The organism is Arthrobacter sp. JDC6, assembly GCF_056484025.1.
Genome location: NZ_CM151278.1, coordinates 2,386,963 through 2,444,458 on the forward strand (window position 1 = coordinate 2,386,963; position 57,496 = coordinate 2,444,458).

Consider the following 57,496-nt stretch of genomic DNA (forward strand, 5'->3'; position numbering starts at 1 on the left):
GCTGCGATGATGACGGTTTGGTTCCGGGTTCTGCCGGGAACAGCTGCGTTTACCGGCCGCTGTTGTGGCCGCTTGAGGGCCTTAGGCACCGAACACCACTGAGAAATCGTCGGGGTCGTAGCCCGGGGTCAGCGTTGATTGAGGCCGTGGAGAGGCCATGTGCTCTTGTACTTTTTGGAAGACCTCATCGACCCGAGGGCGTAAATAGGGAGCCATCGAGGAGACTTGTCGGTGCCGGCTCACGGCCATGATTTCAGGCAAGGTCAGATTCGGGTCAGAGACCATGCGGTTGATAGTCGTGTGCCTGAAGTCATGCAGTGACCAATCTGTACCCAGCACGCCATTCACCCGTTGCAGCATCCGGCGGGCAGCGTGATATGTCAACGGCCGCGGTTTGCCATGGAGCGCCCGCCAGATCAATTCATCTGGCCTCGGAACTCCGTGCTCATGGAAGTACAAGGTCAGATACTGCAGGGATTCCGGTGAGACAGGCACAGGTTCCAGGACACGGGATCCTTTAGATACGACCCATACGCGTTGCCCGGCCCAGTCGATCTGATCACCGTGGACGCCGAGCAGCTCACTCGCCCGGGCGCCGGAGGACACATACATACTCACCAGGGCACGATCACGGTTAGTCCGCAGAGCCTCCATCAAATCTTCGAAAAGGTCATCCGGGATGGAACGGGGCAGCCATTCGGACTTCTTCTGCCGCAAAGGAGCCCGATTCGCCCGTGGCGCTGTTTCCGTCCGGCCGTGATGAACCATGCGTCTCCGCCCGGCAGCCTCAGGGACCGGGTTTATCAGGGGTCCACGACCGAATCGTGCGTGGTAGGAGTAAAAGGACGAAAGCACCGTAAGGGCGTGATTGATCGTTGCCGGAGCATAGCCCCCGGGCAAGGGACGCTTACCTGTGCGCGAATTCCTCCCCCGGCTACCGGTCCCCCGCCGCTGAGGATTCACAGCGGACCGCATCCACCCCACAAGGACCTCGACCTCCGCACGAGTCGCCTGCTCCCATCCAGCGCCGAGCAGACCAAGAACACGCCACCACCTGAGCAAGTCATTACCGTAAGAGCGCACGGTCAAAGGGCTCATATCGCTCAGAACGAGATCACGGAGGAACACTGAGAAGTCCTCGATCTCTTGCCCCTTGTCGTCGATGACGACGTAGGGCAAGAGGCCCTCCGTTCTTGGGACCACTACGCCTATCGCCATAAGGCCAATCTGTCCCTCGAGTAGTTTGAGCCGCACTTCGTCCACGAGAACCACCTCTCCGGAGAACCCTGATCCAGACTCTACGATGAAGTTCAGTTAACAGGACTGACTGCATCAGCTTGTTGTTCTCGATCAGGGTCTTCCGTTCGGCTTTCTGTTCCTCGGTCATGGGGCCTTTGGGGGCCGAAGAGGTGCCGTAGCCGCTGTAGTAGCGGAGCGTGAAGCCAAGGTCTTTCCAGCCGGTCACGACGGGGACGGCGGAGTGCTCGCCGCGGTAGTCGGTCTCGATGTAGACGGCGTTGCCGTCCTCGTCGGTGGCCGGTTCCCCATCTGCCCTTTTCAGCGAGGTAACGCGGAGGGTTTCGCTGTCCTCCCCGTACCCGCATTCGGGAACCACGATGGTTCCGGCGGCTTCCAGTTCGGCGGTGAGTGCGGCCAGCGCGGCGGCGCGGTCGCGCTTGTCGCGCAGCTGCTGGGTGACGTGCAGGAGCATGTCGGGTTCGTCCATGATGACCGATTCCAGTTCGGCCGTCGCGTCCTCGTCCGCCTCAAATTCGGCCAGAATCAGGGCTTCTTCGATGGTGTATCCCTTGCCCAGGGCGGCGGCTCCCGTCTCGGTGGACTTGGCTTTGAGGGCACTTTCGACGGTGGTCTTGGTCCGTCCGGTCTTTTTGGCGATCGCGGCGGCTGAGACACCGATTAGGGACAGCTGGTGGTAGGCGTCCGCTTCGTCCGCTTCGGTGAGTTCGGCGCGCTGGATGTTCTCCACTACCTGCGTGACGATGCGTTCTGCTTCCTCGGGGGACTCGATGATCATGACCGGAATCAGGGTCCGGGCGGCTTCGACGGCGGCGCGGGTGCGGCGCTGGCCCATCAGGACGTGGACGGTTCCATCGTCCTTGCGGTGGGCGATCACGGGTTCCATCACGCCGTGTTCCTTGATGCTGGCGACGAAGTCAGCGGTCAGGGCGGCGTCCTTGCGGACGTTGATGTCCACGGTCAGGGCTGCCGGGTCGAGCATTTCAAGCGTGGGTGTTGCGTTCATGGTGTTGCTCCTTCTTGCCGAGAAGTTCGGTGGGTGGGGCGGCTCAGGTGACCGGCCAGCTCCCCTCTCCCCCCGACGCTTCTATGTCTGTCAAGCGGATGGAAAGTGGCTGCGGGTGCTGACCACCGGCGGCCCCTCTCCCCCGGGCGTTTTTTGCCTGCTGGCGGAGCAACGCGTAGCTGTGCCCGACGGAGCCGGGGCAACCCGAAGGGCAAGCAGCGGATGGATTGTGGGAGGAAATAAGCGAAGCGCCGACACAAGGCATCGGCTGCGCAGCCGTCCGCAGGACGGTTGAGCCGGTGGAGCGGGCACGTACGATCCGGAGGACAGCAGCAAAAAACAGAAAAGCGCTTCTACAGCCCGAGCGAAGCGAGGCCCGATCTTTGATGCCCGGGCACCGAGCCAGCGTGTGCCTGCTGGTGGCGGTAAAAAGGATTGGCTGACTCCAGTCGAACGCGAAAACAATACATTCGGATAGGAGCTGAATTGCTCGTAGCGAGTGATTCCAGTCTTTTAGACACACCGTCTTTTCCTCAACACGCTGGGCGTTAAATGTGCCTTACTACTCCACAGGGTGTGGATTCCGTCCGCGAAATCAGCGTGATTCCGGGCCTTTTGAGGGGTCCTACCTGTGGATTAACGGTGCATTAAATGACATACTTGTAATACATCATCTTGGGGTTCCGAAGAGGCGTCTGCACTACATGTAGTGTTGACGCAGAGCTCATCCCAATGGTGTTCTCTACGACAGAAGCGCACGATCGGGTGCAACCGATCATGCGCTTCTTTTACAAACAAATAGGGACCAATGCCTCGCAGGCAAATTGCCTGCGTCAAAGTCCAGGGAATTGTTTTGTGTCGTTTCCATAGCTCCGGAACGTTCACAACAGACTACGAGTGCGTCTGTGGCCTGTCAATCCAATCGGCAGCTAGCGTTCCTCTGCACCCGGCGGTCCTGGGAAGGAGAGTAGCAGTGGCTACTCAAAGGATTCGGGTCCGTATCAAGCGGACCATCCGAATCATCCCCGTCCGGCGATAAAAGTCGCCAACTCTGGGCCGACAGCGGTCACTCGACGCTGTCGGCCCAGAAGACCCAATACAGCCGAGCAAGGACAATGTAATGCCAAAGAACACCAAACAGACCAGCAGTAAAGCAGCGACAGCCGCAAGCAAGGACCTAAGGGACGGTCGCGCCAGCGCAGCTTCCAAGACAGCTGCCGCCAGTGCCCTCTCCCAGAAGGGCAAGGGAAAGTAATTGACGGTCTTCTACTTCAATAGCACAGGCAACCCCATCGCGTTCCGGCGCCATCCAACCGACAGGTTCCTGTTCGACAAGAGCGGGAATTGGATTGGTTGGTTCCCTTGGGGCGATAACGATGCTGCCGACAAGGAAGGAAACTACCTGGGAACGGTCGTGGGAAACCGCCTACTCACGCGAGATTTTCAGCCCTACCGTGGTTACCCCGGCTATCCAGGCTATCCAGGCTACGCGGGATACCCCGGATACCCCGGTTTCGCCGGGTACAGCGGCTATCACTCGGGGTTCTCCGACATCCCTGAGGCCAGCCTTAAAGGCTGACACGACAAGTAATGCAATCTGGAAGTAAATGAGGCCGGCCCCTTGGGGCCGGCCTCATTTTTTCCCTCAGCAAAAGGAAACCCAGCGCCACAGCGTCTTCGCTGCAGGAAACTTATAGGTCCAGCGGGGATTTCTCCCAGGAGATATCGACGATGGGGGCGCCTGCCTGGGGCATGGTCAACATCGAGAGCTCGAGGATGTCCTGCGCGAGGGTGGCATCGGCGGGCGCGGCGTCATCGTCCGTGAGGATGTACTCGTGACTCATGTGCTGCCCCCAGGCTCTTAGTGGATCGTGTTCCTTTTCCACTGTAGCCCGGCGTCCGGCCGTTGCCCGCTTCTGGAGCTGCGCCCGCGGCAGCGTGATCGGCGGCCGGAGGAGCGCACGCGGGGGAGGCCGCCACCGCACCCAACGGGGTCCGGACCGGTTCCCCGGCCCGGCCCCACCCGCCTAGCGGTGCCGCTTGTAGGCGGTGTCCTGGTTCTTCGCGACGGGGGCGATGGTTCCCCTGCTCACCAGCTGGTCCATCAGTTCCGCGAGCCGGTACCCCGGCGTGTCAGTCAGGGCGAGCTTGAAGTGGTCTCCGGCTACTGATGATTGGCCTTTGAGGTACGCCAGCCAGCCGATCAGGGTCAGCAGGGGCGCCCGGTACCCTTCGGGCGCGGCGTCGATGAGGTCCCGGGCGGTTTCCTGTGCCCGATCCACGCGGTCCCAGTCCGGGGTGATCCCCTCCCCCACGAGCAGGTTCCCGCTTCCCTCGGCGTCCGGCAGCTCCGGGTCGATCACGTTGCAGAACAAGGTGTCGCGCAGGTCGGGGCGCTGGAAGCACGCCAGCAACTCCACCGCGGTCTGCTGGTCCAACCAGCCGCCCCGGGTCAGTGCCTGGGCCCACAGTTCCCGCCCCGGAGCCAGCTCCGCGCCGAGCACTCCCGGGAGCGCGTGACGGATCTGCGCCTCCCTGTCTGCCGGGCCTGCGAACGGTGCGTAAGTGGTGCCGGGCGTCTTCTGGTAGCTGCTGCCACGGAACACCAGTTCCGCATTCAGTTGCCCGTCCGTGATGGATTCCAGCGGTTCGGGCGGGCAGCACCCGGCGTCGCTGTCACACAGCAGGTTCCGCCAGTGCGACGCGGTGACCAGCCATGCGTCCCGCAGCGGGGTGCCTGCGTTGTCCAGCGCGTCGATGACGGCTTCGACGTGGTCGTGAAAGGGGCGGGGCTGCCTGGGCGCGGGGGTGCTGGCCGTGTAGATGGCCAGCAGCACCGCCGTGGCCTGCGTGTCCAGTGCGAGATAGTCCACCATGGAGCGGGCGAAACCGGCGGGTTCGTCGGACGCGGGGGCGTCGACGCGCAGTGTCGCGCCCAGCGTCTTGCCCCGCATCGTCAGGAACACAAAGGATTCACGCGGTACGAACCCGAGGGAGTGCGGGATGAAGCCGAGGATGTCGGCGGGGCTGGAAATGCGGATTGCATCAGTCATGGTTTTGAGAGTCCTTTGCTGAGGATGATGGTGGGTGGGGCGGCTTTGGTGACCGGCCAGCGTCCCCGCTCCCCCCTTTGTTGTTTTGGCTGCTGGCGAAGCTTGCGGAGCTGTGGCCGACGGAGGCCTGTCTACCCGCAGGGCAAGGGGCGGGAAATTCCCGGAGGAAATCAGCGACGAAGGAGCGCCGCAGGGAATTTCGTGCTCCGCGGGCCCCGACGGAGGAGGGGCTAGACGGGACGGAGCGGACACGTACAATCCGTCAGGACAGCAGCCAAAATGTCGAAGACAAGACAGGGACAGGGGCGGCGGAGCCCTGCGGAGCCGGCACTGGCCCCATAGCCGGCCGCGCCAGCGGACGCCCATTCCTGTGAGCCCCGCGAACCCTCCCTCAGCACCTCGGATCCGCTAAACGGTGTCTCAGACTTCGGTGGCCGCGCGCCCCCGGGCCGCCGGCACTGCGTGTGCGAAAGGGCGGTCCGCCGCGGCCAACCCACGGCGCAAGCCGGCCACGACGGCGGACCGCCCGCGGTGAGCGCCCCCATAAAGGGGACGGCCACCTTCAAAGGAACTAGCCTGCGAGGAGTTCGGCCAGCTCGGCCGCATCGGACACCAGCACCGCCGCCCCTTCCCTCAGGAGCCGGTGGCATCCTGCCGAGTTGGCGCTGTGCACGCTCCCGGGGACGGCCGCGACATGCCGGGCGATGGTTTCGGCGTGATGGGCCGTGTTCAGCGCCCCTGAGCGCCAGCGGGCTTCCACGACACACGTGACTCCGGCCAGGGCGGCAATGATGCGGTTCCGCTGCAGGAACCTGTACCGGGTGGGGGCGGAACCCGGCGGGAGCTCTGAGAGGGTGAGGCCGTTGCCGCGGATCGCAGCCGCGAGATCAGCGTTACCGGACGGGTAGTCCCGGTCAAGGCCTCCGGCCAACACCGCGAGGGTCGCAGGTCCCTCTCCCTGGCTTCCGGCCAAAGCGGCCCGGTGCGCGTGCGCATCAATGCCGTAGGCAAGACCCGAGACAATGCAGACTCCACGTTGGGCCAACCCGTACGCCATGTCCCCTGTCACGGACGCGCCGTAACTCGTGCAGTCGCGGGAACCGGTCAGCGCCACACACTTAAAAGGTGCTGGAATGCCGTTGTCGATATTGCCCCGGTACCAGAGCCCGTACGGGGCGTCGGGCAGGTCGTCCAGGCCTTCGGGCCAGTGCTCATCCCCCGGGATAAGGAACCCTCCGCCCAGACGTTCGATGGTGGCCAGGTCCTTTTCCGGGTCCAGGTCCGGCACGCGGGGCGCCCAGCGCTTCAACGCACCTGACAGTTCCTCGGCCGTCACGTCCTGAAGCGAGTGGGCGGGTTGGGCGCCGGTGGCAAGCCTCAGTGCGGCGTACGCGCCGAGCCTGCCCACGAGGGCAAGACCGACACGGTCGCCGGGTTCGAAGAGGCGGGTCAGGGCGGCGCGTGCAATGCGATCGTTCATGGTTTCTCTCGTCCTTTGCTGAGGATCCGGTGAGCGGGCGGCCTTGGTGACCGGCCAGCTCCCCCACTCCCCCGGGCGTTTTTTGCCTGCTGGCGGAGCAACGCGTAGCTGTGCCCGACGGAGCCGGGGCAACCCGAAGGGCAAGCAGCGGATGGATTGTGGGAGGAAATAAGCGAAGCGCCGACACAAGGCATCGGCTGCGCAGCCGTCCGCAGGACGGTTGAGCCGGTGGAGCGGGCACGTACGATCCGCAGGACAGCAGCAAAAAGCAGAAAAATGCTTCTACAGCCCGAGCGAAGCGAGGTCCGTACAACTGGACCTGGGTGCTGGCCGGCGAGGCCGGAAAACCCAAGCCTTCAGGCAGCGCGTAGTTTCGGGGCTAGGTCGTGGTGCTCTCTTGTGCAGCACGGGCATGCTGGTGGCGGTAGAGCGATGCACGGCTTCAGCCAACGAGGCGGGCGGCGTCTTCGGCGGTGCGGCCCTTGGCGCGGGCGTCCTGGGCGATCGCGAGTTTGTCCGCGATGACGGTGGGGTCGGACAGCGGCCGGCCGAAGCGTGTGCCGTTCTGGCGTGCTGCGGAAATGCCAGCGTTGACCCGCTCGACAATGAGCTCGCGCTCATACTCGGCGAGGGTGGCGAGCATGTTCAGCATCAGTCGGCCGGTCGAGGTTGCAGGATCGATGCCATCGGAGATGGACCGGATCTGGACACCGCGGCCGCGGAGCAGGGCCACCGTGTTCAGGACGTCGATGAGCGACCGGCCCAGGCGGTCGACCCGCCACACAACCACGGTGTCGCCTTCCTCGGCATACTCGAGGAGTCTCTTCATTCCGGGCCGTTCGATCGCCGTCTTGCTACCGGAAGTCGTATCGGTGAAGACATCGCGTTTCTGCACACCGGCGGCGACCAGTGCATCCAGCTGCAGCTGGTCGTCCTGGCTGGAAGTACTGACCCGGGTGTAACCCAGTAGCCTCACAAAGCAATTCTGACTCGAAAATCCCCCGATGCACCTGCGGCGAGACGATTTACCCGCGAGACGCCTTTACGAGACGTCGACGACACGGCTATTCCGCCTCCCGGCGCACCGCCCCTGGCCCTGCCGAAGGGCCGGAGACAGTGTCTTGAAAAACTGTTGTTTTATAAGACGACAAGATAAGAGAACAAAGCGATGTGACAAGTACCTCTTGAGGCACCGGCTCCCCTCAGACCTGGCCGACCGGGTACCGGCTAGGGGACGGATTCGAAAACTCCGGCAAACCTCGCTTTCAAAATGGAGGGCATCTAAGAAGAAGGTGAGGGCTGATCAGCTTGGAATGAGAAGCTCCATCTGGCCCCTGTTTTCATGATCTGTGGCTGGGGACAATAAGCGAAGGGGATGTTAAAGGAAGATCCAAAGATGTGCAGATCCAGTGACACCCAGCTTCTGCGGTCGTTGACGGTTGGACGGGGACAGGTCAATGAGAGGGGGCTTATATTCTGTGGAAAGAGCTGAGCTCGCCGTGGATTTACATCAGGAAGGCAGATTGCTGGTTGAGGACATCATCCGTCGAAAACGGGTGAGGATGTTCCTGGAGGGCATTCCGGAGTGTGAAGCGTGCCGGTACCCTCGTCCGGGCACCTTCCGGATCCTTTGCTTCTCCGGATGCAGCCACAACTACTGTCCGGCGTGTGCTGGGGAAAGAACCCAAAGCAGATTTACCTGGCTGGACTACCACTTTCAGTATCTGTGAAGCCCTAAGTTCTACCCCTGCAGCCGGGTTCCCGGGAGCTTGACTCGCGCGCCGCTTCCGGCCTCTCTCACCGTCTGACGCTGCGCGGCAAGGGTCACAGCACAGCACATCTATCAACAGCTTCACCTCGAAATCGCTTCTGCGACCAGGCGGGCGCGGAAGATGGCCGGAGAGCGTTCGTGCTGGGGATTTCATGTTGGATTTCCGCCACAGCCCCAGCGGTGGCTGCCGGGGAAGCTTCAGGTGGTAGCCCGGCGCTTGGTGCCCCTGGCTGACCACCTGAAGCGGTGCTATGCGCATCGGACGGGTTATCCACGTGTGATCTGGATTTTCCGCTTTTGGGTTGTCTGTTCGGGCAGGGGGACGCGGACTTCGAGAATGCCGTCGGTGTAGGTTGCTTTAACATCGTTTTGGTCCGCGCCTTCCGGCAGCGGGAGGCTACGGGAGAACGTGCCGTAGCGGAACTCCGAGCGGTAGCCTTCCTTGCCCGATTGCTCGGATTTTTCTTCCCTTGTGACATTGATCCGCAGTTGGTCTCCGATCACTGTGATGTCAATGTCCTTGTTCGGGTCAATGCCGGGAACCTCGGCTTTAATCACGAGCGTTTTGTCTTCCCGGTACTCCTCGGTGCGCAACCAGTTGTCGAGATCTCCTTCGAAAAAGCGGCGAAGGGGTTCGGCGAGGTCGGCGCCGGTACGCCGGACGAGGTTGTTCATTGTGCTGCTCCTCTCTATCGTGATTGTTCGGTTCAGTTGGGGGCCAGCCCCTGGGTTCGTGCGGGACAGGACCCGCAAATGTGCCCTGCCTGGGCACGTCACCCGCCTCCGGCCCTGCCGGTTTTGGGGTGGCAAGACACTGTGGTGTGGAATGCGCTTCAGGGCACCGCCGGATTGAAACTGAGAGCTGCAGCGCCGGTGGGCGCTGGAGCTTCGCGTTGGTCCGGCCGTGCCCGGCGTTGCCCGGGGACCTGGCAACCTTGCAGGTTCCGCCGTGTCCGCGTTCTTCATCAGATGCCTTCATGGGAACTGCCCGGTCCTTTGATCAGGCCTCCTCCGGAAACATTTGTTCGAGGACGTTGTTGCCGTCCGAGGTGAGCATGTCCAGGAGTTCGCCTTCAGGGAGTCCTGATGCTTCGCCGACCTCGGAAAGGGACCCGGATCCGCTTGCCAGCAGTGCTGAGGCAGAAGTCCGCAGCGCGGCATAGGCGGCGTCGAGGGCGGCTTCGGCGACCACGATCACGCGGGCCAGCGACCGGAGCTGTTCAAGTTCTGCTTCCATGTCGATACCTCCCCCTTCGTGCGGTGGTCGAGGGTGAGTGGCTATTGTTCCAGAACACTGTCGATCAGATCCTTCAGGACTTCCCAGAAGTCGCGGGCACGGAACGATGTAACGGGTCCTCTTCCCTGGGCTTGTCGAACGGCGTTCGCCACGGCAACCGCTTCGGCAAAAAAGTTCGGCTGTAACGGCGGGGACGCGCTCTGCTTCCAGGGCGAGGATATGTTCGACCATGGCGCGGGCGTGCTTTTCGGTTTCGTCGTCCTGGTGAAAGCTAAGCCTGCTCGGCTCAAGCCGTGTCTTTGCTGTGGCGAATCCCCGATCCACATGCGGGGCGAAGCCGTCGTCCATGTACTGAATGGCCATGCTGTCACCTCCGATCGCCTGGTTTCAGGCTGCACCGCATAGTGGGAAGCGTCGGCACCAGGCTGCGCATCACTCCGATGCGGGCCAGGAGCGGGTGGGGACGGTCCCCGGGTCGCGGGGACCGGGGACCGTCACGGGTGGAAAAATGCCAGCCCTGCCCGAAAGCCGCCGTGGGGCGCGGCATGCTTCCCGGTGTTTCAGGCGTTAATTTGCTGCTGCTGGCCGCCCGTTCCGGCCGTCACTTCGATCTTCCGGGGCTGGGCCTTCTCCGCCACTGGAATCCGGACCGTGAGGACACCGCCGTCGTAGCCCGCCTTCACATTTTCTGTGTCCAGCGTTTCGCCCAAGAGCAGTTGCCGGCTGAAGACGCCACGGGGGCGCTCAGCAGCAATGAGTTCCACCCCTTCTCCGAGCGTTTCCTTGCGTTCGGCCCGGATGGTCAGGACGTTCTGCTCGACGTTTACGTCAATGGATTCAGGGTCGACACCGGGCAAGTCAACGGCGACCACGAACTGGTTGTCCTCACGCCACGCGTCCATGGCCATGGCCGCTGGGCGGGCAGCAGTGCCCAGTACCTGCTGCGTCAGCCGGTCGAACTGACGGAACGGATCACTCATCATCAACATGACATACCTCCTCGGATCAACATGTGACCGGATCTATATCCACTGATATAGATTTTTTAGCACCGGTAGTAGAGGTTTGCAAGAGTCATTGCTGGCTTTTTGAAGGGATAACAGGCAAGGGGGAGCGCCGATTCAGCAGTGGATCCCCGCCCCATGCTCAAGTGATAGCTGCTTCTACCTGCATGGGGGCGGGCCCGGTGCGTTTCCTTTCTGTTGGAACATGCCGGTGCCGGCGCTTCGCCGGGGCAGGCTCAGGGCAAAGCGCCGTCGGGGCCGCCGGATGGGGGGCAGAGCATCAACGTCCTCATCGCTGAGGGAGCATTGGACCTGGGTGGTGGTCATCTTCAGGATGAGATCCCTGCCCACGAAACGGCGCCCCTCCTTCGTGGCCACGACGATTCCGTGCAGAATATTTCCCGCCGGGTCGTCCACTACCTGGTGCACTGTTCCGAAACGCCGTCCCGAGCGGGAGATGACCGGCGTCCCTTTCGTCAGTGCCGTGTAGGCGATGGGCCTTCCTTCCCCGCTATTCATTGCTCTCCTCCATGTGATCCTCCCCTTGCGCGGGCTGGACGCCCCTGCGTTGTGACCGCACCCGGGAATTGCGTTCCAGTCGCAGCCGCCTCCGGCCTTCCACCACGCGTTGTGCTCACTCCATCCAGGCCCAGACCTCCGCCCATGTGCCGGGTTTACCCCAACAGTTCCAGGGCTCAGGCCTGTACAGTCCTTTGCGGGTTAGGTTTTAGTACGGTTCCTGGCGTGAGTCCGGGTAATCGTCCTCGTCGTCCACGGGGGGCGCCTCGGCTTGTTCGATCAGATCTGCTTCCGCTGCCTTGAGCCCTGCATCGTCAGCAGCCCGGGCAGGACCTGGCCTGCCGGGCAGCACGTCTCTGCGCTGCTCGATGGCGTCGGCTTCCGAGGCCTCCGGGGGCAGCGGGGCCGGGACGGGTTCTTCGGGCCCTTCGGGTAGGACGGGAAGCTGTTGTTCAAAAGCGTCGGCTTCGGGCGTTTCGCCGGACGGTTCCGGCTGTGCTCCGATGTTCATTCTCTTCCTCCTGTCAGGATCTGGTGGCGCTCGGGTGCAAAGACAGCCAACAAAGCGCTCTTGTGTCCAGGTTTTTTGCAGCACCTTGGTAACTGCCGGGAAATCCGGTGGGCATGTTGGGTGCTGTGAAGGTGATCAGAGCGCCGGTTTTGCATGGTTGTCTTCTTGCTTTGGGCTTCCGGTGTCGGTGCGGCGCTGAAGTCCTGCGGCCGCGTAAATTTCGGCTTCGTTCAGTGTTTCCCTGGCCAGCAGCTGCTCGACGAGTGATTCCAGGCGCCACCGGTTTTCCCCCAGCAGTCTCAGGGCACGTTCGTAGCACTGGTCGATGAGGGCGCGCACCTCCTCGGCGAGGATGTCCAGCATTCCTTCGGAGATGCCCAGGGAGCGGGGGTCGCCTTCTTCGGGCAGGATCTGGACTGGTCCGATCCTTGGGGACATTCCCCAGCGGCCGACCATCATCCTGGCCAGGTGGGTGCTGTTTTGCAGGTCGCTTTCAGCTCCGCTGGTCACCACGCCGAAAACGAGCCGTTCTGCTGCCATGCCGCCCAAGGCTCCCACGATCTTTCCTCGAAGGTAGTTCTCGTCATATCCGTAGCGGTCTGTATCGGGGGTTGAAAGGGTGACGCCCAGAGCGCGTCCGCGGGGAATGATGGAGATTTTCCGGACGGGGTCGGCCCCTTCTTCGAGCATGCCCAGGAGGGCGTGGCCGGACTCGTGGTAGGCGGTTCGCCGGCGTTCGTCCGCGGGCATCACGACGTTCCGTACGGTGCCCAGCTGGACCTTTTCCAATGCGTCGAACAGGTCCCGCTCGGTCACCGCCGGGTTCTTCCGTTTGACGGCAAGGAGCGCGGCCTCGTTGACCAGGTTGGCCAGTTCCGCCCCGGTCATGCCGGGCGTAGCACGGGCGAGCAGGTCCAGATCAACGCCGACGTCAAGCTTGACGTTACGGGCCTGCACTATGAGGATCTGCAGGCGGCCCGCCTGGTCGGGAGCGTGGACGGTGATGGACCGGTCGAACCGCCCGGGCCGCAGCAGCGCCGGGTCCAGTACATCGGGACGGTTGGTGGCGGCCAGGACAACGACTCCCTCGGAGGATGAGAAGCCGTCCATTTCCGTCAGGATCTGGTTCAGGGTCTGCTCCCGCTCATCGTGTCCGCCAACGGCCAGGGAACCACCCCGTTTCCGGCCGATGGCGTCAATCTCATCGATGAAGATGATTGAGGGCGTAGCCTCCCGTGCGGCCTGGAAAAGTTCACGCACCCGGCTGGCGCCTACTCCCACAACCATTTCAATGAACTCGGACGAGCTGACGTGAAAGAAGGGCACCCCGGCCTCTCCGGCAGTTGCCCGCGCCAGCAGTGTCTTCCCGGTTCCCGGGGGTCCGCTCAGCAGGACACCCTTGGGTGGCCGGGCACCGATGGCCTGATACTTCTCCGGGCCCTTGAGGAAGTCCACTACTTCTGAAATTTCTGCTTCCACTTCATCTATCCCGGCCACGTCCTTGAACGTAACCCGGATATTTTGTGGGTTCACTGGCTGGAATTTTTTCCCGGCCAGCCCACCAAAGCCGCCCATTCCCAGCATGCCGCCCTGGCGTCTGAGAAGCCACAGGTAGAACAGCACCAACAACGCGACCGGCGCTACGGAATACAGGAGGTTCAGCAGAACGCCGCGTTCCTGCGCCAGGGGCGTTGCCCTCACCGTGACCTTGTTGGCCTCCAAAACGCTCAGCAGATCATCGCTGGCGAACGTGGGCCGCTCCGTCACGAACTGCGTGTAGATTTGCCCGTCGGCTCCCGGCAGTGCCTGCTCTTTACGGAGCTTTCCTTCAATGGTGTCGCCGTGGGAGAAAACCTCCACAATGTTGTTGTTTTGCACCTGTGTCTTGAACTCGGAATATGGCACCGCTGCCGGGGCCGACGCCACGTCCTGAAAAGAGAGCACCAGAAAGAACCCCAGATAAAGCACTGCCAGCCACACCCACGGCGTGAACCTTCGTTTGCGGCCATCAGGCGGTGCGCCTTTGCCTTTCGCCGCCAGCCCCTCCACACGCCACGGAACACTTCTGCGGCCAGTACCTGCCCGTTCCGCGCCCCGCAGGGCTTCCGGACTTGAACTGCCAGCCCGTTCGTTCTCCATCGGATCTCCCGGCGACTCCCAACGCATCCACTCTCGGCTCTATCGCGGCCAGCGATCCCGGAGCCCTGGAACATTGCCCGGACCGGTTGCTGACAACACGAAAATACCGCCAACACCGGTACCTGTTAAGCCCCATGCTTGACGGGGGACCGGCCATTTGTGGATGTCGCCACGGGCTTCCGGACGGACCAGGTGTGGTTGGATGGTCTCACTCTCGGAGATGGAGGCGGACGTGGAGGTTTGGAGGGGAAGCCCGTATCCATTGGGTGCCACCTATGACGGAAGCGGCACGAATTTCGCCCTCTTCAGTGAAGCCGCCCAGACGGTGTACCTGTGCCTGTTTGATGATGCCGGGGCCGAGCAAAGGATCCCGCTGGAAGCTGTCGACGGGTTCGTTTGGCACTGCTACCTTCCCCATGTCCTGCCCGGGCAGCTGTACGGTTACCGGGTGGACGGCCCCTACGACCCGGCCCGGGGCCTGCGCTGTAACGTAAACAAGCTCCTGATGGACCCGTACGCGAAGGCCATGAGCGGAACCATCAACTGGGGCCAGTCGATGTTCTCCTATAACTTTGGTGATCCTCTGTCTTTCAACGCCCAGGATTCGGCGCCGGATGCGATGCGCTCCGTGGTCATCAGCCCCTTTTTCGACTGGCAGCATGACCGGCCACCAAAGACCCCCTACAACGACACCGTGATTTATGAGGCCCACGTCAAGGGCCTGACCATGACCCACCCCGAGGTCCCTGAGAAAGAACGGGGAACCTACGCAGGGATCGCCCACCCCGCCGTAATCGAACACCTGCAGAAGCTGGGCGCCACAGCCATCGAACTCATGCCCGTGCACCAGTTCGTCCAGGACAGCGTCCTCCAGGAAAAAGGGCTGGACAACTACTGGGGATACAGCACCATCGGTTTTCTCGCCCCGCACGAAGATTACAGCTCAAGCACCCGCCCAGGGCAGCAGGTCCAGGAATTCAAGGCCATGGTCCGGTCCCTGCACGCTGCCGGGATCGAGGTGATCCTCGACGTTGTCTACAACCACACCGCCGAGGGCAACAACCTGGGCCCCACCCTGTCCTTCAAGGGCATCGACAACAAGGCGTACTACCGGCTCCTGGACCAGGACCCGCAGCACTACCTCGACTACACCGGTACCGGAAACACCCTGAACGTCCGCCACCCGCATGCCCTGCAGTTACTCATGGATTCGCTGCGGTACTGGGTGCTGGAAATGCACGTTGATGGTTTCCGTTTCGACCTTGCCGCGGCCCTCGCCCGGGAATTCTACGAAGTGGACCGGCTCTCCAGCTTCTTCGACCTTGTCCAGCAGGACCCCGTGGTCTCCCAGGTCAAGCTCATCGCCGAACCATGGGATGTCGGACCCGGCGGCTACCAGGTCGGCAACTTCCCCCCTCTGTGGACGGAGTGGAACGGTAAGTACCGGGACGCAGTCCGCGACTTCTGGCGCGGGGCGCCGGCCACCCTCGGCGAATTCGCGTCCCGGCTGGCCGGTTCGGCCGATCTCTACGAAAGCTCGGGCCGCCTGCCCGTGGCCTCGATCAACTTTGTGACCGCCCACGACGGCTTCACCCTCCGCGACCTGGTCACCTATAACGAAAAACACAACGAAGCCAACGGGGAAAATAACAACGACGGCGAATCCCACAACAGGTCCTGGAACTGCGGCGTGGAAGGCCCTACGACAGACCCCGATATCCTGGCCCTGCGCGCCCGGCAGCAACGCAATTTCCTGGCCACACTTTTCCTCTCACAGGGCGTGCCCATGTTGGTACACGGCGACGAGCAGGGAAGAAGCCAGCAGGGCAACAACAACGCCTACTGCCACGACTCACCGTTGTCCTGGATCAACTGGGACGAAGCAGACCAACCCCTGATCGAGTTTCTTGCAGCAGTCAGCGCCCTCCGCCGGGAACACCCCACGTTCCGCCGCAACCGGTTCTTCAACGGCCGCCCCACCCGGCGAAACCTCGGCCAGCCACTGCCGGACATCGTGTGGCTCAACACAGACGCTTCAGAGATGATCCCCGAAGACTGGGACAACCCCCTCGCACGCGCGCTGGGCGTGTTCTACAACGGCGACGCCGTAGGCCGCGACGACCGCAACCGGCCCATCCGCGACCACCACTTCCTGCTCTACTGCAACTCCGGGGACAGTCCCGTCGTCTTCAAACTCCCCGGCACCGACTATTCCAAAGCCTGGGAACCACTGATCGACACTGCAGGAGAACGGGCCGGTCAAGGCCTCATAGAGGCCAACCAAACAGTGGAACTCGCCGGGAAATCACTCCTCGTCCTCCGCTCCTATACAGCACCAACGAAGAAACCCGACAACTCCGTCGCGGCCTCCGTTGCCTCGATCATCAACCCACGAAAGTGACAAAACAGCACCCGGCAACCTACCGGATCTACGGCGAAAATAGAACCCAGTACAGACCACCCGTCCTGCACCGCACCGACGTTCTCTTAAGAGTCGAAGTGCGTCCGGACGCTGGGGTCATGTGAAACTGACTCAACTACGGACGCGGCGATGTCACGGAGTTTGATGTTCCGCGTATTGGAGGCAATGGAAAGGATTTTCATGGCTGTCTCCTGGTTGCAGCGGTTCTGCGCCATGATGGCGCCGGCTGCCAGGTCAATAACGGTACGGGATTCCAATGCCGCCATAAGGTTGGCATTGGCCTCAGCGAGCTGGCTGATTTTCACGGCCAGCCGCAGGGCCTTGGATGCATGGTAGGAATACGACTCAACCATGCTGATGTCCCCGTCAGTGAAACCACGAGAGCGTGTGGAGTAAAGGTTCAACCCAGCTTTAGCCTCCCCCTCAAGAACGAGCGGCACCGACAAGCAAGACCGTACTCCCGGTTCATATGCGGCCTCAGTGAAAGCTGGCCACCGGCGCTCCTTCACCACGTCCGGGACATGCACAATTCTCTGTTCCCGGATCGCGGAAAGGCAGGGCCCATCGCCTGCCCTGTATTGGATTTCGTCCAGCAGTGCGGCGCTATCATCGCTGCGGGCAATGGTCAGCTGCTTCTTCTTCTGAATCAAGATGATGCTGCAAAAGGCAATAGCCGGGTCGCTCAGAGTCCTGGCAGTCAACTGGGCAAGTTCGTCCAGCATCTCCTTCACATCCTCGGTTTTCAGGACAAGATCCTGCAAGTGATCAACCAGGACCTCCGGGGAACGACGCAATTCCTCCTCCCCCATAGCCCTACCCCCTTCTCTAGTCACGACCGGATGCCGATCCTTTGCTGCGCGAGAAAGCAACTGCAATGACCATATGCCCGGCTCCTCCGAGTGTGCTACGTCCTTCGGACTGCCAGCGAGAGAAACCCGTGCGCTCCTCAACTCGGTCGGGCTGGGGAATGCCCACCCACAACCGTCATGAGGTAGGTTCCGCAGCCGCGTAAAGGGTGTTGAGTTGGCGGTAGAGGATTCGGACGATGTAGCGCTTGAGGGATCTGCGGATTTCGCGGTAGCTGCGGCCTTCTTGGGTGCGTTTGGCGACGTACTCCCGTGTTCCGGGGTCGTGGACCATCCGGGTCATGGTTATGGTGTGCAAGGCTCGGTTGAGGCGTCTATCACCGCCCCGGTTGAGCCTGTGCCGGACAGTGTTGCCGCTTGAGGCAGGCAAGGGATTCACCCCTGCCAGTGAGGCGAAGGCAGCTTCGCTGCGAACCCTTTCCGGATGCGACCAGGCTGTCAGGACTGTAGCCACTGAGACAGCCCCGGCGCCCACCATCTCCAGCAGTGGCGCCGCGGGGCTTTGCTGGATCAGCTCTGTCATGCGCTTCTGGTTCGCAGCCAGCTGTGTGGTCACTTCGAGAACGCGGCGGGCCAATCGAACTGCTTCCTCGCGCGCGATCGATAATTCGATCGGTTCCTGTCGTTCCCGCCATCTGGTGATCGTCGCGATCTGAGCAGGAACCAGAGGTTTACGGGCGTCGATTCCCAGATCATGTGTCCGGAGTAAGGCGAGGAGTGCGTTGGCATTCAATGTTCGGTCCCGGGTCAGCTGATCCCGGGATGCGCTCAGGATCCTGAGTCCGGCACGGGTTCCTTCATCCCGGCGCGGAGTGCGGAGCTGGGACTCCTCTAAGTTCAGGACAGCGGTTCCGATGGCGGCGGCGTCCAGCGGGTCGGATTTGCCGATCCCCCGGCGACCCCGGGCGTTCATCCGTGGAGCTTCGGCGACATCGTAGCCAGCGTCGGTTATTGCCTTAGCCAGACGTGCCCCATAAGTGCCGACACCCTCAATCGCCCATAGACAAGCCAGATCGGCGTCTGTCCTTCGGGCTGCCCAGGCAAGTGCGCGGGAAATCCCCGTCGGCGTCGTCGGGAACTGCTCGCTCGCGACTTGTCGCTTGGTACTGGCTTCGATGACGGCGTAAGTGTGTGTGCGGGCGTGACAGTCAACGCCAATGACGAACGGGCGGGTCTGAGCAACGATAGTCAACGCTGCCACCCTCCTTCCTTTCGAACGGGCAAGAACGGCCGCATGACGGCCGGCATTGAACCTGGGAAGAGTCACTTCGCGGCAAAACTGTGATGAGCCACAACCTGCAAAGGTTGGGCAAGCTTCTAATCAAGCCAACGACGTGGGACAGGCCAACGCCGGCCGCTCCACCCAGTGCGGACAAGTCGGGGGAAACGCACCCTAAGGGGCAAGTTGTTTTTCGAGTCACGCACCAGGCAGAACGACCGGCATCAACACTGCCAGCTAGTCCCAGACCAACCACTGCAAGGCTCACAGTTGTTTTTGGCTGCTGGCGAAGCTTGCGGAGCTGTGCACGTGCAGGCCCGTCTACCCGCAAGGCAAGACCCGGGAAATCTTCGGAGGAAATAAGCGACGAAGGAGCGCCGGAGAAGACTTCCCGGGCCGCAGGCCCCGGAGGAACGAAGGGGCTAGAGGGGCCGGAACGGGCACGTACAATCCGAAGGACAGCAGCCAAAAACGGTAATACTGGAACAGTCCTTGAGCCGGCGTGACCCAGCCAAAAACTGACGTACCAGGCGGCACTGTCTTCCCGACGATCTGTCCGCCGGCTCAAGGACCGTTAAAAGGGGTGTCGAGCCAGGCGGACATGACCTCATAGGAGCCTGATACGACCAGTCCCATTACCGTTTTGTCTGCCCACCTGGCCCGCGCCCGATCAATCAGCATTCGACGCGACTGAGGGGCAAATTCCATCTTGGCAAGCGAACCAACAAGAGTTATCGCGGGTATCGATACCCACGCAGACACACACCATGTGGCCGTCATCAACGAACACGGCAAACCCCTCGCGGACAAGGAATTCCTCGCCGTGGGATCCGGATACCGGAAAATCATCGACTTCATCACCTCCTACGGCACAGTCACCGCCGTCGGCGTCGAAGGAACCGGCTCCTACGGCGCCGAACTCGCCAGAACACTCCGGGGCGAAGGGCTCACTGTGCTGGAGGTGAACCGGCCGAACCGGGCCGCCCGCCGACTCAACGGGAAGTCCGATCCCCTGGATGCCTACCAGGCCGCCAAGTCCGTGCTTGAGGGGCGGACGAAGGCGATCCCGAAGGCCAAGGACGGCCCGGTGGAATGCCTGCGGATCATACGATCCGGGCGCGCGTCAGCCATCAAGGCCCGGACCGCGGCCATTAACCAGATCAAGGCGCTCCTCGTTTCGGCCCCGGACAAGATCCGGGACAAATACCGGGCGCTGGCTACCTCAGCGCTGATTCCTGCCCTGCAGCGCACGAGACCTTCGGGGCACATGGCTGACCCCGAGTACGTGACCCTTATGACGCTCAAGGCGTTGGCAGCACGTTGCCAAGCACTGGGAGCGGAAATTGAGGCTGCTGACGCGGCGCTCAAGGAAATCCTCGATAGCTACGCTCCGATGCTTTGTGATCTCCCAGGAGTCGGGACCGAGGTAGCCAGTCAGCTGTTGATCACCTTCGGGGACAACCCGGACCGGATGGGCAACGAAGCCCAATTCGCCTCGCTTGTCGGGGTCGCGCCGGTACCGGCATCGTCCGGCAAGACAACGCGCCACCGGCTCAGTAGAGGCGGCGACCGCAATGCCAATAACGCTTTACATCAGTTGGTGCTGGTTCGCATGGGATCGTGTCAGCGGACCAAGGATTACGTGGTCAAACGGACGGCCGAGGGCAAGGGCAAACGCGAAATCATGCGCTGCCTCAAACGCTACGCAGCCAGGGAAATCTACCGGCAGATCACCAACCCCCGGCCTGCACCGGACATCTCCGACCTCCGCCGCATGCGAACCGAACTCGGCATGACCATCACGACCGTAGCCGGCGAACTGGGCCAATGGGTATCCATCATTTCTCGTCTGGAACGCGGACTCATTCGCAACGACGCCCTCGCCGCGGACTACCGGCAATGGCTGACCAACCAGGATAAAGGAGGGGGGTACCGAACCGGGCCTTAGATCCGGTCAGAGCGTAGCCTTAAAGGACGTCAAGCAGTGGCTGTCCATCGTCTATCATGATGCCGTTCCAGCAAAGACATCACACGGCCCAACTGCATCTAGAAGGTCGAGATGACAAGATACGATCCTCGCCCAGCAGCCCTGCGTCTCCTCGAAACAGGTGAGTTCTCCATTGAGGACCTCTGGCTTCAGTACATATCACGAGGAGGAAGCGCTGACGTCTTGGAACTGGACGCCTTCGTTCATGACATCCCCCTCCTGCATGGCCTAGAGGTAGAAATTCTGAGAGTGACACTGGAAGAAATGGCCAAGCGACACCGAGGACGAGGCCACTAAACGTCTCATCCGAGTCCCAAAACCCATGCCCATGAGGGGTCTTTGGGCCGTATGCAAAATTTCTAGGTCCTGCCAAGCTTCCCTCTATGGCGTTCTTCCTCACATACGTAACCGAGCGCGGGGCAGGGTACTTTACGGTCCAAGCCACGGATATCAGCGACGCCATCACCAAGGTCAAGGGCGCTATACACGATTTGCGCTGCAGCAGCGCGACCTTACGCCGAACCACCGAATCCGAACCGTCCTTTGGTACGGGATACATCGTGGCAGCCTACACACCAGCCATAGGCTGGAAAACCAAGACTGACGACCCGGAGTAGGCATCGCGGCCAACCCTCTGCAGCCGTCAACCAGCCACCCCTGCCAGCAGCCCCCGGAAACGTCGACTTCCACTGGATCCACTGCCAAAAACAAGCGCCACCAGCCGCACCAAGAGGCGATTTGACCGCTATAGGAGCATCGTCGTAGACACACCGGTCCAGGGGGTCCGGTGTGTCTGCGACGGCGCGCCCTGCACCCAACAGCCGGCCGCGCCAGCGGACGCCCAACAAACTGGTTGAAGCGCAGCGGAAACCAGGGCGTCCCCAATAGGGCGCTTTGCTCCCCGCGCCTGGCTTCAGGCGGGCAGTGCCGAGAGGCGGACCCACGGACTGCGGCCCGCCTCTCGCCCGTTTTACGTTTCCTGGTCCTTCCGGGTCTTGGCGGTGGCGCGGTAGGCGGTGATGGAAGCGCCAAGTGCCGCCAGGGAGAGCACGAAGTTGATGATGGTCAGAGGCTCCATGATGGTTTCCTTATCGTTGAACAGGACTTAGTCTGGGAAGGAGCCGGTGGCCGCAGCCTTGCGGTTACGACCACCGGGTTCGTAGCTACACCTACTTCCTTGCTTTACGCTTACGCTTCCGAGTTGCCGCTCGGGAGCGTTTGCTCGTTAAGAGCGCGTTCCGCGTGGAGAGCAGAGCGATGACAGCTGTCATCAAGCTCACGACCGCTGTCGCGAGCCTGATCGCTTCGTCGATGCTCATGTAGCCACCTCCTTCCTGCCCCGCCGTGCGAGGCCCCCGCTGTCGCAGCCGGTCGAGGGTGGGCCGTCAACCCCGAAGAGTGCGCGGGGAAGCCCGCGAAATAAGGGAGCCTTGGCGACCGCGTGGGATTGTCCGTGTACGTGGGTTTATGGGTCGGGCCCCCGGCCGGCTACGATGAGCGGCCTTGTACGGAGAACACCCCAGCCAGATGTAAGGGAAAAACAAGCATTTACAGGCCGGAGCGCAGCGAAGGACCATCTCCTGGGTACAGCGCAGCGGAGACCAGAGCTCTTAGCCCCGGGTTATGCCCATTGGCGGGCAGGTGGAGCCCTCCGCACAGCTCAAAGCTGGGCAGCTTCTCACGAACGTCGCAACACCAATCTGAAAGAGGTGTTGGATCATGCGCAGTTCGACGCGCCGATCGCGGAAAATGGGCCCAGAGGGCTTGGTTGAGAAGAAGCCCTTGTACGTTCAGCTCATGAAAGAAGGCCACTCCAACTCGGCAGCATGCAGGATTCTTGGAATCCACAAAAACACGGGCAGGCGTTGGTTGCATGGACGCAACGGGGTCGAGGGTCTGGTGCAGCAGGGCTTGGACCCGAGACCTGATAAAGCGGTTCCGGCCTCAACCGTCTCCAGCCGCTATTTGTCAGAGAACGAACGCATCTTCATTGCCGACCGGTTGCTGGCTAAAGCGAGCCTTCGATCTATCGCCCGCGATCTCGGCCGGCCACCCTCCACAATCAGCAGAGAGCTGGCCAGAAACCGACCGGACTCTCGTCGCTATCATCCGTTCCGCGCCCAGCAAATGGCACAGAAGAGAAGGCCACGACCCAGGCTGGCAAAGCTTGCTGGGGATGATGAGCTCAGGGACTACGTCGTGGCCTGTCTATCGAAGCGGTGGAGCCCTCAGCAGGTCTCCCAGGCCCTGAGGGAACGGTTTCCTGGAGAAAAGCACCGGCACCTGGCTCATGAAACGATCTACCGTGCGCTCTACCAACTGAGCATCCGCCCCGTTCCGGCGGGGTCTGCTCGCCTGCTGCGTTCGGGTAAGTTCAGCAGGCGACCCAGGTCCAGGACCAAGGTGAAGCCACGCCAGTACATTACTGATGCTTTGAAGATCGGAGACCGCCCAGCCCACATTGCCACCAGAGAGGAAGCTGGCCATTGGGAGGGTGACCTCATCATGGGGAAGGGAAACAAATCAGCGATAGTGACGCTGGTTGAACGCTCTTCTCGACTCCTCGTCGCTTTCGTTCTCCGTCCAGGGAGCAGATCCGGCAACATGCGGGACCAGCTCATCGAAGTGCTCGGTGTCATGCCGGCTACCTTGCGGAGGACGTTGACGTGGGACCGGGGATCAGAGATGGCCAAGCACGCCGAGGTCACAGCTGCGCTGGGGACGCTGGTCTACTTCTGCGATCCGGCCAGTCCCTGGCAGCGCGCATCAAACGAGAACGCCAACGGCCTACTTCGTCAGTACTTTCGGAAGGGAGATGACCTAAGCACCATCAAACCGGCGGATGTACTCTTCGCCGCGGCGGAGATCAACAGCCGCCCCAGATCTGTGCTGAATTGGTCCAGCGCATCCGCCAAGTTCGCGACTTATCACGCCGCGGCGGCCAAGTTGGCAGGATCCGGTTCCTCCGTCTCGTAAGGAGATCCTTTACCCAAACGCCCCGCTGCTCGAAGCTTGTCCCGTCGAGCGCTAGTCTCACTCCATGAAGCGTCGGTGGGCACTACTCCTTGCAGTCGACAGCGTTGTCGCAGTCTTGGCAGTCATTGCTGTGATTGGCGGCGTGTCTCGTGTTCCCCGTGTGTGCCCAGCCATTGGTTATGCCTATACGGGTCCCGTGGAGTTAGTGTTTTCCTCCGCGCCGGCGTCGGTTGCGGCTTGTTTTGGGGAAGGGTGCGTGCCTGAGCCGGTGGCACAGAATGATGAGCGGAAGTGGCTGGTGCCCCAATCCGCGCCTTACCTGATCGCGCCTGTAAGCGTGACTTCGATCCACGTTGAGGCCGCAGCTGCGGTTGGCGGCCAAACCGCGGTTGAACTGCCAGTAGAAACTGAATCCACCGGAGAACATCCCTTCGGAGTTGGATGTGGGGGGCCTTTCAGGTTCAAGCCCGTTCAGGTCACCTTTAACTGAGGACGTCGGCTAAAGGATCCGCCACTGGGAGTCGGGCAAGTGAGATCTTCGGTGTGTTGAGGGCAGAAGTGGCTTCCGCGTGTTGGAAACCTTCCCGGACTGGTGTCCAGGTGCGATGCTAAAGGCGCGAGCACCGCTTATAGCGGTTGCAAAAATTGGGGGACAAAAACATGCAACGGAACAATCCGAAGAATGCAGCGCCATCATATGCCAAGAGAACTTTTCTCCCGGTTTCCGGTTTGGTTGGAGTTGCTGTTATTACACTGCTCTGTGGCTGCTCGACTTCCGATCCGCAGAAGGCATCAAATGCTGCTTCGCCGGCTCGGACGGGAGCCAGTCAGGCTGCTGCACCACCTGACTCCATTCCCAGCGCAAATGGCCGGGACAAGACTGCCGACTTCAAGACAGCAAAGAAGAACGCGCCATGGTTGGGCAAAATCAAATCCGTAACCGAAACCGAAGCGGGCAGGATTCGCATCGAAACCAGCCTCGTGGATCCTCGCGGCGCTGACGGTGGCGAGGAGGCCAAGAGCGCGATCGCCATCTGCGAATCAGTAGTCTCTCTCTTCGGTCCGAGCTACGTGTCGGTTCTTGAGGATGATGGCACCAATTTCGTCCTGTTCGGACACCCCTCGGTACCTAGGGGTGCTTGCGCTGAAGTCTGACTAGGACGAGGATCTATGGATTTAGCTGGACACATCGTTAGGGAAATTGATCGCTACTGGGCGGATGAGGTGAATATTCTCGGTTACTGGCAGGACGGGCCGGCTACGGTCTGGGGTGTGTATCGCCGCACTATTGACCCCACGGTGGTGCTGGGACGTCGGCTCGCATTTCACTCAGAGGCGGCGGATGGCACCGTTGAGGGCTTTGCACGTGATGTGGCCATAAACATGGCCGAGCCAATTGGTCGTGCCGCCAGCCGTCCTGATCAACACGGGGTTGTCTGGGTGGGCGTTCCCAAGGACCGCCGGATCCCTGAGCCTCCGAGCGAGGTCTTGCAAATCCTGAGGAACAATGAGTCCAGCTAGCTTCCGATTCCTAATGTCCGAGATTTCGAGAGGCTAGTACCTGCATCAGAGCGCTGTCCTCGTTCGCTCCACCCAGCCCGTAAGCCGGTCCCCCACGGGCCGTTTCAGAGCAGGGATTCCTGGAGAAGGCCAATGAGTCTTACTCATCCCACAAGACTCGCCTGCAAAATTACCCGGTGACGGCGCCCGAAGGGCCACCCTCACACCCGAGAGTAGTACTGGTATTCGATCCCCGAATCAGCAGGTATGTTCAAGGCAACCCCCTGTTGCAACGTCCATGAGAAACCGCCCTGTCCCCACTGGGTATAACCCGGGGGCCTAGTTGTCGTACCCCTCCCCCATGATGGGAGCCGGCGGCCAGTAACCTGGCCACCGTTCTTTGGCGTGTCTATTCGAATATATATTCTAAGGTTGTGGTATGTCCTCCGAGAGTTTTGCGGCCGCGCTACAGGCGCAGTACGCACGGCGGGCCGGCCCAATCGGACTGACCGTGGAAGAGCTCGATTTCGAGCACTTCCCGGTCAAAAACGGATATCCAGGCATCCCGGTGAAGGCATGGATCCGGTTCCCGAACTGCGCCGAGCTGGTGGACGGCGAGGTCTTTGCCTGGACAGCGAAAGCAGCCGAAGTGACGTGGAACGACGGGCCGGTCACGTACCGGACCTGGGTATGGAGTTCGGCGGTCACCCGCCGGGAGGAAATGATGAACAGGAATTTGGGAGAGCGGACCCGTGGCAAGAACAACAACTGACAACCCCCTGGACGTCCCCGTACAGGTCCGATTTACCGCCAAAGGCATACCCCTGGCCGTCCGATACGACGACCGGATCTGGGCCGTGGCCGCCGAACCAGTGCGCTGGTTCACGCGCTCAGACTGGTGGAACACCGCCAAACGGGCACCGGTCGGCTGCGGTGACCTGGTCAGCGTCGAACACTGGCAGGTCCAGGTCCGCCTTATCTACCCTCCGGTGGGGTTCACAGGGATGTGTGTTCTGAACTAGGGTCGTCTCGGAACGCACGGATTATCTACCCCGACGAGGTACGTCCGCATGGCGCATTCATTGATTACGTTTCCGTCGACCAACCACCCGGACCCCTCGATTCCACGGCACTGGATCGCGTTCAGGGTCATCCACAAGGCCGGGGGCCCGTCGTGGGCAGTTGTGGACACTTCCACCTTCGAACTACATCCTGAATCCAGCTCATACCTTCACTACCTCTTTGGTTCCTCCCGGTCGACGAATACCCTGAGGGCGTACGCGCAACGCCTCGCCGCGTTCTTCACTTGGCTCGGTCCGGCCCGGTTGAACTGGGCCGACGGCGTGCCCGTCGTTTCACGGTTTATCCGGGAACTCGCTGCTTCTCCGTTGCCCGCCACTGAATCGGACATCGAATATCGTGAGCCGCGTTACCGCAGCGGGAAGACAATGAATCAGTACGCTGCGGCCCTGACCCAGTTCTACATGTGGGCCGCCCGCAGTGATCTGATCAGTGAGAAGACGGCGGCCGGCTTCTATGAGACGCGAATCGCGTACGGGTATTCCGGTGACAGGCTCCTGCCGGGCAAGGTATCCAAGGCCAGGGCTGTGAGGGTCAAGGAAGTCGAAGAAGCCCCCAAGCTTCTCGACGAACACTCTGCCCATTCGCTGTTGTCGGCGATGGCCAACCGGCGTGACCGCTTCCTGGTGGCGCTGATGCTCGAAACAGGCCTCCGAATCGGCGAAGCACTGGGCCTGCGGACGGAGGATCTGCATCTCTTCCATGACTCCCGCGGCCTCGGCTGCGCGACCGCCGGCCCTCACATCCATGTCCGTCGGCGCCAGAACCCGAACGCCGCGTTGTCAAAGTCGGCGAATCCGCGCAGCATCCCCGTCACTGAAGCGGCCTGCACCCTGTACCACCTCTACGCTGAGGACCGCATCGACCGTCTGGACGTGGACTCAAGCCCGATGGTTTTCGTCAACTTGTACTCCCGGTCCCACGCCGGGGAGGCGATGAAGTACTCCAATGCAGTCAAGATTTTCTACCGCTCCTCAGGGCGCGCCGGTCTCCGGGTCAACCCGCACATGACACGGCATACAGCGGCGACCCGCTGGAAGCGGGCCGGAGTGCCGGGAGCGGACGTCCAGGAACTGCTCGGGCACCGCAGTCCCTCGTCCCAGCACGTGTATGAGCATGCCAGCGACCAAGATCTTCGCGACGCCATCGAAAGTGTCCGGCCAGGTTCGGAGCGGCACCGATGAGCGGTGCAGGGCAGACCGCGCCTGATGTTGCTCCTGCCCCGGCACGAACGGAACCGGTCGACGCGTCGTTGGACCTCTCCCGGTTCCAGGACATGCTGGTCCAGGAAATCCGGGAGGATTGGCGCCCGAACGAATGGGACAGCAGGACGTGGATCTTCACCGGAGTCCCAGGCCATCTGGGGACCCTCGTCAACGGCTGTAATTTCCCCGGATGCTCCCGTCCCTCATTCACCCGCCGCAGCGGACTGTGCAACATCTGCACTGGCCGCTATATCCGGCACACCAAGCGCATGGGCGCCATGAGCGCCGAGGACTGGGTCAAACAGGCAGCCGAACTGCAGAAGACAAACTGGGCATGCCGCATCGACCCGATCCTGTGCTCAGTGGCAAACTGCACGAACCGCAGTAAAGGCCTAGGCGTGCCCCTCATGGCCGCCACGGACGGAAACCCCCGACGATGGCACCAGAAAAAGGACCGGTTGCCTCCCTTATGCCTGGGCCACCACCCTGTCAGGACAGTGCCAGACATCGCAGCCTGGGTGGCTGCCCAGGAAGCCAAACCGGTTACGGCACCGGAATACTGCGCCGTCCCATGGTGCGGCTACAAACGGCAGGCAGCCAACCGGATCGGGCTCTGCAGGCGCCATTCAAAGCTGATCGCCACCCAGGGAGAGCTGACTTTGCACCTCGAGCGAGAAGCTGTCGTCTCGCTGAAACCCGACGGCTACCGGGAAATCCACGCCCCCTCCCCCACAACAGGCGGATGCGAACTCAACCTCGCTGCATTGCGCCGGCGGCACCCCGGATTGGCCACGGAACTGCTGTGGGCCCTTCAGCACCAGGACGGCATTGGTTTCCCCATCAATATCATTACGACCCGGGCTCTCATCCGTTCGGCCATGGACTTCCCGCAGGCCACGAAATCCTTCCTCAACGCCGACACCCGGGTCCTGTCCGAAAGCAAGGTCATGCGCTCGGTAAATGCCTGGTCGATGTTCCGTGTGGTGCGGGCCAGATTACTCGAACGCTACGTCCCGTGGTCCACCAACGGCGATCTTCTCCGGTCAGACCTCATCCCATTCGGTCTTCTGACGACGTCATCCAACAGATCCGGGTCGGCCCGCTCCTTGGCAGCCCTGGATTTCCGGCCTATACCCCTGGAATGGGCCCGGCAAATGGCCAAGCTATGGATCTTGGAGCGGTCCACCACGGAGACTTCCGCGACGACCCTCATCACTCACGTCGCACGGCTCTGCACGGACTTTGTCGTCCGGTGCGCGGCGCGGAACCTCCCCTCACCCACAAACGCGTCCGACCTCACACGAGAACATGGCAAGGTCCTGGCGCAGGCGCTGGCAGGTCTTGCCCGGCTCGATGGGCACCCCCTGCCCAACAGCTACAAACGGCTCCTTGGATCAACGCTTGCCGGCATGATCGACTACGCCCGGAAAAACTCGGACCTGTTCGAAAACACCACTCTCTCCTTCGCCCTGGACTACGACCTGCAGATCCCCCTCGAAGACAATCCGGGGGCAGACGAAGACGATGAGACCGGACGGGCTGTTCCCGAACCCGTGATCGAGTACCTCTTCGAGCAGCTGCCCACCGCACGAGTCTCCAATCCCGCATCAGCCTCTGCCCCCAACGCCGTCTACAAAGCAGCGTTCACCTGCTACCTGACCCTTTTGCGCGACGCCGGACGCCGACCCAGCGAAACCGCAGGTCTCCGCCGTGACTGCCTCAGCTACGACACGACCGGCCAAGCCACCCTGCTCTGGCACAACGACAAAGGAAGACGCAGGGGCAGGCGCCTTCCTATCTGGGCAGAAACCGCCCAAGCCCTGGAGACCTGGTTTACTGTCCGGGATCAACACATCACCGCGATGCCGCCCGGGCAGCACGACTGGCTTTTTCCCACGTTCCGTCCCAGGGCCCGGGACAAACACCTCAAGACAACGTGGTTCAACAAACGGCTCCGGGACTGGATCGACCTCGATCTTCCAGACCTGCCAGGCCCCAATAACGGCCCCGGCACAGGAACGCCGTTCTGCAAGACCAGTGTTTTCGCCTATGCGTTCCGCCACTCCTACTGCCAACGACTGGCCGACGCAGGCGTCCCACAGGAAACCCTCCGCCGCCTCATGGACCACCGGTCCGCTGACACGACTGCCCAGTACTACACAGTGACCAACGCACGAAAACGCAAAGCCATCGAGTCCGTCAAAAGGCTTTCCTTCGACGCTCTGGGCGCCCACTCCCCCGTTACCGAAGACCTCTACTCCATGGCCGCGGTCGCAGTACCGTTCGGCAACTGCACCGAACCGACCAACATCAAAGCAGCGGGCAAAGCATGCCCCGCACGTTTTCAATGCGGCGGCTGCACTTTCTTCAGATCTGACCCTTCCCATCTCCCAGACCTCAAGGCGCATCGGGAACGGATGAAAGAAGACCTCGCCTGGCAGGTCGCGCAGAACCTTCGACCCTCACTCATCACTGACACCCGGAACGAGATCGAAGCGTTCACCGCCCTCATCGCTGCGCAGGAAACGCGGCTGGCCGAATTGCCCGGCAGCGAAAGGGAGTCCCTCGCGGAAGCCTCCGCCGTACTGCGCCGGCTCCGTTCCAGTGTCCCGACCGCCGTCGAGAAACCCTTCATCCCAGTCGGAAGCCTCAAGGTCAAAACCCGCGTACTCGAGGACGAGGAATGAGAACCCACTCAGGCTCGAAAACGGCTGCAATGGTGCAGCACCGAAAGAAAGTCAGCAAAGCCAAAAGGCAGGCAGTCCTGGCAACAATCGATGCGATGACACGAACAAACACGCCCATCAGCGTGGCCGATGTTGCGCGCCGTGCCGGCGTCAGCCCCTGGCTCGTCCGCCAGAAACCACTCCTGGAGCACGTAAGAAAAGCGCAGTCCGTGCAATTCAGAGGTTCGTCCGAGGAAACAGCGAAATCCACTGCCGGAGTTGGGCCCGTCGAACGTGATCTATTGCGCAAGGAGAACCAACGGCTCCGTCACGAGCTGCAGAAGCACCAGCGCCGCATCTCCGAATTGCTCGGCGACCAGATTGACGGCACCGACGCCCATTCACAGAGCCTTCGGGTTCAAGAACTGACCGATCAGAACATCATCCTTTCCAAGCAAGCCAGTGACGCCATCCAAGAACTGCGTCAGCTTCGACAGAACTCTGAAGCGCTGTCATCCGACCTCGAGGCAGCTCACCGCGTCAATCGTTCCCTCATGGCCGAAATAAACCGGCCGGTACGACCCACAGGTCGGAGCGCCGCGCCTAGTTCCCGATCACTCAGCTCAGAGCCAACCCAAACTCACTAGGTTGCAGGGACGAGAGGCGGCCGGCCGCATCTAGGAAGGTCCTCCAGGAAGACGGCGGCTAGTCAAACTCAACATCGAACCCTCCGAACTGCAGCGCATCTCGGACAAATTCCCGTAGCTGCTCTAACTCATGCACCTCCGCAGCCGCCTTCGCCGCCGAGCTGTTCCGGAAATAGATGGCTATGCTCATAGGAGGAGCCAGCATTTCTGAGTCAATCTCATATTTGTGTCCACGAAAGCTCACAGATAAACCCACGCGAGCGATATGGAGTTCGCCGTCCTTAGACGCGATTGCATTAGGTCCTCTTGCCTCAAAATCGGTACTCATCTTGGGCCCTTTGCGTTCTCCATGAAAGCGAGCGTACGCGACGAAGGAAAGACCGGTCGCCGGCGCAGACCGGCAGGGAGTCGGTCCCGGGCGAGGCTAGCGTTGCCTTCGACTCTCCTGAGTGATGATCAAATGAGCCGATACGCTGTCCTGCCGTCTTCACCCAATAGGAGCCTGCCTTGCCCGGAATCCACGAACCGAACGTGATCGATCTCGTGACGCACGATCCCGTGCAGGATGAATACAAGTTGATCATGGTCGAAGAGCGTCCTTGGACAGGCGCTGCGGAACAGCTAGAACAGCTGAGGGAAAAGATCAACAATTACGCCATGTTCGTCCTCGATGAGGGCCTCCTGCACTCATACCCAGATGCTGCTGGACGTCCTGTATGCATCCAACTTGATTGCGTCAGTACGGCCCCTGCGGAAGTTCAGGAACTCATTGACTTGGCATCCGAAGGACTCCGGCATTACGGCATCCGCTTCGCCGTAAACCGCCTTGGCTGAACAACGCTTCATGGATCGCCCCTCACAGGCAAGGAGACACCGCCCGACCCCCGGGTATCGGGGCTGCGAAAACATTCTCACGACCGGGAACCTTTTCCGGGCCTGCGGACACTACAAGGTATGAGGCATATGGAGGACACCGATGAAGACCTGTGGCGCGCGTGCACAGCAGGCAATGCTGACGCTTTTGGCGTCCTGTTCAACCGGCACGCCGACGCGGTCTTCCGGTACTGTCTCTCCCGCTGCGGATCCTGGCATGACGCCGAGGAGCTCGTCTCGATCACCTTTCTGGAGGCATGGCGGCAACGACACAAGCTCAGACCCGAGAGAGACAGCCTCCTCCCCTGGCTGCTCGGGGTCGCCACAAACGCAGACCGCAACAGGGCAAGAGCATCGGGGCGGTATGCCGATTTCCTGACCAGGCTGCCGCATTCGGATCCCCGGCACGGCGGACATGAAGCAGACCATGCCGAAGCGGTGACGTCCAGGGTGGACGCGGAGCGTGAAGTCCGCGAACTGCTCGACACAACCGCAGGACTGCACGCCGGGGAACGGGACGTGGTGATCCTGTGCCTGATGAACGGGATCAGCCAGGAAGAGGCAGCCAAGGCCCTCGGTATACGGGCCGGGACAGTGAAATCCAGACTGCACCGCGCAAGGTCCAAACTGGGCCTGATGAAGCAAACGCCAGTGCCCGTCGAAGAGTTGGACACCACGATCGTTGAAGCGAGGCTGTCATGAACCTGACCGAAGTGACGTACCCCAAGGACACCAAAGACCGTGTCCGAAACCTGCTCGTCCAGGAAGCACGCCGCACTCCGAGGCGATCACGCAAATGGCTTGCCCTTCCCGTCGTGATCGCTGTTGCCGGCACCGCAATAGCTGGAACCACCGCGGCCGGGGTCTACACGGCCCTTGCCCCGGTGAACGACAAGCGCGACATCCGCTGCTATTACCGCGCCGACCTCACCACTACCTACCCCGTCAAAGCAGATCCCAAAGTCATCATGCCCCCGTACATCACCACGGGGATCTTCGTGACAGGCTTCGACGCGAAGAACAACCCGAGCCCCGGCGATCCGAACGCAGGAATGCAACAGATCACCGACCCCATCCTCCAGTGCGGCCGCAGCTGGGACCTGGGACTGATGAATCCCCAGGGCATCACCGACGACCTCGTCCCTCCGGGTTTCGTCCACACCACGCCGACGGCAGACCCCGGGCAGTCCAGCGCCAACGGCGGCATGCCCACCGACAAGTACGGGAATCCGCTCGGCGGCCCTGCCGGGTCGAACAAGCTCATTGGCCACTACGTCCCGCAATTGACCGCGTGCGTCGTCGATAACAACGTCGCAGTCATCCCTGGCGGACCCGAAATCTGCGCCCACCTCGGCATCCCCACGCTCGAGGAATAGCAGAGTGTTCACGTAAGATTGGCGGCTGTCTGTCCCGCCAGTCATGAGAGTCCTTTGCGAGAGTATTGATCTATGGGATCCTTCACGATCACGAGTCCGCCGTTGTCTATTGCGCGGGAACTGTGGCGGCTAGGCGAGCCTCATCTCGCGGCGCGCGCCGTGGAGTTAACGGCAGAGCAGGCCGTAGACATCGCCTTCAGGGCTGGCGAGCTACACGAGTCCGGGCAAGCACATGCTGTATGGCCTCAGGGCCCGAGCGGCACCACTCCCGCGCTGATGCTCGCAGCTGTGGAATACCTCGCCGGGACCCTGCGTCCCTGCGCCAGGAGCCGCCGCCTTCCGGAAAAGAACTTACCCCCATCCTTGCAGGCCACCGAGGAGGAACGTTGGGCAGCACTGACTCCAGTAGCCCGGGCACTTGATCGGGGGCGCCTGGAGACGCGCGCCTAGCCGCCGTCTTGTCTGGATATAGTTCCATCGTGGATAGTCAGCGGAGGGCACGGGCGATTTTCCTGTGTGAGCAGACGGGGATTACCCCGCCGCATGAGCTGCCTGACTTCGCCACTGAGCTGCTGGTCCTGGGTTACGACAGCCCCTCGCTCCGCGAAGTGGCAGGACTTCCGACGGGAGACAGGGCTGATGCTGCTGATTTGTGGAGCGCAGTCCGCGAAGAACTGGGCATCGAGCGCGAAGAGCCAGAGGAAGCCGCCGGCTTTCTCCTCCGATATTGGGGCGAGGAGACCGCCAAAGGGCGGATCGACGTCCTGGCTGGGTCGAGGCTAATGTACCGGGTTGGCTGGTTTCCGCTGGGACAACCGAGCGAGCTGAATGAGCTCTTGTATCTCTTGATTCTCTGGGATGAGATGCCGGAGCAACGCGAGCAAACGGCCGCGGAGCTTCTCCAGTTCGCACAGCATCTAGTGGACAGCGAAAGATGACGCAGGCCGGGGATCCAAGCAGCCGGCAGGTCCTCTGGAACAATCTTCGTCATGGAAGATGAGTGGTTTCGGTCCCCAGGCTGGAGCGAAGCGGACCGCGCCGCGTTCGAGGCACGCCTCGCCAAGTCCCGCAAATACAACCGTGCGCAGTATCTGCGTATCAAGGGGCTGGCGCTGCGCGACGCCGGCGAAGTCGGCGGGGCCAGAGAGCTCTGGACGCGCGTGCTCTCGGATGACGGAGAGTTCTCCACGATGGAGGGCTTCACAACTCTGGAGCACCTGGGGGACTCGTACGTTGACGATGACCCGACGCTCTCGGAGTATTACTATCGGCGCCTGCTCAATGACAATCCAGCGCTGAAGAGCACAACGATGACGCAGCACATCAAGCTTGCCGAACTCCTGATACGGCGGGGCGATGGGAAGGCCGTCGAAGAAGCCGCGGAGTTACTGGTCCAATGGCCGGAGGTGGCGCGCATTCCATTTCCCAGCGCCCACTTCCGGTGGAACCTCGCAGTGATCGACCTTGCAGACAAGACTGGAGACCGGCAAACCGCAGTCGAGGCTGCACGCCGGGCGCTGGAGTTGGCTGATCGAGGGCCTGTGTTCCCGCGTCACAAAACAGTGGGCGTCGTTGACGCGGAACACCAGATCCTTGCACGACTAAAGCGCCTCGCGAAGTAGTAATGGTGTCCTTGACCCGAGCTGGCGATCTCAGCTGATCCTGCTCCGAGCCGACGTGTCTTGAATCCCTGGGGTTACCAGATGGTCTGCTGCCACGTGAGCATCCGCTTCCTTAGAGGTAGTCATCGTGCGGGGAGGAACTCTCCGCTTTGACATGGCTACCGATCTGCGAGGATCTAAAACATACGTGGCTAACGTGGCTCGGCGACTGTCCCCCGCTGACCAGCACAAATGAACTATGAGGGGAGATAATCCGCCTGACCTCTACCTCGGCGCTGCGCACATTCGACCTGCGCCGCGACCCCCTATCGGAACAGTGGTTACTGGCTGGCATCACGGACGCAGGAGCTGCGGCCGCCTAAGCCCGGCAGGGCTGGCGGCGGTAGCGTGGCGCTATGACAGAGGACGTGCCCCCGGCCCTGCATCCGCCCGTGTCGCTGGCCCTGGCCAAAGCCGTTGATTCGATCCCGGCCGAGGCCGCGCTGCCCGGCGGCAGCCGGTATGAACCCAAGTGGGACGGCTACAGGGCCTGCACCCTGATAGGAGCTGGCGGAGTGACCTTGTGGTCGCGGCAAGGCAAGGACTTGTCGAGGTACTTCCCCGAGCTCCTGGAGGCCTTGGCGGAGCAGGTTCCACCCGGTTGTGTTCTCGATGGTGAGGCCGTCATTTGGTCCGGCGACCGGCTCGATTTTGACGCCCTGCAGCGACGCCTGGTCGCTTCAAAGACCGGCCTGCCCGCCATGGTCCGGGAACAGCCAGCATCGTTCGTTGCCTTCGACCTGCTGGCCGTTGCCGGCCACGACATCAGGGACACTCCGCTCCAGCAGCGCCGGGAACTACTGGAACAACTTGCCGCAGGCTGGGAGCCTCCACTGAACCTCTCCCCCATCACCCAAGACCGCACCCAGGCACTCACATGGTTCGAGGAACTGCACCACGCGGGCCTGGAAGGGCTCGTGGTCAAAGGTGCCGGACAGAGCTACCAGGGAGGCGTTAGACAGTGGATTAAGGTGAAGCGCCGCCAATCCCTGGACGTGGTGTGCGCTGCCGTCATCGGCCGCATGGACCGGCCCCAGTACATTGTGGCCGGCCTGCCCGTAGAGGGGCAGCTACGGATCGTTGGGCGGTCCACACCGCTCAGCGCGAAGGCTGCCCGGGAGCTGGCAGCCTACCTGCGGCCACCGCAAGACCCGCACCCGTGGCCGGAAGTCATCCCCGAAACCATGCTGAACAGGTTCAGCAAAGACAAAGGCCCTGTGACCCTCACATTGGTGGAGCCCCTGGTGGTAGAGATTTCCGCAGATGTGGCGTGGACGGGGAACACGTTCCGCCACGCGGTTAGGTACCTTCGACCGCGGCCGGAGTTTTCCCCTGTCGACGTTCTCCTACCGGAGCGATTTCAGGCGGGTTAGCGATCCGTGCGGATCACTATGAGGTTCTGGCCTTCTTCCAGCAGCGCGTAAGGGTTTTCCCGCGCTTCTTCGTAGGTCTCGCCTTCGGCCTCGATGTGGTTGTAGCTGCCGTCCGGGTTAGTAATGGTGCCGGTGAGTATCACCGCATGAGTCTATTTCGCCGCGGGCTCGGCCGGCTCAATAAGCTCCGGGCCGTTGTTGCGCACGCTGTTGACCCGGGCACTGACAATCCGAGGTGTCAGGGTCGGTTCCGGGAGGGAGTCCAACAGGCGCTGCACATCGCTTTTGTCGGTCAGGTCCGGATCGAGCCATTCCGCGAACCGGTCTCGCGGGATGATGACCGGGGACCGGTCATGGACATGGCCTAGGGCGTCCTGGGTGGTTGTGGTCAGCACCGTGCAGCTGAGCAACCATCTGTCCGGGTCGTCCTCTGGCAGCGATGGATCAGCCCACCACTCATATAGGCCGGCGAAGCCCAGCATGGGCTCCTTCTCGGAATACGAATAGTTCGGGATCTTCTTGCCGTCCTCGGTCTTCTGCCATTCGTAGTACCCATCCGCAGGTAGCAATCCCCTGCGTTTGATTGCGGCCTTGCGGAACGACGGCTTCTCCAGAATGCTTTCGCTCCTGGCGTTGATCAGCTTGTTGCCGATTTTGACGTCCTTCGCCCATGACGGCACGAGACCCCAGTGCGCCACGAGCAGGTGACGCTCGATGCTGCCCTCGTCCAGCCGCTCCGCGATAATCGGTACACTCTGGGTTGGTGCCACGTTCCAACTTGGCGGCGGCGGGGTACCCTCCACCTCCTTGGCATCAAAGTAGCTGAGCAGGTCACCGGTGGCTTTGGACATAACGTATCTGCCGCACATGAGGTCATTCTGCCTGACGAGGGTCGGATGGCGTCCGACCCTGGAGCTGGGTCACTCCGTTGGATGTGGCTCACGGTCAGCTCTCAGGCTCCCATCGCCAACGGGTCTTCGCGTCTCTGAGGCTTGCTCGGACTGACTTCGCGTCCGCTTTACCCGCGGCTACATCCCTCCACGCTTCATAGAGGTCCCGTGTATCAATAAGCGCTCCCCCGGCCTCGGTGAGCGGCCGCAGGTCGTCATCGTTGGGGATGGCTTGGACTCGAGTCGATGGGTTAGTACCCCGCCAAGCATTGACCACATGCCATACGGCAGGAGGCTCCTGTCCGGTTTCCTTGGTGTATGCCACTGCCGGCCGCCCTGTGATCTGGGGGACGTCATTCACCTTCGCACCCTTCGCGTACCCCTTCACTTCCACAAGACTCAGCCAGTCAGCGTCCGATGGGTCTTCAACGCGAAGGTCTTCAAGCTTTGCACCGGTTCGCTCGTCGTGGTGATCGTCCATGTCCCTGGCTTTGAAGCCCAGGTCCCTCAGGACTGTCGTCACAGCCTCCACCAGTTCGTCACCGTCGCTAGTGAGAATCCGGCGGGTTCCTGCGTCCGCCAAGCGCGTCGATTGTTCCAGCTGGGCTTGCAACTCGCGTTCACGTTGCTGAAACTCCGTGACAGCTTCCTCATGAGCCTGCCTTAGTGCCTGCAGGTCAACTACATGCTTGGTTACCTCGCGAGGGGACCATCGACTGCTTGTTTTCCAGTCAAGGTCGGGGGGCACGCTGTCTGGATCAACATTGCCAACTAGGTCAAGGAAGAGCCGCAGCCAGGCCGCGTGTTGTTCAGTTTCTGGGGGCAAAACCAGGTTCAGCTTGCCACCGCGTTGGGTGAGCAGCGCATAAACGGATTGTTTGGCCCCGACGTGAACGAGGGGAATGCACCGTGACCCGAGGTTGCCCTCGTCCGCGACCGTTGCGTGATAGGAAGCATTGAGGGGCTTCACAAGGCGCCAAGCCGCTTTTTGTCCCTCACGCACGTTGGGAATCACTGTCGTTTTCAAGAGTGTCGCCAGGGGTGATGGAACTTCGCGTGGAATTGCTAGCTCATGTGCCAGGGTATGCATGTCCCGAAGGAAGAAGTAATCCGTTGAGTCCTCAACGAAGCCTCCCGCCGCGCTGGCTCCGAAGGAGAGTACGTGCAGATGTTCGGAACGACGGCGGGCGTTCAGCGCGAACGTTACCAGGATGTCGTATTCCTCCTCATGCACCTTCTCAGTTCGGGTAATGGGCTTGATCGTTGGTGCCAGCTCCAACAATTCTTTTGTCAGCACCTCCTGTGGAGGGTCCTCGAAGAGCACGCGAGGACGCGGCTGTACGTTGAAAATGTTCACTCGCAAACAATATCGAGACGTCAGACTAGGGGTGGCAATTGAACGCGTCCCACTTCCTTCAAAGCGGGACACGCAGGTGCACCCGTTGGCATCGCAAGGATGTACCACTCCAGTACGCTCGATCACTGCAAGCTCGGAAGAAAGGGCCTTCCCGCTGGGGATGGCACATTGGGGGAAACGTTGAGTCAGAAGAAGAAGCAAACAGGCGGCAATCCGGCTAACAAGGCGTGGAAAGACGGGACTGCGTTAGGAGACGCGGTCATGGGGTGGTGCAACGACTTGATCCGTGTCGGTAGCGATGACCATGCCACAATAGCGGGAGCCGTCGCGGCATGGGTCGGATCTGGCAATCCTGGGCGTAAGGGCATCAATCAGTGCGTCAGCGCCTGCTATCAGCTGCAGATTCTTCTGGGTGCCATGGGCGTTACGACGGTAATCTTGCCCGTTTTCTTACGGATCATTGATCCAAACACGGCAAAGGTCCTGGGTACAGCGGGTTCGAACTCGCCCGTATGGTCATCCGACTTCAAGCGGTGGACAGGGCATGCTGTCGTGTTCATCCCCGCTCAAGGACGAGTTCTTGACGTTACTATCGGTCAGGCACTCACCCACGAACCCATGAAGCAACGAGCCCCCCTTCTTGGAAAAGTCACGGGTGCAGTCCAGGGAAACGTTGGAGCGGCGACTGCAGCCGGGTCAATTTGGCAGGTCCAGCGTAATGGGCACATTGCTGAATACCAGGTACTGAAGCAGGCCCATAACCCTTTGTCGCAACCCCAGGTCGTTCAGGCTCTTCAAGCGGCGACTTTGGATTTCAAGAACAAGGCTCCCGGGCTGGCGCGAGGTATCTCTCGCTTGGTTAGCTCGCGTAACCAAAGCTCCTGAACAAACCACCTTGTTCTGTCCCATGAGTATGTCAACTTGTTTCAGGACCACTGAGGCGGCCTGATCCAGGACCACCCACTACCCAGCTGTGTGCTGGACCTTGCCACCTCGGGAGGCGACGGGCGCAGCAGGCTGGGGCTTCCGATGTTCAAGCAGACCATGAACGAACTGCCATACTCTGACAATGGCCGTTTACTTTGAGTGCACGACACGGACGAGCACGCCCCAATCGGAACTGTTTGACCGTGCCCGGAGTATCGACGCCCACAAGGACTCGATGGCGCAGTCTCGTGAAGAGGCGGTTGCCGGCGTCACGTCCGGGCTCATCTCTTTGGGTGAGGAAGTCACGTGGCGAGCTTGGCACTTCGGCGTTCCGCTTCACATGACGAGCCGGATCACCGAGATGGAGTCGCCGAACTATTTTGTGGATGAGCAGGTCAAAGGTCCGTTTCGGCGGTTCCGGCACGTCCATGAGTTCAGTCAGGACGCGGCGGGCACCACGATGATTGATCGGATCGAGTTCGCGGCACCGTTCGGCCCCATAGGGCGTCTGGTGGAGAGGCTGGTGCTGGCCCGCTACCTTCAAAAGCTAATCGAGTCGCGGAATCGGCACCTTACCGAGGATCCCACTCGCGGATAGTTCGTATCGGTAGTCCAGGGGCACCCGGCTAGCCTCCGGTTTGTTGGGCGATGGTGTGTGCCAGACGGTAGGAGTCTGTCCCGGTTTCGATGATGGCTCCATTGAACGTAAGCCTGTCCACGATCGCGGCGCACAGCCTAGGGTCGGTGAAGGTTTTGGTCCAGCCGGAGAATGATTCGTTGCTTGCGATGGCGATGGAGTTCTTCTCTTCGCGTTCGGTGAGGACCTGGAAGAGGAGTTCGGCGCCGCGGCGGTCCAGTTCCATATAACCGAGTTCGTCGATGCAGAGCAGGTCGACGCGGCCGTAGCGGGCGATTGTTTTGGCCAGCATCTTTTCGTCGGCGGCTTCGACGAGTTCGTTCACGAGCCTGGTCGCCAGGGTGTATTTGACCCGGTAGCCCTTCTCTGCCGCGGCCGTGCCAAGGCCGATGAGCAGATGGGATTTTCCCGTCCCGGAGTCCCCGATGAGGCAAAGTGGTGCACCTTTGCGGATCCAGTCCCCGGTCGCGAGGGTGTGGATGGTGGCGGGGTTGATGTTCGGGTTCGCATCGAAGTCGAAATCCCCGAGCCATTTGTCCCGGGGGAAGTTGGCGGCTTTAACGCGGCGGATGGAGGAGCGCCGGTCCCGGTCATCGCACTCGGCCAGCAGCAGCTCGGCCAGGAACCCCTGATAGCTGAGTTGTTCTTTGCCGGCGACGGTCAGGGCCTCGTCCAGGACTGCCCGGACCGTGGGCAGGCGGAGCCGGCGGCAGGCTTGGTCCACGGCCGCGACCGCGGCTTGCTCGGTCAGTCCGCGTCGCCGGCGCAGGGTCGGGGAAATGGTGACGGCCGATGCAGTGGGACTCATGAGATGTTCTCCTTCGACGCTATTCCTGCGGGATGTTCGGTGCGTTTGGCCAGCAGCTCGTCGTAGGTGCTGACCGATGGCAGGGGCCGTGTGTCCGGCGGGAGCCCTGCGATGACGGCGGCCGGGTCCATGAGCCGGCGCTGGGTGAGACTGACAACCCGTTGCACATTGACTTCATCGTGAGCACCGGGATGACGGTTCGAACCGGACCCACCCCCGGAAGCAACCGTTGCGTGTCTGCGGGCTTCGACTGCGACGACATCGGCACTGACAGCACCCACTCCCAGCGCCGCCGCGATCCCTGCCTGGACGTCGCGGGCGTCCATGGAACGGTGGAGCAGCAGCACGTCGATGAGTTCACGGGTGCCGTCGGCATCGCCGTTGACCCTGCGGGCAGCGGCCCAGAACGCTTCATGGGCGTTGGTGAACGCCCCGGACTCGCGTGCCCTGGCCAGCGCGGTCGAACCGGGCAGCGCGCCCGGTTTGGTCTTGAGCACCTCGAGGTAGTGATCCAGCTGGACCGATTGCCCACCTTTGGCAACGATTCGCGGATGCCTGGCGGCCACGGCACGGCCGTCAAACACCACGACCTCGGACGCCCGCAGGGACACCCGGACTTTCCTGCCGATGAACCGGGCCGGGACGGAGTATTTCACCATCCTCACCGTGATCATCGAAGACCTGTCCACGCGCGGCGTCAGGACGAGCCCCGGGTCGAAAATCTCTCCCGGCAGCGACGCCAGGAACGGCCGCTCGGCGGCGAGGTCCTGGCCGATAGTGCGGATCCTGTCATTGATCCGCCGGGCATCGTCCTGCGCTTCCCATTCCCGGATTCGGTTGTTGAGCTCATCCAGGGATGCAGCAACAGGCATTGGGGACAGCCGGTTGCGGCGGAACCAGCCGACTTCTCCTTCGACGCCGCCCTTTTCGTGAGCCCCGGCGATGCCGGGCTGGCAGTAGAAGGGGTCGAAGCCGTAGTGGGAGCGGAACAGAACCCACCGGTCGTTCTCCTGGCGCTGCCGGCCCTGTCCGAACACCACCGCGGTGACCGCGCTGGTGAGGTTGTCATAGCGGATATGCCGGACCGGCACGCCACCGATCTCGTTGAACGCCTCGATGTGGCCTTCCAGGAATGCTTCCTGGGCCTGCGTCGGGTAGATCCGGTGGATGGCCTTGCCGGAGTTCGAAAGCCGAAAGACGAACATGTGGCACTTGGTCTTCACCCCATTCAGGACGACCCAGAGTTCCCCGAAGTCCACCTCGGCCTCCGCGCCCGGGGCGTGTTCCTGCGGGACAAACACTTCCACCCGGCGGCCGGCCTCGACATCTATCTGCGCCCGGCGGACCCGCACGTAGTCTCGCACCGTCGAATACGACAGATCGGCCGCTCCGTGCTCCTCAATGAGCCGGGCCAGGATCCTGCGGGCGGTATGGCGCTGCTTCCTCGGCGCGGTGGTGTCCTCGGTCAGCATGGCATCGATCGCCGTCTTGAAAGGGTCCAGCCGGGGCGATGACCTCATTGGCGTCTTCCGCGCCGGCGGGAGAGGATCCGACAATGCCTGCCGGACTGTGTCCCTGCCGATCTGATACCGCTTTGCCAGCCCACGGATCGACAGGCCCTCAACGCGGGCGTCTCTGCGGATCGTGGCGAACAGCTCCATACGCACCCTCATCCGGACCTCCCAGTGCTCGCTTTCATCAGATGAAAACAACACTGGGGGTGGTCCTGACTCAAACCGTCACAAGCAACCGGCGAGTCGTGGGTGGTCCTGGTTCAAGCCGTCACACCGGTCCTGAATCAAACTGCCATATTCAGTCCCACTTCCTTGGAACCGGAACACTGGTGGTGAGACCGCTCCCCGGATACGCAAGTCAGTATTCAAAGTCGGCATCACGGGCGTCTGTAAGGGGATCCCCATACCCCTAGTTGAAGAGAACGTAGAAGACGATTACCAGCGCCGGGAAGAGCGCCTGGCCGATGGCGCTGACCAGAAGGCGCTTCTCTGTGACCCACAGCCAGAAACCAAGGAAGACGTGGCACGCGCAGCAGAAGACTACTATGGCTGACCCGCTGGTGGGAGTGCCTGAAAAGTTCACCAGCCACAGGCCCACCGCGATGCCCAGGCCGAAGGTGATGTTGTAGGCGCCAACATTCATCGCCCACATCCGAACTGCGCGCACGTCTTCCGGCCTGATCAGGAAGATCCGGTGGACCCGTTGGTCGCCATGGAAGAAGATCTCCAGGATGCCAACGCATACCAGCGCCAGGCCGGTGGATCCGGCGAGTATCTGGCTCAGCACATTCATGCCGCGCTCCTAGGCCAATCTTGCATCTCCGCTTCCTGCGTGCAGGTTACGCTTCAGGCGCGAAAACCTTCAAGGGGCGGATTGCGAACGCAGTCCACTACCCACTACCTATGCCCGCCCCCTCCAGCCGGCCCCAACAGCCCGCGATATCACCCCTGCACGCCGCCACGTGTTTCCTCCCACACGAAACTGATTCACCGCTTCCCCAATCCCCGATCGTCAGCCTCGCTCGAAAAGGCTGTCCCACTTCCTTAGAAGCGGGACGTTCGTGGGTGGGCGCCCGTGGCGGTCAGTGCCGGGCGTCGCAATTGGGTCTCCAGAGGAAACCCACTGCAGGACGTCCAGACCGACGCCTAGACTTCGGGTATGTATACGGGGGGAATGCCGGTCGATGAGTGGACGCCCTTGCGTCAGATGCGCCGGACTCAGAAGTCTGGCCCCCGGCCGGTTATTGAGCACTTCGGGGAACGTCTGAGGCAAAGCAAGTTCGGTCACCAGCTGACGCGTGAAATGTACGCCATTCCGAACAAGAAGCCTTCGGCGGTTAGGCCCGCGTGAGCTCGTGGGCGAGGCATTCTGGGCCTCACAGGCATGGGCCTACGAGGACGAGGGGCATACGGTCCTTTCAGATGACTTCTGCCGGCAGCAGCGCGATGACGCGCTGGAGAACTTCGACCTGAACATGGCCTTTTTTGCGACGCTCCGGCCCGATGCTTTCGAGGCTGCCCTGGCCGAGATGCTGGCCAAGAACAAGCAGCTGCGGGAGAGGTGACTGATTTGAAGACTCTCGACTGGGAGGAAGGCGTCTACGTGATGGTGCTGGACAGGTACCGGCAGGCCTACATCGGCCAGGCCGTGGATATGAGGGCACGCATCCGCAGGCACTGGACCGCCAATAAGCAGTTCGACCGGCTCCTGTGGGGCCACAAGCACCAGTCGGTCCTCTCGGTTGACTCGTTCCGGGCCCTGGACACGACCAGGATCTTTGCCGCGAAGACCATCAACGCGGACCGGCTCGAGCGAAGGCTGGTGAAGAACTTCCCGCCGGACTTCCTGCTCAACCGCATCGAAGGCGGAAAGTTGAGTGCTGTACGTGGGGCATTCATCGCCACTGAGGTCAAACGGCGGCAGCTGGTTGTTGAGCCGGGATTTTGAAGTGCCCGAGAACTTGCCGGGTCGCGTAACCTTTGCGTCCCATAAGATGTCCCAAAACTAGGGGCGCGTTACGCGGCTGCGGACTCGACTTCTGGGACGTCGTTCCTGCTAAGAGCCCGGGTCAGTGAGGAAACGCTGACGCTAAGCCGCTCAGCCGTTTCCTTCAAAGTCTTTCCTTCGCTGCGCAGCTGCCGGGCCGTTTCCAGTTTCCCTGGCGTCATCGACCGCGGGCGGCCGCCGAGCCGGCCTCGCGCTTTAGCTGAGGCCAACCCCGCCTTTGTTCTTTCCGACAGCCGTGATCGTTCGTATTCCGCGAGGGAAGCGAACATGTCAAAGATGAGCTTGCCGTGGGCACTAGTCGTATCCAGCCAAGGTTCAGCCAGGGAACGGAAGCCTATCCCCCGCCTGCCCAGCACTGTGACGATGTCCGCAAGGTCGGAAGTACTACGGCCTAGCCTGGTCAAGTCCGCGACCAACAGCACGTTGCCCGGCTGCAGGTAGTCCAAGCAGTCCTTCCATCGTGCCCTTGCCTGGGTAGCCCCGGACGCGTACTCCTGAAAGACGCGGACTGCTCCGGCCGCTACCAAGGCGTCCACCTGCGAATCGAGCGATTGACCACGAGTACTGACCCTCGCATAGCCGACGATGTTCCTAGGCACGTCAAAAACCCTCTCATCACCCTTTTGACCGAATTTCTTTTCGGCAACCAGTTTTGACTAAGAGTAGGAGTGCTTTTTCGACTTTTTTCTGTGACTTTCGGCGGTAAATGGCTGCGTTTTCACAGCGCTATTTGGCGCGTGTGGAATACACGGCAGGTTGACTTACCGTCAGTCGCCCAAGTCGAAGTCCAGGTCTAGGTCTTGTAGGGAGTGCAGTTCCCGCCATGTCGAGGTAACCCGTGCGGAGGGCAGGGCTGTGGCGATCGGCATCCGGTCTACGGCCACCAGTTGGTTCAGGCTTAGTCCCGTGAGCGCTGCAATATCCCGGATTGGGGCCTGAAAGGTGCGGAACGGGCCTAAGGGGGGTGCCTCGACTGTAACTCCAGGGTGGGGAACATCGGGCAGATCAGTCAGCTGCGGCGTCTGGTCCACGACATAACCGGTGGCCGCCAGTTCGCCGCGGTAAAGGAATGCGGCGACCTTGAAGAATTTGAGCGGGATGTCCACGCCACGGTATACCGGGTCTGTGTCCCCGAAGATGGGGCCAGTGAAGACAACGATCCGGCGGTTGTTGCCTGCGGCGTTTTCCTGCAGGTAGCTCTCCAGACCCAGCCAGAGTTCCATGCCTTGGTTGAATTTGGCTGCCTGCGGCGCTGCATTCGTGTAGTAGAACGTGTCCTCGTTTGCCTGGGCCGCCTCGGCAGGGGTGTCGCCCCAGACGGCGGAAGCGCGGCGGACCAGGTGCCCCCGATCCAAATCGTTGTGCGCGTAAACCTGTTCCCCGGTCTGCTCGACTTCAGGGAGCCGCGGATCCAGTCTCCACTGGATGCCGCCACGTTCCAGGTCCTTCAGCTTCGTGCCGTCCAAGCCGAGGGCTGTGACTGCGGCGAGTCGCTTGTCCGGGCGCATCAGGACAGAGAAATGCGTGTAGGGCAGCAGCACAGTCCTCACGTCATGGAGGGCCGGGACAGGCACTTCCATCCCTAGGAAATCCTGGTCGTAACCGAGCCGGTTGGCCAGGCTCCGGGCATTTCTGGCAGAAGCCTTGGCCGTCATCACTTCATCCATTCCCGGACCCTATCAATGAGATGTGACAAGGCCGCGAACGCCCGGCAACGCCGTGGCAAGAATGCCGACGCCCGCCCAATCCCAGGTCCACGAGGGCGCGACAGCCAGAATGGTCCGACCCACCGTCAATGCTTAGGTAAGGGAGGTGCGAGGAGGATCTTCAGTCCGTTTGGACGAATAAAAAGAGGAAGGCCGCAGCCATTGCTAACCCGACCCATATGCTGAGCAAGCGGGTCTTCTTGTACTTCCTGGATTTGCCCCGCTGGTCTGCCATGAGCCATTGGTCGTACAGCACTACGGAGGCCACAAATATCACGGCTGAAATCGAGACGAAGGTGAACGACAGTGCTGTTGGGCGTGGAACGGAATAGATCATGGCGGCCTCCCGAATCGGATCATGCCCGAGGCTTTATGCGATGGCCCCTTGATGACGACTTCGGGAACTCTATTGCGGAGCGTACGTCCCTTGCAGGCGAGGCTTAGGGAGAGTCGCGCCCTTCAGGTTCTGCTTTCATGCGATAGCGCTGCCCGCGGCTCAGAAGGATCCCGAGCCTGGTAATACAGGCGGTGGCCAGAACCATGCCTGTTATCACGAAGAAAATATCGACCCCTGTCCAGCCTTCCCGCTCCACTCGCACCAGGGTTGGAATGAGCAGGCACAGGCCGCCGACGAAGCCCCACCAGGGCAGGATCCAGCCCTCGCGGCCGGCAGATGACGTTGTGCCCATGCTTCCACCTTCCAAGAGGCGTCCCCTGGGCTTCCTGAAAATAGCGAGGTGGGTGGCTCCGGAAGGAACCACCCGCCTCGTTCAGCAGCTGGGCGAGTTAGGCCAGCCGCTGGGTATTTTGGCTATAAACCAAGGATCCGGTTCAGCAGGGTGGCCAGGCTGTTGAGGCCGCTTCCATCCAGAAGGCCGGCCACGGCGCACAGCAGGTTGCCGAGCAAATTACCCGCACCAGGCACTGCCGTGATGTTTAGCACGACCTGGTTGAGGTCAACCACGAGGCCCAGGACATTCAGGTGCAGCGGCCCGAGAACCAGATTGAGGATGTCACAGCCGCTGGAATTGCTGGCACTGGTAACGGTCGTCGTAACTGTCTGGGTGACAGGGATGACGGTTCCGGTCAGCGTGGTCAGGGTGCCCGTCACCACGCCAGTGACTGCCAGTTGGCCGTTCTGTGTGCTGAAGCCGGTCGGGGTGAATGAGCCTACGAAGGTACCGACACCGGGGATAAGCTGGTTGATTGTGCTCGTAGCGCTGGCGAGCTGAGTCGCGCTTGCTGCTGGCGGCGCGGCCGCGGGGGCGGCGGAGGCTGGGGCTATGGTGCCGAAGAGCATGGCTCCGGATAAAGCGATGGTTGTCGCTGAGGCTAAAATTCGTGTTCGCATCTCAGGTGTTCCTTTCAGCGCCGGTAGTCGGCGCATGAACCCCCGGCGCCTGCCCCCAATGCCAGAACTCCGGCGGAACTATTTGATTGCTGGGTTTGTGCCCTCTCGGGCCTGAATGTGGTGTGACATATGCCACTTTTTCCACTCATTCCAACCTAATAGTAAGCATGCTGAGCAGTCAACCCTCGTTAGGGGGTTAGGGGATTGGGTGGGGACTTGATGCGGCGAAGCCTGTTAATGGCCTGTCAACACTGTCCCGCACCGGGGCTGCCGCAGCTTCTTGGCGTCGAAATGGTGGTAGGCCCTACTTCCCTGATGCTGCCCACCATAGGATATGGGCACCCATCGCACACAGGAGAGGCCCCCATGCGCACGGCGGAACAACTGATTGACATCGAGCACGCTCACCGTCTTTCCGAAAACCTCCTATCCCATTTGGCAAAGGGCAGGGAATGGGCCACGCCGGGAGTGCAGGCTGCTGTGAAAAAAGCCGTGGCCGGGCTGGATACCGGCATTGAAAGCGCTTCACCGCGCCTCCAAGCCCTTTTGTGCTGGTTGGCCGGCGAGCTTGCCGCCGGGGTCGGGACACTGACTCCACGGGTCCAGGAACGTATACGAAGGACGGGGTCCGCCGCCGGTGCGACTGCTCCTGTTCCGGCTTCGCGCAGGTCATCGCGGATTGTGTGGTGGGTCGGCGGCCTGCTGCTTATCGTCGTTGCGGGTGCAGCCGTATGGCGCTCCCGGAAGGCATCCAGGGAGATCCCAGAGCCGTCGGCAACTGGGCAGGAGTCCGGCAGTGCGAGTTCCGACGCTGATGCAGACCTGACCGCCGGCCAGAGATAGGAACACGGGGTTGGAGAGGCAGCAGGAAGGGGTCCCCGCACAGAAGCGGCCACAGCCGGCGATGACGGATGCACAACTTTTTAGAATTCTCGGTGATCCCCGCGGGCCGGAGGCGGCCACTGCGGGCATGTCGGATGACGATTTAGCGGGACTCTTAGACGCCCTGTATCAGAACCTTGATACTTCTGCGCCGGAACCGTCCGCCATCTATTGGTACGAGATTGCAGTCGAAGAGAGCAGCCGCAGGGCACACTGAGGGGCATTCGGGCAGACCAAGCTGTTCATGTGCGGAAAGGAGCTTTCCTATAACCCATCTTTGTCCATTCCTCGGTTTACCCGCGCCGTGCCGTTCCCAGGCGGGCAGCCGATGCGAACGGCTTGGAGCGGGGCTGACAAGACTCTCTTTGCAGTGGGTCGTTTCTACGGTGTGGTGTTGTCATGTGCATCAGAAGCCCGCGCGGCATCTGCCTTCTGGCTCGTTCCAGCGGTGCCGGCGCCGCCGTAGTTCCCATCTTCGTAACTACCGTCTTCAAGGTCCGCGGCAGACGTTGAGGGGGTCCCGGCGTCGCCATAGTCTCCATTTATGTAGTGCCCACCTTCGCCCGGTGCCTCCTGGGTGGTGGTGTCGTTATGGGTTTGCTGTTCAGCGTCTGATTCGTGGTTTTCGGTCATGACCATCGTTCCTTTGCGTTCTGCGTTCATGTGGGCTTCCAGTGCCCTATGGGCAAAGCTCACAAGAAGCGCTATAAATCACGCTACTCGCATGCGCTTGTGTTTGACCGTGCCAGCCACACTGAGAGCAAATCCAGCGACTCTAGGAGCAGGCTTCCTGTGGTGAGGGCGTCCGGCCGGGATCGTCGGTGTAGTCCCGTGGACGAACGGACCTTCACTGCACGTAGGCGATCTCCAATCGAGCACCTCTTCTGTCTCCGGACTACCGTCAGCCTTGATGAAGCTCATGGCCAGTGTCCTGAAAAGCAAAAGCTTTTCAAGACACTGCCTCTTTCCCGGAGAAGCCGAACCGGAGCGGCGTCGGGACGGGCATCTCGTTGTCTTGGAAAGTTGTCTCGCCGTGTTTTGTCTTGGGCGTGTGCCGGAAGGGGTGTCAATGGCCTTTGGTTTCTGCCCACGGGCGGCCAGTTAATCGGCCCGCTGGTGGCCAGTAAATCTGCCCGGTGATGGCCAACAGATCTGCCCACTGAGGGTTTTCGGTGGGATTGGCCATCGTCGAGGGTTTGTTAGTTCAGTTCGGTGACTCCTTTCCCGGCGAGGGCTTGAGTGAGTCGGATGGAGTCGCCGCTGGTTTGGCAGACGTGGGCGTGGTGCAGGAGCCGGTCCACGGTTGCCGTGGCGAGGGTTTTGGGCATCAGTTCATCGAAGCCGGCGGGGTGCAGGTTCGAGCTGATCGCGACGGAGCGTTTCTCGTAGGCGGCGTCCACGACCCGGTAGAGTCCTTCGGCGGCGTCGGTGGCCACCGGGAGAAGGCCGATGTCATCGATCACGACGAGTTCCGCGCGGAGGATTCTAGCCACGGCCCTGGTGACGCTGTCGTCGGTGCGGTGTGCGCGGATGAGGGCGCCGAGGTCTTCGAGTCTGAACCAGGCAACGCGCATCCCGGCTTCGACGGCTTGCTGGCCGAGGGCTTCGAGGAAGAACGTTTTCCCGGTGCCGGAGGGCCCGCAGACGACCAGGTTCTCGCGTCGGGTGATCCATTCCAGGGTGCGCAGGGCTTGCTGGGTGGGCGCCGGGATGGAGGAGACGGCGGGGTCCCAGACGTCGAAGGTCTTCCCGGTCGGGAAGCCTGCTGCTTTGCGCCGGGTGGCGAGCATGGACCGGGCCCGGCCTGCGGCTTCTTCGGTGAACAGTGCCTTGATGATCTCGGTTGGTTCCCAGCGCTGGGCGCGGGCGGTCGCGATCAGCTCCGGTGCCAGTGCCCGGGCGTGGGGCATCTTCAGTTGCCGCATCAGCGCTTCCAGTTCGGCCGGCAGGGCCGGGGCGGTGGTGTTCGTGGTGGTGACCGGGCTCATCGGCTCTGCTCCTTTGCGGGGGCGCTGGACGGCTCGGCGCCGAGGCCTGCCCAGGCGCTGGTGCCTTGGGTGAGGGACCTGGTTTCGTTAGCGGCGTGGGTGGTGGTGCGGCGGATGTTCGCGTTCAGGATGGAGGGCAGGTCGCCGTGGGCGAACCGGCCGTGCAGCGCGGCGTCTCCCAGGGCACGGTCCACGGACTCGGTCCCGGCGATCTTGGCCAGGGTCACGGCCTCGGCCATTTTCATGTTCATCCGGCCTGTTCCTGCAGCCGCGGCTTCCACGAGCCAGGTCTTGGCGCCGGCGCCGATGGCCAGGAACTCGGCTTCACCGGCGGTGCGTGCCTTCACGGCGTAGTCGCCCGGGGTTCTGGTACTGGTCCCTGGGAAGTGCTCCTCGATGACCGCGGGACTGCCGGGCCTTGCCCGGCCGTGGCGGGCGACTTCGACCGGGCCGGTCGGGCCGTGGTGGACGATGATGACCTGTTCGTCAGGGCCGGTGCCGTGGGAGCGGACGAACACCTTCGCGCCGAGCAAATGCGACGGCACCGAGTACTGGGCGTTCTCGAAGGAGACCATCGGGGTGTTCTCCGGGACTATACGGGCCAGCCCGAACGCGACCGTGTGCGCGGTCTCCGGGATCCGGTGCAGCCGGGCCGCTTCCTCCGCCAAAACCATTGCGGGTTTACGTCGGGTGGCCCGGTGTTCGCGGTTGTTGACCTCGTCCATGAACGCCTCGCAGGCGGCCTCCAGCTCGGCAAAGGAAGCGTAACCGGGCCTCAGGTTCGTGTCGGTGGGCACGAGGTCGGCTTTGGCCAGTTTCACCGACGCTTCGACTCCGCCTTTCGTTGCAGGGTCCGCGGGCTGGCAGGTCAGCACGGTGACCCCGTAGTGCCGGGCGAAGTCCAGGGTCTGCTGGTTCCGCACCGGAACCCCTGCGACATGGGCCGTTGTCACGGTTTTCTCGTTATCGGTCAGGACATACGTTGGTGCCCCGCCCAGGATCCGGAAGCACCGGTCGAGGGCTGCGAACACGCTCGGCGCGGTCCGGTCCCGCAACGGGATCACGATCCGGAACCTTGAGAACGCCAGCCAGGCAACGAACAGAATGGTTTTTACGCCGCCGATCCGTGGCCCGTCGCCGAAGTCGTACTGCAGCCACATCCCAGGCTCGGTGATCCACGGCCGGTGCACACGGGTGTGTCCGAGCCGCCACGCGGCCTTGACCTGCGCGATCGCCCGGCGCGTAGACCGCTCGGACCCCTCATAGCCTAGGGCGAGCAGCTTTTCGTGGGCCTTGTCGGCGCGGATCCGGCCCTTGGACGCCTCTACCCATTCCTCGATCTTAGGCAGGTAAGCGTCCGTGACCCTGGGCCGGGGCGCCGGTTCTGCAATTGGCCGGCCGGCGTCCCGCGCGGCGACGTGCCTGGCTACAGTGTGGTGCGAGCAGCCCGTGAGCTCCGCGGTGGCGCGCAACGATCCGGTCAGATCATAGGCAGCAAGAATTTCCATGATTTCTCCGTCATGCTTCATACAGGGCCTCTTCCTGGGACGACATTTGGTGCGACTAGACACCGTCATCAAATCCCGGGGAGAGGCCCCCGCCGCTGAAGACGCGGCAGGAACAGTTGAGGAAGTGGGCAGATCTCATGGCCACCAGTGGGCAGTTCTACTGGCCGTCAGTGGGCAATTTCGTGGCCGCCTATGGGCAGTTTTTCATGGCCGCTTACAAAGGGGTTTTCTGAGGCACAATGAGCCGGTGAGACATCTCGGATATATGTCAGTTTCCGAAGTCGTCTGCACGAATTTCCAAAGTCGTCTGCACAGCCCGGGTGACTATGTCAACCTTTTTGACCCCAGCATGACGGTTATTTCTGGCCCCACTGAGGAACTTTGGTTGCCCTGTTCCCGCGGGTACCCTGCGGTGATGGATCCTTCATGTACCACTGCATAGACTGAGGCGCCGTCCTGTACTTCCCGCCCACGACGCGCTGGCGTAGCGTGAGGGCATGGTGGAGCAGACACGGTGCCATCCACTCGGACTGGTTCCTTTGATCCTGCTGCTGGCCGGATGCACCGGCGGCGGCACTCCGGCGCCGGACGCTCCGAGCGTCTCCCCGCCTTCGTCGTCCACGGCCCCAACCTCCGTCAAGGCACTGCCTCCGCCTGCCGGGCACTACGAGGCGGGATGCCTGCAGGGCCAGACCGACGCTGCGGGGTTCAGCCCATCCGGGGAAAGGCTCTTCAACGTCGATCCGCTGTTCATCAGGGACAACTTCTCCCAGACCAGCGATGGCTCAACGCAGCTCATGAATGGCGTTCAATGGATGAAGAATCCGTACTGGCTGCGTGCCGGGCAAACGGTCACCGTCACCGTGGCGTCGGAGCAGCAAAAGACCGTGGGACTCGTGGCCGAGTACGGGGCGACGGAAGGCAACACGTCCGTGACCTTCACTGCGTGCCCGCCAGAGAAGACCCCGTACACCTGGTGGCCCGGCGGCTTTCTGGTCCACGGAACGGAGACCAGGTGCATCAGGCTGAGCGTGGAGGTGGCGGGGGCCGAGGGGGCCAGAAGGCCTGTCATCCCCGTGGGTTCCGCGCCGTGCCCCACGTCCTGGTGAGGTCTGAAGGATTACGTCAACTATCGCGCCTGTGCTATTGCAAGTGCGGCAAGGTCGCGGGTAACGCGCTGGACTTCGTGCTCCCGGCGTGCCGAACGCTGGTTTTGTTGTACTAGGCGAGCTCTAGCTAAAGGTTTGTTTGGTGGGGTGGGAACAGGGATCCGTCCCCGCGGGGGAACCTCGCTGGAAGCTTCCTCGTTCCCCGGCATACTTGAACTCATACGCCCCCCTTGACGTCGCTTCCGGAAAGGGCTCTCGGCCTTGCCCTTAGCAATCAGACTAGAAAGTCAGCGGCGACGACTGAAGCGACCCGCCCGTCAGTGAGGACCTTCTTGTTCCAATCTTGAGTCTGGCCACTCCACATCCCTGTACGTCATACCAACTGTGACGACGTACGGAATGCCCCCCGAGAGACTTTCAGTAGCCCGCGGAAGACAGCCGCCTGCATCGACGAAGATGTCCCGTTACTCTCAGCCTTGGGGGTAGCTGGAGTAGCGGGACGTTTCACCATAACAGAGCGCACTCTCGGATGACTGGGACACGCTCCGAGCAACTGCGCCCAAGTGGTTACGATGTTTGAGAAACGGGGATGTCGCAGCTACTGAGTGCCCGATGCTCAACGCGGCGCTGACCGTCCGCCGGTAGCGATTCTCGATGACCAGGGAAAAGGCGTCGATGTCATGGGTGTTTCTCTCACCCACCAGATGCCGTTGGCCCTGGCTGAGGGTCTCAGCGACCTTATCGGAACCGTGGAAGACATCGTCGAGGAGGCAACGCAGCCGGTGCTTGACCGGTTGCGGACCTGGCTCAAGGGGCAAGACGCCACCGCTATCGGCAGCTGGCAGCTACCGGTGATCAACGAAGCCCTCGACGCGGATTTCACCTCTGCTCATCGAAGAAAACGGACCCCCCAGTTCACGATGTATTGGCGCACTTGGGAGCAGGAACGCCCGTAATGGCACTTCTTCGGAGCTAGGCCGGTCACTCGTCGTGGAAGCGCCAGCCTCCGTCCTTTGTGAAGGTCGCGATAGCTGAACCCTGACCGAAGGCGGGTTTGGGGTCAGGTGAGATAGAGCAAAGCTGCACTAATGCACTCCAGACCCCGCAACGCGTTTTTTGCCTTGGCCAGGGCGTGAACGAAGTCCAGGCCGTCCACCGTGAAGCAGCCCGCACTCACGTCCGTTAGGTATTCGAGGAAGTACGGCATACCGAAAGCCTGACTGCTCGGCCCGTTCCCAGCTATGGTCCAAAGACCCGGCTTGTTGAACCAAGATTCCAGGGTGGGATCTAGACCTCAGGTGCAGTACGAAACCTTCCTCCACGGGAAGACGCTCTTCTTGGGTCCGACGGTGCCCCGCCCACCGTTAGACGGCAGCTTTGGAGGCTGGGGCCCATAAACAGCTCGTCGCCGGACCGGGAAACGCGGCCCCTAATCAGCAGATTAGGGAGCTGTAATGCTCCTTGGGAAAGACAGAGGATCCTAGGCTGGACAACAAGGTTACATTTGGTTTTCCCGGGGACAGGTTCCTGGGTCAAGTTGTGGCCGGCGTCGAGAGGTCCTGAGGAGAGATATCTCTGGAGACTCAGCGGCCACCCCCAGCCGGCGCCGGCCACCTCCATGGCGCCGGGCGGCCTTGACCAAGCGCAAGAGCCATCAGTTAAACCGAGTCCGGCGACGCGCAGCACTGGGTGCGGTGCAGAATCCGTGGCACGGCCACTTATTGCGTTGCTTTTCGGTCCCGGATCCCTGTCCCTCCGCTAAACAGCTACAGTGTTGCCGGAGGCAGCGTGGCTTCAGGACCTTCTGCCATCAGTTTCTGCTGTGTGAAGGGAAGGAGGATAGCCGTGGAGTTCGCTCGCGTCGTGGGTTTCCTTTCAGACGCCCTGCAGGACCGGCCCGGCAGCGTACGAGGCCTCAGCCCCGATGAGCTGTATGGTCTCTACATCAGCTGGTGCCTTATGAACGATACGATCATCGAGTCTCCAGAAGCCCTGTGGGACGGCTTGAGAGCGTGGGGCATCGACCCTGCGAGTAACCACCTGGCCATGAAAGGCCCTGTAGCCGTGGACTACATCATCGCCAGCGCCCCCAGCATCCTTTAAGCGGCTGTGGTGCTTAACGGCCCAGGACCTCGTCTACGACCCAGGAAAGAATAAGAGCGTCATGCCTGCCCGGATCTAAAAGACCATATAGGTAGGCTTCGAACTCAACAGAATCAGCATCCCCACCCTTGGCAAAGTACTTCACCCAAAGGTCCGCGACACTGACAGCGCTGCACTCAACCAACGCCAAGGCAGCAAAACGTGGGTCTTTCATGACGGCTCTCCAGTACTACCGCCTCAACGCCCGGGGCGGCCAGATCATCACGCCCTGGCCCCACTGTAGGAGTCAATACCAGTCTGGAACAATCCCTCTCGACGGTCACCCCCTGCAACCCTAAAAATCACAGAGACTTGGCCCCGCCCCGTGCTGCAAAATCCGGTTGATTTGCGAGGTCATAGAGGATCTCCTTGCGATGAACGCAGGCTAAAAGACCCAGCCAGTAAAGGAAGCCCCGCGCCCCTCCAAGGGCAGGCATTCGTTCGGTCATCAGGTTTGCTCGGAACAGGGGGTGGAGCCGGCGATGGCTGGGGAGGCATTCGTGGTCTCAGCCGAATGCCCTCACCGCCGGCTCCTGCCATGACCATACGGACTCTGCCTGGTTCCTTCCCGCGTAATCGGTACGCGTTTCCCAGCAACAAGGTACTCGGGTCCCTGCCTCAGTCCTTCACATCGATGATGGGTTGACCAACCTAAACCTTGGCCAGCGCCTGGGCGCCCGCCGCTCACTACAACGTTGACGATCCATTCTCGAAAACGAAGGATTGCAAGAACACCTTGAATCGAGAATCCAAGGGACGATCGCTCATCGCAGTGGTGCCGACGTCCTGCCCCGGAAAATTGGGGCGAGGAAGAAAAAGGAGCAGCCCGGGCCTAGGTTCTCACAAATAGTTCTCGAAACGGTACAGTCGAACTAAGACTCCGAACCGAGTTTTGAGAAGAGAACACCCCTATGGCCACACACCGCATCGGTTACGCCCGGGTCTCCACCCGGGATCAGAACCTGGACCTGCAGGTCGAAGCCCTGAATAAGGCCGGATGCGACAAGATCTACAAAGACACCATCAGTGGCACCAAGTCCCAACGTCCCGGCCTCGACCAGGCTCTGGACAACCTGCGCCATGGTGACACCCTGGTGGTGTGGAAGCTGGACCGCCTGGGCCGGAGCGTGAAAGACCTTTTGGACTTCGCCAGCGGACTGAACGACCGCGGCGTAGGATTCGTCAGCCTCACTGATGCCATCGACACCACAACGGCCTCCGGACGCTTCTTTTTCAACGTCATGGCGTCCCTGGCCCAGATGGAACGGGAACTCATGATCGAACGGACACAGGCCGGCCTACAGGCCGCACGCCAACAAGGACGGGTCGGCGGCCGCAAACGCATCATGACAGATGCCAAGATCCGCTCAGCCCGCAAACTCCTCAAACAAGGAACACCGCCGAGGGAGGTCGCCGACACCCTAGGAGTCTCCGTACCCACCCTCTACCGATGGGTCCCGGCAACAGGAGCGACGCAGGCACCAAAGAAGTAGTTCCTGCAGGTTGGTGCAAACGGCTTCGGAAAAGATGACTGTTGGTGCAGAGGAGTATTGAGCAGAATGCAGTTTGGTGCAGGGCACTTCTGACATTTCAATATCCATACTCGTCTGCACAACCCCGGAATTCCGCGGGCGCTTGTGCAGTCGACTTGTGAAAACGACAACCACGCCGAGTTCCGGCAGGTCCTCTGGCTCGGTTCGCCATAGTGAAAGGGCTCTGCGAACTAAAGGTCATAGTTGTTTATGAGCTGGACGGCTTGTGCAGTGATCAGAACTGTCAGGATGGCGCAAGCTCAATAACTTCGTATTAAGAAAGCAGATATAAGTGTGGACACTGCACACACTCCGTCTGATAGGACAAACTAACGCGGCCACCCTCTCTACCGGTCCCCCAGGCCGGGCTCCGGCAGCGCAGGAGTTCAGGTGTGGACAAGTCATGTTGTCCCCACTCCCCCGCGGCATGAATAGATGTAGGCCAATGCCGGCCCACCTAACAGAACCGGAAAGAGGAACCGCAAGAAACTCAGCGTCAGCACGCGGAAGCTCCACCAGCCACGGACTTGGACCCGCCACCCCACACACTGCATAGGCTCCGCGGCAGCCAGGCTAAAGCCCGCACTAGTAGCGTTAGAGGCGCCCCAGCGCAAGCTTTGTACACAGGTCAAAGCAACAATGCCTCTGACGAGGGAAAACACTGTGCCCGAGGTGGGACTCGAACTACATTCTCGCCCTTGCAAACACTGGGAGCCCGCGAAAACATCGGAAATACGGGCGCATTTGGAGGCAGTACGGGATAGTCCGGGACCAGGAGTGTGGACAAAGTCCACACTCCTTTTCCAATTAACTCGTGAAAGACGGGCTGTAGTGGTTAGTCAGGGAATCGCTTGCATCGCCGGGGTGGGTCCGTCGGTGCCAGTGGTGCAGATACTGACCCGGGGGTCGAAGGCGATGGCGCCGGGCTCGACTGCGATCAGTCCCCCATCCACCGGGATCGTGGCGGCGTTGACGTACGAGGCCTGATCGGAAAGCAGCCAGGCAATGACATCGGCGACCTCGGAGGATGCGGCCGGGCGCCGGCTTGGGACGAACGCTGTGGCGAGGCTATAGGCTTCCTCGCGATCGATGCCGCTGTGTTCAGCGAATTCGCCCATCTCCATGTCGGCCATCTCTGTCCGGGTCCAGCCAGGGCATACTGCGTTGGCGCGCACCCCACGCGGTCCGTAGTCGACGGCCACGGACTGCATCAACATGGCAAGGCCGGCCTTCGTGGCATCGTAACCGGCGATTCCAGCGGTAGCCCGAAGTGCGGCCGCCGAGGCCACCCCTACGATCGAGCCGTTGG

At 61.6% G+C, this 57,496-nt stretch carries 55 protein-coding genes (1 of these 55 cut by a window edge); 24 read left to right on the plus strand and 31 right to left on the minus strand.

The genetic code is table 11. From position 1 onward, the window contains the following. Window positions 1–81: 81 nt before the first annotated feature. Window positions 82–717 carry a tyrosine-type recombinase/integrase gene (locus ACV095_RS11110; protein WP_476742003.1) on the minus strand — a complete coding sequence of 212 codons (636 nt, stop codon included), beginning with the start codon at window positions 715–717 and terminating at the stop codon, window positions 82–84. A 397-nt stretch (window positions 718–1,114) separates the two neighbouring features. Further along, window positions 1,115–2,263: a ParB/RepB/Spo0J family partition protein gene (locus ACV095_RS11115; RefSeq protein WP_478221829.1), complete on the minus strand. Its 1,149-nt coding sequence runs from the start codon at window positions 2,261–2,263 to the stop codon at window positions 1,115–1,117. Between the two features lie 1,255 nt (window positions 2,264–3,518). Between ACV095_RS11115 and ACV095_RS11120 the strand changes: the two genes are divergently transcribed. Continuing rightward, on the plus strand, window positions 3,519–3,842 hold the full coding sequence (locus ACV095_RS11120; RefSeq protein ID WP_478221830.1) for a hypothetical protein: 324 nt from the start codon (window positions 3,519–3,521) through the stop codon (window positions 3,840–3,842). Window positions 3,843–3,954: 112 nt separating this feature from the next. Here ACV095_RS11120 and ACV095_RS11125 read toward each other — a convergent pair whose 3' ends face one another. From ACV095_RS11125 to ftsH, 10 genes are all read right to left on the minus strand, one after another. Continuing rightward, a complete protein-coding gene (locus ACV095_RS11125; protein WP_350005427.1) occupies window positions 3,955–4,107 on the minus strand; it encodes a hypothetical protein in 153 nt (50 codons plus the stop codon). A 183-nt stretch (window positions 4,108–4,290) separates the two neighbouring features. Next, complete coding sequence (locus tag ACV095_RS11130; protein ID WP_478221831.1) at window positions 4,291–5,316, minus strand: DUF4192 domain-containing protein; 1,026 nt, start codon at window positions 5,314–5,316, stop codon at window positions 4,291–4,293. Between the two features lie 571 nt (window positions 5,317–5,887). Further along, window positions 5,888–6,796, minus strand: a complete 909-nt coding sequence (gene dprA / locus ACV095_RS11135) for a DNA-processing protein DprA (RefSeq protein WP_478221832.1) — start codon at window positions 6,794–6,796, stop codon at window positions 5,888–5,890. Between the two features lie 442 nt (window positions 6,797–7,238). Further along, window positions 7,239–7,772 carry a recombinase family protein gene (locus ACV095_RS11140; protein WP_478221833.1) on the minus strand — a complete coding sequence of 178 codons (534 nt, stop codon included), beginning with the start codon at window positions 7,770–7,772 and terminating at the stop codon, window positions 7,239–7,241. 1,062 nt (window positions 7,773–8,834) lie between these two features. Beyond that, window positions 8,835–9,242, minus strand: coding sequence for an Hsp20/alpha crystallin family protein (locus ACV095_RS11145; RefSeq protein ID WP_478221834.1), 408 nt, complete (start codon window positions 9,240–9,242; stop codon window positions 8,835–8,837). 325 nt (window positions 9,243–9,567) lie between these two features. After that, entirely contained in the window at window positions 9,568–9,804 is a 237-nt protein-coding gene (locus tag ACV095_RS11150; protein ID WP_478221835.1) for a hypothetical protein, read from the minus strand. A gap of 560 nt (window positions 9,805–10,364) precedes the next feature. Then, entirely contained in the window at window positions 10,365–10,793 is a 429-nt protein-coding gene (locus ACV095_RS11155) for an Hsp20/alpha crystallin family protein (protein WP_478221836.1), read from the minus strand. 174 nt (window positions 10,794–10,967) lie between these two features. After that, window positions 10,968–11,327 (minus strand): hypothetical protein, encoded by a 360-nt coding sequence (locus ACV095_RS11160; RefSeq protein WP_478221837.1) that lies wholly within the window; start codon window positions 11,325–11,327, stop codon window positions 10,968–10,970. A gap of 208 nt (window positions 11,328–11,535) precedes the next feature. Further along, on the minus strand, window positions 11,536–11,838 hold the full coding sequence (locus ACV095_RS11165) for a hypothetical protein (protein WP_478221838.1): 303 nt from the start codon (window positions 11,836–11,838) through the stop codon (window positions 11,536–11,538). A gap of 135 nt (window positions 11,839–11,973) precedes the next feature. Beyond that, a complete protein-coding gene (gene ftsH, locus ACV095_RS11170) occupies window positions 11,974–13,782 on the minus strand; it encodes an ATP-dependent zinc metalloprotease FtsH (protein ID WP_478221839.1) in 1,809 nt (602 codons plus the stop codon). Window positions 13,783–14,209: 427 nt separating this feature from the next. Between ftsH and glgX the strand changes: the two genes are divergently transcribed. Then, window positions 14,210–16,378 (plus strand): glycogen debranching protein GlgX, encoded by a 2,169-nt coding sequence (glgX, locus tag ACV095_RS11175; RefSeq protein ID WP_478223446.1) that lies wholly within the window; start codon window positions 14,210–14,212, stop codon window positions 16,376–16,378. An 86-nt stretch (window positions 16,379–16,464) separates the two neighbouring features. Here glgX and ACV095_RS11180 read toward each other — a convergent pair whose 3' ends face one another. After that, window positions 16,465–17,208 carry a GAF and ANTAR domain-containing protein gene (locus ACV095_RS11180; protein ID WP_478221840.1) on the minus strand — a complete coding sequence of 248 codons (744 nt, stop codon included), beginning with the start codon at window positions 17,206–17,208 and terminating at the stop codon, window positions 16,465–16,467. A 175-nt stretch (window positions 17,209–17,383) separates the two neighbouring features. Beyond that, window positions 17,384–18,457, minus strand: a complete 1,074-nt coding sequence (locus ACV095_RS11185) for an IS110 family RNA-guided transposase (protein ID WP_478223447.1) — start codon at window positions 18,455–18,457, stop codon at window positions 17,384–17,386. 796 nt (window positions 18,458–19,253) lie between these two features. Between ACV095_RS11185 and ACV095_RS11190 the strand changes: the two genes are divergently transcribed. The 9 genes from ACV095_RS11190 (at window position 19,254) to ACV095_RS11230 (ending at window position 30,545) form a co-directional block, all read left to right on the plus strand. Beyond that, entirely contained in the window at window positions 19,254–20,432 is a 1,179-nt protein-coding gene (locus ACV095_RS11190) for an IS110 family RNA-guided transposase (RefSeq protein ID WP_478221841.1), read from the plus strand. A 1,803-nt stretch (window positions 20,433–22,235) separates the two neighbouring features. Further along, window positions 22,236–23,447, plus strand: coding sequence for an IS30 family transposase (locus tag ACV095_RS11195; RefSeq protein ID WP_478221842.1), 1,212 nt, complete (start codon window positions 22,236–22,238; stop codon window positions 23,445–23,447). 660 nt (window positions 23,448–24,107) lie between these two features. Continuing rightward, on the plus strand, window positions 24,108–24,602 hold the full coding sequence (locus ACV095_RS11200; RefSeq protein WP_237430639.1) for a hypothetical protein: 495 nt from the start codon (window positions 24,108–24,110) through the stop codon (window positions 24,600–24,602). Between the two features lie 15 nt (window positions 24,603–24,617). Further along, window positions 24,618–24,968 (plus strand): hypothetical protein, encoded by a 351-nt coding sequence (locus ACV095_RS11205; protein ID WP_237430640.1) that lies wholly within the window; start codon window positions 24,618–24,620, stop codon window positions 24,966–24,968. 418 nt (window positions 24,969–25,386) lie between these two features. Next, window positions 25,387–25,719: a hypothetical protein gene (locus tag ACV095_RS11210; RefSeq protein ID WP_478221843.1), complete on the plus strand. Its 333-nt coding sequence runs from the start codon at window positions 25,387–25,389 to the stop codon at window positions 25,717–25,719. Next, window positions 25,700–25,969: a hypothetical protein gene (locus ACV095_RS11215; protein ID WP_478221844.1), complete on the plus strand. Its 270-nt coding sequence runs from the start codon at window positions 25,700–25,702 to the stop codon at window positions 25,967–25,969. The genes ACV095_RS11210 and ACV095_RS11215 overlap by 20 nt, the downstream gene beginning before the upstream one ends. Before the next feature lie 48 nt (window positions 25,970–26,017). Further along, window positions 26,018–27,211, plus strand: coding sequence for a tyrosine-type recombinase/integrase (locus tag ACV095_RS11220; RefSeq protein WP_476741766.1), 1,194 nt, complete (start codon window positions 26,018–26,020; stop codon window positions 27,209–27,211). Then, on the plus strand, window positions 27,208–29,919 hold the full coding sequence (locus ACV095_RS11225) for a tyrosine-type recombinase/integrase (RefSeq protein WP_478221845.1): 2,712 nt from the start codon (window positions 27,208–27,210) through the stop codon (window positions 29,917–29,919). Before ACV095_RS11220 ends, ACV095_RS11225 begins: the two co-directional genes overlap by 4 nt. Then, complete coding sequence (locus ACV095_RS11230; protein ID WP_476741764.1) at window positions 29,916–30,545, plus strand: hypothetical protein; 630 nt, start codon at window positions 29,916–29,918, stop codon at window positions 30,543–30,545. The genes ACV095_RS11225 and ACV095_RS11230 overlap by 4 nt, the downstream gene beginning before the upstream one ends. A 58-nt stretch (window positions 30,546–30,603) precedes the next feature. Here ACV095_RS11230 and ACV095_RS11235 read toward each other — a convergent pair whose 3' ends face one another. Then, a complete protein-coding gene (locus tag ACV095_RS11235; RefSeq protein WP_476741763.1) occupies window positions 30,604–30,873 on the minus strand; it encodes a hypothetical protein in 270 nt (89 codons plus the stop codon). Window positions 30,874–31,052: 179 nt separating this feature from the next. Here ACV095_RS11235 and ACV095_RS11240 point away from each other — a divergent pair, with 179 nt between their 5' ends. From ACV095_RS11240 to ACV095_RS11265, 6 genes are all read left to right on the plus strand, one after another. Beyond that, the gene (locus ACV095_RS11240; RefSeq protein WP_476741762.1) at window positions 31,053–31,379 is read left to right on the plus strand and encodes a DUF6572 domain-containing protein; all 327 of its coding nucleotides are present in this window, start codon (window positions 31,053–31,055) and stop codon (window positions 31,377–31,379) included. Window positions 31,380–31,499: 120 nt separating this feature from the next. Further along, entirely contained in the window at window positions 31,500–32,120 is a 621-nt protein-coding gene (locus ACV095_RS11245) for an RNA polymerase sigma factor (RefSeq protein WP_476741761.1), read from the plus strand. Then, window positions 32,117–32,794: a hypothetical protein gene (locus ACV095_RS11250; RefSeq protein WP_476741760.1), complete on the plus strand. Its 678-nt coding sequence runs from the start codon at window positions 32,117–32,119 to the stop codon at window positions 32,792–32,794. Before ACV095_RS11245 ends, ACV095_RS11250 begins: the two co-directional genes overlap by 4 nt. 479 nt (window positions 32,795–33,273) lie before the next feature. Next, entirely contained in the window at window positions 33,274–33,732 is a 459-nt protein-coding gene (locus ACV095_RS11255; RefSeq protein WP_476741759.1) for a hypothetical protein, read from the plus strand. A gap of 51 nt (window positions 33,733–33,783) precedes the next feature. Then, the gene (locus ACV095_RS11260; protein WP_476741758.1) at window positions 33,784–34,416 is read left to right on the plus strand and encodes a hypothetical protein; all 633 of its coding nucleotides are present in this window, start codon (window positions 33,784–33,786) and stop codon (window positions 34,414–34,416) included. 395 nt (window positions 34,417–34,811) lie between these two features. Further along, window positions 34,812–35,828, plus strand: a complete 1,017-nt coding sequence (locus ACV095_RS11265; protein ID WP_478221846.1) for an ATP-dependent DNA ligase — start codon at window positions 34,812–34,814, stop codon at window positions 35,826–35,828. Here ACV095_RS11265 and ACV095_RS11270 read toward each other — a convergent pair. The 3 genes from ACV095_RS11270 to ACV095_RS11280 all read right to left on the minus strand — a co-directional run bounded on the left by ACV095_RS11270 (window position 35,825) and on the right by ACV095_RS11280 (window position 38,075). Next, the gene (locus ACV095_RS11270; protein ID WP_478221847.1) at window positions 35,825–35,971 is read right to left on the minus strand and encodes a hypothetical protein; all 147 of its coding nucleotides are present in this window, start codon (window positions 35,969–35,971) and stop codon (window positions 35,825–35,827) included. The two genes, ACV095_RS11265 and ACV095_RS11270, sit on opposite strands and share 4 nt — an antisense overlap. A gap of 9 nt (window positions 35,972–35,980) precedes the next feature. Then, entirely contained in the window at window positions 35,981–36,679 is a 699-nt protein-coding gene (locus ACV095_RS11275) for an SOS response-associated peptidase (RefSeq protein ID WP_478221848.1), read from the minus strand. A 94-nt stretch (window positions 36,680–36,773) separates the two neighbouring features. Further along, window positions 36,774–38,075, minus strand: coding sequence for a hypothetical protein (locus ACV095_RS11280; protein ID WP_478221849.1), 1,302 nt, complete (start codon window positions 38,073–38,075; stop codon window positions 36,774–36,776). A 1,069-nt stretch (window positions 38,076–39,144) separates the two neighbouring features. On the opposite strand from ACV095_RS11280, the gene ACV095_RS11285 reads away from it, so the two are divergent. Continuing rightward, a complete protein-coding gene (locus tag ACV095_RS11285; protein ID WP_478221850.1) occupies window positions 39,145–39,600 on the plus strand; it encodes an SRPBCC family protein in 456 nt (151 codons plus the stop codon). Between the two features lie 28 nt (window positions 39,601–39,628). Here the strand turns inward: ACV095_RS11285 and istB (ACV095_RS11290) are convergent, their stop codons facing one another. From istB (ACV095_RS11290) to ACV095_RS11300, 3 genes are all read right to left on the minus strand, one after another. Next, the gene (gene istB / locus ACV095_RS11290; protein WP_478221851.1) at window positions 39,629–40,447 is read right to left on the minus strand and encodes an IS21-like element helper ATPase IstB; all 819 of its coding nucleotides are present in this window, start codon (window positions 40,445–40,447) and stop codon (window positions 39,629–39,631) included. Beyond that, window positions 40,444–42,120 carry an IS21 family transposase gene (gene istA / locus ACV095_RS11295; protein ID WP_478221852.1) on the minus strand — a complete coding sequence of 559 codons (1,677 nt, stop codon included), beginning with the start codon at window positions 42,118–42,120 and terminating at the stop codon, window positions 40,444–40,446. Before istA (ACV095_RS11295) ends, istB (ACV095_RS11290) begins: the two co-directional genes overlap by 4 nt. Window positions 42,121–42,370: 250 nt before the next feature. Next, window positions 42,371–42,754, minus strand: a complete 384-nt coding sequence (locus ACV095_RS11300; protein ID WP_478221853.1) for a DUF1304 family protein — start codon at window positions 42,752–42,754, stop codon at window positions 42,371–42,373. Window positions 42,755–43,316: 562 nt separating this feature from the next. Between ACV095_RS11300 and ACV095_RS11305 the strand changes: the two genes are divergently transcribed. Both ACV095_RS11305 and ACV095_RS11310 read left to right on the plus strand, forming a co-directional pair. Next, complete coding sequence (locus ACV095_RS11305) at window positions 43,317–43,526, plus strand: hypothetical protein (RefSeq protein WP_478221854.1); 210 nt, start codon at window positions 43,317–43,319, stop codon at window positions 43,524–43,526. A 5-nt stretch (window positions 43,527–43,531) separates the two neighbouring features. Beyond that, complete coding sequence (locus ACV095_RS11310) at window positions 43,532–43,909, plus strand: GIY-YIG nuclease family protein (protein ID WP_478221855.1); 378 nt, start codon at window positions 43,532–43,534, stop codon at window positions 43,907–43,909. A gap of 68 nt (window positions 43,910–43,977) precedes the next feature. Here the strand turns inward: ACV095_RS11310 and ACV095_RS11315 are convergent, their stop codons facing one another. The 8 genes from ACV095_RS11315 to istA (ACV095_RS11350) all read right to left on the minus strand — a co-directional run bounded on the left by ACV095_RS11315 (window position 43,978) and on the right by istA (ACV095_RS11350) (window position 51,425). Beyond that, window positions 43,978–44,568 (minus strand): recombinase family protein, encoded by a 591-nt coding sequence (locus ACV095_RS11315; protein WP_109045420.1) that lies wholly within the window; start codon window positions 44,566–44,568, stop codon window positions 43,978–43,980. A 168-nt stretch (window positions 44,569–44,736) separates the two neighbouring features. Next, on the minus strand, window positions 44,737–45,636 hold the full coding sequence (locus ACV095_RS11320) for a DNA/RNA non-specific endonuclease (RefSeq protein ID WP_478221856.1): 900 nt from the start codon (window positions 45,634–45,636) through the stop codon (window positions 44,737–44,739). 160 nt (window positions 45,637–45,796) lie between these two features. After that, window positions 45,797–46,012: a hypothetical protein gene (locus ACV095_RS11325; RefSeq protein ID WP_478221857.1), complete on the minus strand. Its 216-nt coding sequence runs from the start codon at window positions 46,010–46,012 to the stop codon at window positions 45,797–45,799. A gap of 103 nt (window positions 46,013–46,115) precedes the next feature. Beyond that, a complete protein-coding gene (locus ACV095_RS11330) occupies window positions 46,116–46,364 on the minus strand; it encodes a hypothetical protein (RefSeq protein ID WP_478221858.1) in 249 nt (82 codons plus the stop codon). A 122-nt stretch (window positions 46,365–46,486) separates the two neighbouring features. Then, complete coding sequence (locus tag ACV095_RS11335) at window positions 46,487–47,026, minus strand: ABC transporter substrate-binding protein (RefSeq protein ID WP_478221859.1); 540 nt, start codon at window positions 47,024–47,026, stop codon at window positions 46,487–46,489. 1,263 nt (window positions 47,027–48,289) lie between these two features. Further along, the gene (locus ACV095_RS11340; protein WP_478221860.1) at window positions 48,290–48,541 is read right to left on the minus strand and encodes a hypothetical protein; all 252 of its coding nucleotides are present in this window, start codon (window positions 48,539–48,541) and stop codon (window positions 48,290–48,292) included. Window positions 48,542–49,107: 566 nt separating this feature from the next. Further along, window positions 49,108–49,896, minus strand: coding sequence for an IS21-like element helper ATPase IstB (gene istB, locus ACV095_RS11345; RefSeq protein WP_223917527.1), 789 nt, complete (start codon window positions 49,894–49,896; stop codon window positions 49,108–49,110). Beyond that, on the minus strand, window positions 49,893–51,425 hold the full coding sequence (istA, locus tag ACV095_RS11350) for an IS21 family transposase (RefSeq protein WP_223993174.1): 1,533 nt from the start codon (window positions 51,423–51,425) through the stop codon (window positions 49,893–49,895). The genes istB (ACV095_RS11345) and istA (ACV095_RS11350) overlap by 4 nt, the downstream gene beginning before the upstream one ends. 476 nt (window positions 51,426–51,901) lie before the next feature. On the opposite strand from istA (ACV095_RS11350), the gene ACV095_RS11355 reads away from it, so the two are divergent. Together ACV095_RS11355 and ACV095_RS11360 are read left to right on the plus strand one after the other, a co-directional pair. Beyond that, window positions 51,902–52,513, plus strand: a complete 612-nt coding sequence (locus ACV095_RS11355) for a hypothetical protein (RefSeq protein WP_478221861.1) — start codon at window positions 51,902–51,904, stop codon at window positions 52,511–52,513. A gap of 605 nt (window positions 52,514–53,118) precedes the next feature. Next, window positions 53,119–53,469: a hypothetical protein gene (locus tag ACV095_RS11360; protein WP_478221862.1), complete on the plus strand. Its 351-nt coding sequence runs from the start codon at window positions 53,119–53,121 to the stop codon at window positions 53,467–53,469. A 104-nt stretch (window positions 53,470–53,573) separates the two neighbouring features. On the opposite strand, the gene ACV095_RS11365 is transcribed toward ACV095_RS11360, so the two are convergent. Then, window positions 53,574–53,720, minus strand: coding sequence for a hypothetical protein (locus tag ACV095_RS11365; RefSeq protein WP_478221863.1), 147 nt, complete (start codon window positions 53,718–53,720; stop codon window positions 53,574–53,576). Between the two features lie 638 nt (window positions 53,721–54,358). On the opposite strand from ACV095_RS11365, the gene ACV095_RS11370 reads away from it, so the two are divergent. After that, window positions 54,359–54,616: a hypothetical protein gene (locus tag ACV095_RS11370; protein ID WP_286404794.1), complete on the plus strand. Its 258-nt coding sequence runs from the start codon at window positions 54,359–54,361 to the stop codon at window positions 54,614–54,616. A gap of 950 nt (window positions 54,617–55,566) precedes the next feature. Continuing rightward, complete coding sequence (locus tag ACV095_RS11375) at window positions 55,567–56,148, plus strand: recombinase family protein (RefSeq protein WP_478221864.1); 582 nt, start codon at window positions 55,567–55,569, stop codon at window positions 56,146–56,148. Window positions 56,149–57,026: 878 nt separating this feature from the next. On the opposite strand, the gene ACV095_RS11380 is transcribed toward ACV095_RS11375, so the two are convergent. Continuing rightward, a protein-coding gene (locus ACV095_RS11380; protein WP_051081424.1) for an SDR family NAD(P)-dependent oxidoreductase crosses the window boundary here: on the minus strand, window positions 57,027–57,496 show its 3' portion. The gene runs 373 nt beyond the window's last position; only the last 470 of its 843 coding nucleotides appear in the window; the start codon falls outside the window, past its right edge — the gene reads right to left on this strand; the stop codon is at window positions 57,027–57,029.

Bases quoted from the DNA above. Each gene is read 5' to 3' on its own strand.
- ACV095_RS11115 (WP_478221829.1), bottom strand. From the start codon at position 2,263: ATGAACGCAACACCCACGCTTGAAATGCTCGACCCGGCAGCCCTGACC.
- ACV095_RS11125 (WP_350005427.1), bottom strand. From the start codon at position 4,107: ATGAGTCACGAGTACATCCTCACGGACGATGACGCCGCGCCCGCCGAT.
- ACV095_RS11130 (WP_478221831.1), bottom strand. From the start codon at position 5,316: ATGACTGATGCAATCCGCATTTCCAGCCCCGCCGACATCCTCGGCTTC.
- dprA (WP_478221832.1), bottom strand. From the start codon at position 6,796: ATGAACGATCGCATTGCACGCGCCGCCCTGACCCGCCTCTTCGAACCC.
- ACV095_RS11145 (WP_478221834.1), bottom strand. From the start codon at position 9,242: ATGAACAACCTCGTCCGGCGTACCGGCGCCGACCTCGCCGAACCCCTT.
- ACV095_RS11150 (WP_478221835.1), bottom strand. From the start codon at position 9,804: ATGGAAGCAGAACTTGAACAGCTCCGGTCGCTGGCCCGCGTGATCGTG.
- ACV095_RS11155 (WP_478221836.1), bottom strand. From the start codon at position 10,793: ATGTTGATGATGAGTGATCCGTTCCGTCAGTTCGACCGGCTGACGCAG.
- ACV095_RS11160 (WP_478221837.1), bottom strand. From the start codon at position 11,327: ATGAATAGCGGGGAAGGAAGGCCCATCGCCTACACGGCACTGACGAAA.
- ACV095_RS11165 (WP_478221838.1), bottom strand. From the start codon at position 11,838: ATGAACATCGGAGCACAGCCGGAACCGTCCGGCGAAACGCCCGAAGCC.
- ACV095_RS11180 (WP_478221840.1), bottom strand. From the start codon at position 17,208: ATGGGGGAGGAGGAATTGCGTCGTTCCCCGGAGGTCCTGGTTGATCAC.
- ACV095_RS11200 (WP_237430639.1), top strand. From the start codon at position 24,108: ATGCAACGGAACAATCCGAAGAATGCAGCGCCATCATATGCCAAGAGA.
- ACV095_RS11205 (WP_237430640.1), top strand. From the start codon at position 24,618: ATGGATTTAGCTGGACACATCGTTAGGGAAATTGATCGCTACTGGGCG.
- ACV095_RS11210 (WP_478221843.1), top strand. From the start codon at position 25,387: ATGTCCTCCGAGAGTTTTGCGGCCGCGCTACAGGCGCAGTACGCACGG.
- ACV095_RS11220 (WP_476741766.1), top strand. From the start codon at position 26,018: ATGGCGCATTCATTGATTACGTTTCCGTCGACCAACCACCCGGACCCC.
- ACV095_RS11225 (WP_478221845.1), top strand. From the start codon at position 27,208: ATGAGCGGTGCAGGGCAGACCGCGCCTGATGTTGCTCCTGCCCCGGCA.
- ACV095_RS11230 (WP_476741764.1), top strand. From the start codon at position 29,916: ATGAGAACCCACTCAGGCTCGAAAACGGCTGCAATGGTGCAGCACCGA.
- ACV095_RS11235 (WP_476741763.1), bottom strand. From the start codon at position 30,873: ATGAGTACCGATTTTGAGGCAAGAGGACCTAATGCAATCGCGTCTAAG.
- ACV095_RS11245 (WP_476741761.1), top strand. From the start codon at position 31,500: ATGAGGCATATGGAGGACACCGATGAAGACCTGTGGCGCGCGTGCACA.
- ACV095_RS11250 (WP_476741760.1), top strand. From the start codon at position 32,117: ATGAACCTGACCGAAGTGACGTACCCCAAGGACACCAAAGACCGTGTC.
- ACV095_RS11260 (WP_476741758.1), top strand. From the start codon at position 33,784: ATGGAAGATGAGTGGTTTCGGTCCCCAGGCTGGAGCGAAGCGGACCGC.
- ACV095_RS11265 (WP_478221846.1), top strand. From the start codon at position 34,812: ATGACAGAGGACGTGCCCCCGGCCCTGCATCCGCCCGTGTCGCTGGCC.
- ACV095_RS11275 (WP_478221848.1), bottom strand. From the start codon at position 36,679: ATGTCCAAAGCCACCGGTGACCTGCTCAGCTACTTTGATGCCAAGGAG.
- ACV095_RS11285 (WP_478221850.1), top strand. From the start codon at position 39,145: ATGGCCGTTTACTTTGAGTGCACGACACGGACGAGCACGCCCCAATCG.
- istB (WP_478221851.1), bottom strand. From the start codon at position 40,447: ATGAGTCCCACTGCATCGGCCGTCACCATTTCCCCGACCCTGCGCCGG.
- istA (WP_478221852.1), bottom strand. From the start codon at position 42,120: ATGAGGGTGCGTATGGAGCTGTTCGCCACGATCCGCAGAGACGCCCGC.
- ACV095_RS11300 (WP_478221853.1), bottom strand. From the start codon at position 42,754: ATGAATGTGCTGAGCCAGATACTCGCCGGATCCACCGGCCTGGCGCTG.
- ACV095_RS11320 (WP_478221856.1), bottom strand. From the start codon at position 45,636: ATGGATGAAGTGATGACGGCCAAGGCTTCTGCCAGAAATGCCCGGAGC.
- ACV095_RS11325 (WP_478221857.1), bottom strand. From the start codon at position 46,012: ATGATCTATTCCGTTCCACGCCCAACAGCACTGTCGTTCACCTTCGTC.
- ACV095_RS11330 (WP_478221858.1), bottom strand. From the start codon at position 46,364: ATGGGCACAACGTCATCTGCCGGCCGCGAGGGCTGGATCCTGCCCTGG.
- ACV095_RS11335 (WP_478221859.1), bottom strand. From the start codon at position 47,026: ATGCGAACACGAATTTTAGCCTCAGCGACAACCATCGCTTTATCCGGA.
- ACV095_RS11340 (WP_478221860.1), bottom strand. From the start codon at position 48,541: ATGACCGAAAACCACGAATCAGACGCTGAACAGCAAACCCATAACGAC.
- istB (WP_223917527.1), bottom strand. From the start codon at position 49,896: ATGAGCCCGGTCACCACCACGAACACCACCGCCCCGGCCCTGCCGGCC.
- istA (WP_223993174.1), bottom strand. From the start codon at position 51,425: ATGAAGCATGACGGAGAAATCATGGAAATTCTTGCTGCCTATGATCTG.
- ACV095_RS11355 (WP_478221861.1), top strand. From the start codon at position 51,902: ATGGTGGAGCAGACACGGTGCCATCCACTCGGACTGGTTCCTTTGATC.
- ACV095_RS11365 (WP_478221863.1), bottom strand. From the start codon at position 53,720: ATGCCGTACTTCCTCGAATACCTAACGGACGTGAGTGCGGGCTGCTTC.
- ACV095_RS11375 (WP_478221864.1), top strand. From the start codon at position 55,567: ATGGCCACACACCGCATCGGTTACGCCCGGGTCTCCACCCGGGATCAG.